Source organism: Acinetobacter sp. 1424608 (assembly GCF_000588255.1).
GTDB classification, from domain to species: domain Bacteria; phylum Pseudomonadota; class Gammaproteobacteria; order Pseudomonadales; family Moraxellaceae; genus Acinetobacter; species Acinetobacter nosocomialis.
In genome coordinates, this window is the sequence record NZ_JFXL01000006.1 from 1 (window position 1) to 57,671 (window position 57,671).

The 57,671-nt window shown below is 39.5% G+C and carries 52 protein-coding genes, 4 tRNA genes and 2 pseudogenes (1 of these 58 running past the window's edge); 30 read left to right on the forward strand and 28 right to left on the reverse strand.

What is annotated here, in order from left to right:
• Positions 1-264, forward strand: a 264-nt coding sequence (locus J678_RS11915) for an IS256 family transposase (protein WP_017482080.1), incomplete at its 5' end; no start/stop codon positions are given.
• Between the two features lie 34 nt (positions 265-298).
• On the opposite strand, the pseudogene J678_RS0104170 reads toward J678_RS11915, so the two are convergent.
• Positions 299-664, reverse strand: a pseudogene (locus J678_RS0104170) (SDR family NAD(P)-dependent oxidoreductase); the annotation flags it as partial.
• A 112-nt stretch (positions 665-776) separates the two neighbouring features.
• Here J678_RS0104170 and J678_RS11920 point away from each other — a divergent pair.
• Positions 777-1,673, forward strand: a complete 897-nt coding sequence (locus J678_RS11920; protein WP_002053490.1) for a LysR family transcriptional regulator — start codon at positions 777-779, stop codon at positions 1,671-1,673.
• A gap of 65 nt (positions 1,674-1,738) precedes the next feature.
• Here J678_RS11920 and J678_RS11925 read toward each other — a convergent pair.
• The 6 genes from J678_RS11925 to J678_RS11950 form a co-directional block, all read right to left on the reverse strand.
• Positions 1,739-1,814, reverse strand: a tRNA-Lys gene (locus tag J678_RS11925).
• A 22-nt stretch (positions 1,815-1,836) separates the two neighbouring features.
• A tRNA-Lys gene (locus J678_RS11930) sits at positions 1,837-1,912 on the reverse strand.
• Between the two features lie 22 nt (positions 1,913-1,934).
• A tRNA-Lys gene (locus J678_RS11935) sits at positions 1,935-2,010 on the reverse strand.
• A 22-nt stretch (positions 2,011-2,032) separates the two neighbouring features.
• A tRNA-Lys gene (locus tag J678_RS11940) sits at positions 2,033-2,108 on the reverse strand.
• A 120-nt stretch (positions 2,109-2,228) separates the two neighbouring features.
• Complete coding sequence (locus J678_RS11945; RefSeq protein ID WP_017393970.1) at positions 2,229-4,070, reverse strand: long-chain-acyl-CoA synthetase; 1,842 nt, start codon at positions 4,068-4,070, stop codon at positions 2,229-2,231.
• A 191-nt stretch (positions 4,071-4,261) separates the two neighbouring features.
• The gene (locus tag J678_RS11950) at positions 4,262-7,591 is read right to left on the reverse strand and encodes an Rne/Rng family ribonuclease (protein ID WP_017393969.1); all 3,330 of its coding nucleotides are present in this window, start codon (positions 7,589-7,591) and stop codon (positions 4,262-4,264) included.
• A gap of 722 nt (positions 7,592-8,313) precedes the next feature.
• On the opposite strand from J678_RS11950, the gene J678_RS11955 reads away from it, so the two are divergent.
• The 4 genes from J678_RS11955 to J678_RS11970 all read left to right on the forward strand — a co-directional run bounded on the left by J678_RS11955 (position 8,314) and on the right by J678_RS11970 (position 11,336).
• Entirely contained in the window at positions 8,314-9,246 is a 933-nt protein-coding gene (locus J678_RS11955) for an RluA family pseudouridine synthase (RefSeq protein ID WP_001089411.1), read from the forward strand.
• Positions 9,243-9,917 (forward strand): HAD-IA family hydrolase, encoded by a 675-nt coding sequence (locus tag J678_RS11960; RefSeq protein ID WP_017393968.1) that lies wholly within the window; start codon positions 9,243-9,245, stop codon positions 9,915-9,917. Before J678_RS11955 ends, J678_RS11960 begins: the two co-directional genes overlap by 4 nt.
• A gap of 70 nt (positions 9,918-9,987) precedes the next feature.
• Positions 9,988-10,680: a helix-turn-helix transcriptional regulator gene (locus J678_RS11965; RefSeq protein ID WP_006582245.1), complete on the forward strand. Its 693-nt coding sequence runs from the start codon at positions 9,988-9,990 to the stop codon at positions 10,678-10,680.
• Positions 10,681-10,730: 50 nt separating this feature from the next.
• The gene (locus tag J678_RS11970; protein ID WP_006582244.1) at positions 10,731-11,336 is read left to right on the forward strand and encodes a glutathione S-transferase family protein; all 606 of its coding nucleotides are present in this window, start codon (positions 10,731-10,733) and stop codon (positions 11,334-11,336) included.
• A gap of 57 nt (positions 11,337-11,393) precedes the next feature.
• Here the strand turns inward: J678_RS11970 and J678_RS11975 are convergent, their stop codons facing one another.
• A complete protein-coding gene (locus J678_RS11975) occupies positions 11,394-12,071 on the reverse strand; it encodes a DUF1345 domain-containing protein (protein ID WP_004710735.1) in 678 nt (225 codons plus the stop codon).
• 258 nt (positions 12,072-12,329) lie between these two features.
• Complete coding sequence (gene hcaR, locus J678_RS11980) at positions 12,330-13,229, reverse strand: DNA-binding transcriptional regulator HcaR (RefSeq protein ID WP_017393967.1); 900 nt, start codon at positions 13,227-13,229, stop codon at positions 12,330-12,332.
• Positions 13,230-13,933: 704 nt separating this feature from the next.
• Here hcaR and J678_RS11985 point away from each other — a divergent pair.
• Positions 13,934-14,986: an MBL fold metallo-hydrolase gene (locus tag J678_RS11985; RefSeq protein ID WP_017393966.1), complete on the forward strand. Its 1,053-nt coding sequence runs from the start codon at positions 13,934-13,936 to the stop codon at positions 14,984-14,986.
• Between the two features lie 68 nt (positions 14,987-15,054).
• Here the strand turns inward: J678_RS11985 and katG are convergent, their stop codons facing one another.
• The 3 genes from katG to J678_RS12000 form a co-directional block, all read right to left on the reverse strand.
• Complete coding sequence (gene katG / locus J678_RS11990) at positions 15,055-17,211, reverse strand: catalase/peroxidase HPI (RefSeq protein WP_017393965.1); 2,157 nt, start codon at positions 17,209-17,211, stop codon at positions 15,055-15,057.
• 512 nt (positions 17,212-17,723) lie between these two features.
• A complete protein-coding gene (ptsP, locus tag J678_RS11995; protein WP_004710729.1) occupies positions 17,724-20,018 on the reverse strand; it encodes a phosphoenolpyruvate--protein phosphotransferase in 2,295 nt (764 codons plus the stop codon).
• Positions 20,019-20,102: 84 nt separating this feature from the next.
• Positions 20,103-20,588, reverse strand: a complete 486-nt coding sequence (locus J678_RS12000; RefSeq protein WP_000567255.1) for an RNA pyrophosphohydrolase — start codon at positions 20,586-20,588, stop codon at positions 20,103-20,105.
• A gap of 183 nt (positions 20,589-20,771) precedes the next feature.
• Between J678_RS12000 and J678_RS12005 the strand changes: the two genes are divergently transcribed.
• Together J678_RS12005 and J678_RS12010 are read left to right on the forward strand one after the other, a co-directional pair.
• The gene (locus J678_RS12005) at positions 20,772-21,422 is read left to right on the forward strand and encodes an HAD family hydrolase (RefSeq protein WP_002053378.1); all 651 of its coding nucleotides are present in this window, start codon (positions 20,772-20,774) and stop codon (positions 21,420-21,422) included.
• A gap of 153 nt (positions 21,423-21,575) precedes the next feature.
• The gene (locus J678_RS12010; RefSeq protein WP_017393964.1) at positions 21,576-23,015 is read left to right on the forward strand and encodes a DUF2252 domain-containing protein; all 1,440 of its coding nucleotides are present in this window, start codon (positions 21,576-21,578) and stop codon (positions 23,013-23,015) included.
• A 4-nt stretch (positions 23,016-23,019) separates the two neighbouring features.
• Here the strand turns inward: J678_RS12010 and J678_RS0104175 are convergent, their stop codons facing one another.
• Entirely contained in the window at positions 23,020-23,616 is a 597-nt protein-coding gene (locus J678_RS0104175; RefSeq protein ID WP_017393963.1) for a hypothetical protein, read from the reverse strand.
• A gap of 95 nt (positions 23,617-23,711) precedes the next feature.
• On the opposite strand from J678_RS0104175, the gene J678_RS12015 reads away from it, so the two are divergent.
• Entirely contained in the window at positions 23,712-23,948 is a 237-nt protein-coding gene (locus J678_RS12015; RefSeq protein ID WP_006580478.1) for a hypothetical protein, read from the forward strand.
• Between the two features lie 5 nt (positions 23,949-23,953).
• Here J678_RS12015 and J678_RS12020 read toward each other — a convergent pair whose 3' ends face one another.
• Together J678_RS12020 and J678_RS12025 are read right to left on the reverse strand one after the other, a co-directional pair.
• On the reverse strand, positions 23,954-24,814 hold the full coding sequence (locus J678_RS12020) for a LysR family transcriptional regulator (RefSeq protein WP_004710713.1): 861 nt from the start codon (positions 24,812-24,814) through the stop codon (positions 23,954-23,956).
• A gap of 117 nt (positions 24,815-24,931) precedes the next feature.
• Complete coding sequence (locus J678_RS12025; RefSeq protein ID WP_031944679.1) at positions 24,932-25,180, reverse strand: DUF2061 domain-containing protein; 249 nt, start codon at positions 25,178-25,180, stop codon at positions 24,932-24,934.
• Positions 25,181-25,424: 244 nt separating this feature from the next.
• Between J678_RS12025 and leuC the strand changes: the two genes are divergently transcribed.
• The 4 genes from leuC (at position 25,425) to leuB (ending at position 29,323) form a co-directional block, all read left to right on the forward strand.
• Positions 25,425-26,843, forward strand: a complete 1,419-nt coding sequence (leuC, locus tag J678_RS12030) for a 3-isopropylmalate dehydratase large subunit (RefSeq protein WP_025466172.1) — start codon at positions 25,425-25,427, stop codon at positions 26,841-26,843.
• Between the two features lie 18 nt (positions 26,844-26,861).
• On the forward strand, positions 26,862-27,509 hold the full coding sequence (gene leuD / locus J678_RS12035) for a 3-isopropylmalate dehydratase small subunit (protein ID WP_004710710.1): 648 nt from the start codon (positions 26,862-26,864) through the stop codon (positions 27,507-27,509).
• A gap of 112 nt (positions 27,510-27,621) precedes the next feature.
• On the forward strand, positions 27,622-28,212 hold the full coding sequence (locus J678_RS12040) for a hypothetical protein (RefSeq protein ID WP_004710709.1): 591 nt from the start codon (positions 27,622-27,624) through the stop codon (positions 28,210-28,212).
• Between the two features lie 31 nt (positions 28,213-28,243).
• Positions 28,244-29,323 (forward strand): 3-isopropylmalate dehydrogenase, encoded by a 1,080-nt coding sequence (gene leuB, locus J678_RS12045; RefSeq protein WP_000043184.1) that lies wholly within the window; start codon positions 28,244-28,246, stop codon positions 29,321-29,323.
• 53 nt (positions 29,324-29,376) lie between these two features.
• Here leuB and J678_RS12050 read toward each other — a convergent pair whose 3' ends face one another.
• Positions 29,377-29,784 carry a hypothetical protein gene (locus J678_RS12050; protein WP_004710708.1) on the reverse strand — a complete coding sequence of 136 codons (408 nt, stop codon included), beginning with the start codon at positions 29,782-29,784 and terminating at the stop codon, positions 29,377-29,379.
• Positions 29,785-29,951: 167 nt separating this feature from the next.
• On the opposite strand from J678_RS12050, the gene J678_RS12055 reads away from it, so the two are divergent.
• On the forward strand, positions 29,952-30,326 hold the full coding sequence (locus tag J678_RS12055) for a lysozyme inhibitor LprI family protein (RefSeq protein WP_002053311.1): 375 nt from the start codon (positions 29,952-29,954) through the stop codon (positions 30,324-30,326).
• Between the two features lie 51 nt (positions 30,327-30,377).
• Here the strand turns inward: J678_RS12055 and infA are convergent, their stop codons facing one another.
• Positions 30,378-30,599, reverse strand: coding sequence for a translation initiation factor IF-1 (infA, locus tag J678_RS12060; RefSeq protein ID WP_001284370.1), 222 nt, complete (start codon positions 30,597-30,599; stop codon positions 30,378-30,380).
• A 264-nt stretch (positions 30,600-30,863) separates the two neighbouring features.
• Here infA and J678_RS12065 point away from each other — a divergent pair, with 264 nt between their 5' ends.
• On the forward strand, positions 30,864-31,874 hold the full coding sequence (locus J678_RS12065) for an AraC family transcriptional regulator (protein ID WP_004710706.1): 1,011 nt from the start codon (positions 30,864-30,866) through the stop codon (positions 31,872-31,874).
• Positions 31,875-31,890: 16 nt separating this feature from the next.
• Here the strand turns inward: J678_RS12065 and truA are convergent, their stop codons facing one another.
• The 5 genes from truA to asd form a co-directional block, all read right to left on the reverse strand.
• The gene (truA, locus tag J678_RS12070) at positions 31,891-32,688 is read right to left on the reverse strand and encodes a tRNA pseudouridine(38-40) synthase TruA (protein ID WP_017393960.1); all 798 of its coding nucleotides are present in this window, start codon (positions 32,686-32,688) and stop codon (positions 31,891-31,893) included.
• 14 nt (positions 32,689-32,702) lie between these two features.
• Positions 32,703-33,674: an asparaginase gene (locus tag J678_RS12075; RefSeq protein ID WP_017393959.1), complete on the reverse strand. Its 972-nt coding sequence runs from the start codon at positions 33,672-33,674 to the stop codon at positions 32,703-32,705.
• 58 nt (positions 33,675-33,732) lie between these two features.
• Positions 33,733-35,025 (reverse strand): hypothetical protein, encoded by a 1,293-nt coding sequence (locus J678_RS12080; protein WP_017393958.1) that lies wholly within the window; start codon positions 35,023-35,025, stop codon positions 33,733-33,735.
• A 59-nt stretch (positions 35,026-35,084) separates the two neighbouring features.
• Entirely contained in the window at positions 35,085-36,446 is a 1,362-nt protein-coding gene (locus tag J678_RS12085) for a FimV family protein (RefSeq protein ID WP_017393957.1), read from the reverse strand.
• A gap of 148 nt (positions 36,447-36,594) precedes the next feature.
• Complete coding sequence (gene asd, locus J678_RS12090) at positions 36,595-37,713, reverse strand: aspartate-semialdehyde dehydrogenase (RefSeq protein WP_002053322.1); 1,119 nt, start codon at positions 37,711-37,713, stop codon at positions 36,595-36,597.
• Between the two features lie 187 nt (positions 37,714-37,900).
• Between asd and J678_RS12095 the strand changes: the two genes are divergently transcribed.
• Positions 37,901-39,022: an endonuclease/exonuclease/phosphatase family protein gene (locus J678_RS12095; RefSeq protein WP_017393956.1), complete on the forward strand. Its 1,122-nt coding sequence runs from the start codon at positions 37,901-37,903 to the stop codon at positions 39,020-39,022.
• 690 nt (positions 39,023-39,712) lie between these two features.
• Complete coding sequence (gene gltP / locus J678_RS12100; RefSeq protein WP_002053256.1) at positions 39,713-40,999, forward strand: glutamate/aspartate:proton symporter GltP; 1,287 nt, start codon at positions 39,713-39,715, stop codon at positions 40,997-40,999.
• A 56-nt stretch (positions 41,000-41,055) separates the two neighbouring features.
• Here the strand turns inward: gltP and J678_RS12105 are convergent, their stop codons facing one another.
• The 3 genes from J678_RS12105 to J678_RS12115 all read right to left on the reverse strand — a co-directional run bounded on the left by J678_RS12105 (position 41,056) and on the right by J678_RS12115 (position 44,076).
• Positions 41,056-42,156: a glycosyltransferase family 4 protein gene (locus J678_RS12105; protein WP_017393955.1), complete on the reverse strand. Its 1,101-nt coding sequence runs from the start codon at positions 42,154-42,156 to the stop codon at positions 41,056-41,058.
• Between the two features lie 233 nt (positions 42,157-42,389).
• Positions 42,390-43,325: a lauroyl acyltransferase gene (locus J678_RS12110; protein ID WP_017393954.1), complete on the reverse strand. Its 936-nt coding sequence runs from the start codon at positions 43,323-43,325 to the stop codon at positions 42,390-42,392.
• A 118-nt stretch (positions 43,326-43,443) separates the two neighbouring features.
• A complete protein-coding gene (locus J678_RS12115) occupies positions 43,444-44,076 on the reverse strand; it encodes a LysE family translocator (protein WP_004883388.1) in 633 nt (210 codons plus the stop codon).
• Between the two features lie 140 nt (positions 44,077-44,216).
• Here J678_RS12115 and J678_RS12120 point away from each other — a divergent pair, with 140 nt between their 5' ends.
• On the forward strand, positions 44,217-45,224 hold the full coding sequence (locus J678_RS12120) for an acyltransferase family protein (RefSeq protein WP_017393953.1): 1,008 nt from the start codon (positions 44,217-44,219) through the stop codon (positions 45,222-45,224).
• 19 nt (positions 45,225-45,243) lie between these two features.
• On the opposite strand, the gene J678_RS12125 is transcribed toward J678_RS12120, so the two are convergent.
• Positions 45,244-47,154, reverse strand: coding sequence for an ATP-binding cassette domain-containing protein (locus J678_RS12125; protein WP_004710693.1), 1,911 nt, complete (start codon positions 47,152-47,154; stop codon positions 45,244-45,246).
• Positions 47,155-47,186: 32 nt separating this feature from the next.
• Here J678_RS12125 and J678_RS12130 point away from each other — a divergent pair, with 32 nt between their 5' ends.
• Positions 47,187-47,432: a SlyX family protein gene (locus J678_RS12130; RefSeq protein ID WP_002053395.1), complete on the forward strand. Its 246-nt coding sequence runs from the start codon at positions 47,187-47,189 to the stop codon at positions 47,430-47,432.
• Positions 47,433-47,487: 55 nt separating this feature from the next.
• On the opposite strand, the gene J678_RS12135 is transcribed toward J678_RS12130, so the two are convergent.
• The gene (locus J678_RS12135; protein ID WP_017393952.1) at positions 47,488-48,495 is read right to left on the reverse strand and encodes a zinc-binding alcohol dehydrogenase family protein; all 1,008 of its coding nucleotides are present in this window, start codon (positions 48,493-48,495) and stop codon (positions 47,488-47,490) included.
• Between the two features lie 99 nt (positions 48,496-48,594).
• Between J678_RS12135 and J678_RS12140 the strand changes: the two genes are divergently transcribed.
• The 10 genes and pseudogenes from J678_RS12140 to J678_RS12185 all read left to right on the forward strand — a co-directional run bounded on the left by J678_RS12140 (position 48,595) and on the right by J678_RS12185 (position 57,391).
• Positions 48,595-48,972 carry a winged helix-turn-helix transcriptional regulator gene (locus J678_RS12140; RefSeq protein ID WP_017393951.1) on the forward strand — a complete coding sequence of 126 codons (378 nt, stop codon included), beginning with the start codon at positions 48,595-48,597 and terminating at the stop codon, positions 48,970-48,972.
• Positions 48,973-49,119: 147 nt separating this feature from the next.
• Complete coding sequence (locus J678_RS12145; RefSeq protein WP_017393950.1) at positions 49,120-49,569, forward strand: hypothetical protein; 450 nt, start codon at positions 49,120-49,122, stop codon at positions 49,567-49,569.
• A 35-nt stretch (positions 49,570-49,604) separates the two neighbouring features.
• Complete coding sequence (gene topA / locus J678_RS12150; RefSeq protein WP_032027328.1) at positions 49,605-52,241, forward strand: type I DNA topoisomerase; 2,637 nt, start codon at positions 49,605-49,607, stop codon at positions 52,239-52,241.
• A gap of 84 nt (positions 52,242-52,325) precedes the next feature.
• The gene (locus J678_RS12155) at positions 52,326-53,084 is read left to right on the forward strand and encodes a hypothetical protein (RefSeq protein WP_017393948.1); all 759 of its coding nucleotides are present in this window, start codon (positions 52,326-52,328) and stop codon (positions 53,082-53,084) included.
• Between the two features lie 137 nt (positions 53,085-53,221).
• Positions 53,222-53,794 carry an HdeD family acid-resistance protein gene (locus J678_RS12160; RefSeq protein ID WP_006580460.1) on the forward strand — a complete coding sequence of 191 codons (573 nt, stop codon included), beginning with the start codon at positions 53,222-53,224 and terminating at the stop codon, positions 53,792-53,794.
• 117 nt (positions 53,795-53,911) lie between these two features.
• Positions 53,912-55,891: an ATP-dependent helicase gene (locus J678_RS12165; protein WP_017393947.1), complete on the forward strand. Its 1,980-nt coding sequence runs from the start codon at positions 53,912-53,914 to the stop codon at positions 55,889-55,891.
• A gap of 74 nt (positions 55,892-55,965) precedes the next feature.
• A complete protein-coding gene (locus J678_RS12170) occupies positions 55,966-56,205 on the forward strand; it encodes an RNA recognition motif domain-containing protein (RefSeq protein WP_000699342.1) in 240 nt (79 codons plus the stop codon).
• 7 nt (positions 56,206-56,212) lie between these two features.
• A pseudogene (locus J678_RS12175) lies at positions 56,213-56,374 on the forward strand (ASCH domain-containing protein); the annotation flags it as partial.
• 122 nt (positions 56,375-56,496) lie between these two features.
• Positions 56,497-57,000 carry a DUF6586 family protein gene (locus tag J678_RS12180; RefSeq protein WP_004710685.1) on the forward strand — a complete coding sequence of 168 codons (504 nt, stop codon included), beginning with the start codon at positions 56,497-56,499 and terminating at the stop codon, positions 56,998-57,000.
• 112 nt (positions 57,001-57,112) lie between these two features.
• On the forward strand, positions 57,113-57,391 hold the full coding sequence (locus tag J678_RS12185) for a hypothetical protein (protein WP_002053465.1): 279 nt from the start codon (positions 57,113-57,115) through the stop codon (positions 57,389-57,391).
• 36 nt (positions 57,392-57,427) lie between these two features.
• Here the strand turns inward: J678_RS12185 and J678_RS12190 are convergent, their stop codons facing one another.
• On the reverse strand, positions 57,428-57,671 hold the end of the coding sequence (locus tag J678_RS12190) for a cation:proton antiporter (protein ID WP_017393944.1). It continues 1,466 nt past the right edge of the window; only the last 244 of its 1,710 coding nucleotides appear in the window; its start codon lies off the right edge, out of view; the stop codon is at positions 57,428-57,430.

A 57,671-nucleotide genomic window follows, 5' to 3' on the forward strand; every position in this document is an offset into this window, starting at 1 on the left:
GAAAATATCCGAACGATCTTTAGCTATCCAGCCGAAATACGTCATGCAATTTATACAACAAATGCGATTGAGTCGTTGAATAGCGTAATACGCCATTCAACGAAGAAAAGGAAAATCTTTTCATCTGATGACTCAGTAAAGAAGGTCATTTACTTAGCAACATCAAATGCTGCGAAGAAATGGACGATGCCAATTCAAAATTGGCGTTTAGCAATGAATTGGTTTACGATTCAGTTCGATGATCGATTAAAAGATCATTTATAAAAAATGGAACTTACACAAAATAATTTACAGGCTCAATTTTTGAGTTGATATCGCTCATGCTATCAAACTCTTGTTCTGTCGTTTCTAAAAATGACTTCTTTAAGACCTTTCCAACTGTATTAATCGCAATATCTATTCCACCAAAATGCTGCTTAGTGTCTAAGAATAGCTTCTCGATGTTATCGATATCTGTTAGATCTGCCTGAATTAGAATTGCATCTGCACCCAAGGCTTTTACGTCTGCGAGTGTTTGCTCGGCATCTGCTTAAGTTTCTGAACTGTTATAGTGAATTGCGAGTTTTGCTCCTTGTTCTGCAAATTTTCGGCTAATGAGTCCGCCGAGGTTTTTAGCACCGCCAGTAATCAATACAACTTTATCTTTGAGGCTATGAGTTGTCATGATGATTGTTCCTATGATGACTTGTTTTAATGTATTTTTAGTCTAGATTGGCGGTAATTTTTGATCAATTGTGCTATTTTGGTTTAACTATTCAGAAAATACGAACAATTAAATGGATCGTTTGCAGCAATTTTTTATTTTTACAGAAGTCGCTAAACGACAAAGCTTTAGTGAGGTTGCACATCGACTCGATTTACCGCGCTCAACAGTAACGAGTGCTATTCAACAGCTTGAGACTCACTATGGCGTACGCTTATTTCATCGAACTACACGTAAAGTCAGTCTTACGCAAGATGGACAGCGAATATTGCCAGAATGCCAAAATCTTTTATTGGACTATGAACAATTAGAACAACTCATTCAGACCCAAAAACAGCATTACCGAGGCACATTAAAAATTTCGATGCCCAGTCGGATTGTGCATCAAGTAATTATTCCTGAACTGTCAGATTTTTATCATCGCTATCCAGATATACATTTGCAGCTTAATAGTTCTGATGACATGACTGACTTAATTGAAAAAGGAATTGACTGTGTTGTTCGGGTAGGTGAGCTAGATAGCAGTAGTTTAATTGCAAGATTTATTGGCCATTTGGTCATGGTGAATTGTGCAAGTAGAGGCTATTTAGAACAGTACGGTATGCCTGAACAATTAGAAGATCTATCTCAGCACAAACTCATTAACTATGCAGGAGCCGTAGGTGAAAAGCAGGGTGAGTTTGTATATCAAGGAGGAAGCGTGATGATGGATAGTGCTTTAAGTGTAAATAATACCGAAGCTTATAGTGCTGCGGCCTGTGCAGGTTTAGGGATTATTCAAGTTCCTTACTATGATGTTCAAGATAAAATTGAGCAGGGAATCTTGGTTGAGGTCCTGAGTGCTTATAGTGCACCGTCACTTCCACTTAATATTTTGTATCCCAACAGGACTTATATTCCGAAACGATTAGAAGTTTTTATGAATTGGGTGGGAGAGGTTTTAAATCGAAAATGTATCGTCATCTTTTAGTCATAAAAAGAAAATAAGATAACAATAAAAAAAGCCTCTCAAATTGTGAGAGGCTTTTTAGAATTTGGTGGGTCGTCCGCGACTCGAACGCGGGACCAACGGATTAAAAGTCCGCTGCTCTACCAACTGAGCTAACGACCCAAATAGATTCAAAACAGATAAGTGGTGGGTCGTCCGCGACTCGAACGCGGGACCAACGGATTAAAAGTCCGCTGCTCTACCAACTGAGCTAACGACCCAAATAGATTCAAAACAGATAAGTGGTGGGTCGTCCGCGACTCGAACGCGGGACCAACGGATTAAAAGTCCGCTGCTCTACCAACTGAGCTAACGACCCAAATAGATTCAAAACAGATAAGTGGTGGGTCGTCCGCGACTCGAACGCGGGACCAACGGATTAAAAGTCCGCTGCTCTACCAACTGAGCTAACGACCCGTATCGTTTTGATGTCGCGTATTTTAGCAAGTTATTCAACTAACACAAGAGGAAATTTAAAAACATTTGCATGATTGCCTATAAAAAGCACGATTTCGTCTTGTTTAGCTAAAAAATGAACTAAAAACGGTATTTATATGCCTGAATGTTGTCAAAAATTTCAGTTGTGATGTCACAGTAACTGCTTGCACCAGGCAATAAAGCGAGTAAACGTTCAGAAGTTTTGCTCGGATTAAACGCATCTTCTTTCAATTTATTCTTCTGATATTTAAATGTGCCTGTTGTTTCGACCTTTTTTTGTACACGTAAAAATACCGGTACAGCATAAGCAGGCAAACACTTCTTAAACACAGTGACCATTTCGGTTAAATCTGCATCATTTAACTCTTCACCATCTGCCAGCGTAATTGCTGCCATACCAGCACGGCCGTTGGTATTTGGAATTTCTACACCATACACAACAGCTTCAGCAATTTTTTCGTATTCACACACCATGTTTTCCACTTCAGTGGTCGATACGTTTTCACCTTTCCAGCGGAAAGTGTCGCCTAGACGGTCCACAAACTGAGCATGACGGAAACCGATATCTCGAACTAAATCACCAGTGTTGAAATAAGAGTCGCCTTTTTTGAACACATCTTTCCAGATCACAGACTTGTTCTTTTCAGGGTCGGTGTAGCCATCAAATGGAGAGCGGCTAGTAATTTTGCCAATTAAAAGGCCCACTTCACCTGCTTTAACTTTTTGACACCAGCCGTTTTTATCGCGGATTGGTTCATTTTTTTCTTTATCGAACTGAACAATGGCATATGGTGTAGGAGAGAAGCCAACTGTGTTGTCAAAGTTGAAAATGTTGCTAAATCCAACGTTACCTTCGCTCGATGCATAAAGCTCAAGCACTTCTTTAACACCGAAACGTTGTTTGAACTTGTCCCAGATATTTGGGCGCATGCCGTTACCGATCATTTTTGTGACACGATGGTTACGGTCAAGTTCCGTAACAGGAGCATCCATTAAGTAGCGACAAAGTTCACCGACATAACCAATAGCAGATGCATTAAATTTTTGAACGTCTTTCCAGAAAGCGCTAGTCGAATATTTACGACGAATTGCAAGGGTTGCACTTCCAGCAATTACACCACACCAGCAAACCACCACACCTGTTGCATGGTAAAGTGGTAAGGTCACATACATGACGTCATCTGGTCCTAAGTTTAAGATATGGCCATAAGTACCATACGCTAATGTCCAGCGACTGTGTTTGAAAATAACTGCCTTTGGTAAACCTGTTGTACCAGAGGTGTAAATATAAAACAGGCCATCATTACCAGTCACAGAATGGGTAGTGGATGGGTTAAATTTTGGAAATTGATCAATTTGGTCAGCTAGATTGATATAACCTTGAGGTGCTGTACCCGAATTTTGACGGGTTGCCTGATCTGCGAACCAGTGGAAACGATCTTTAGGAACATTTAAATCCTGACGAATTTCGTCAATAGCAGCACGAACTTCTTCACCCGCAATAACAGCAATTGGCTTTACCAGATTGATGCTATGAGCAAGAACCTTACCGACTTGTGATGTATTCACAAGCGCAATCGTGACTCCAATCTTGGCTAAACCAATAATTGTTGCGATTAGCTCAGAGCGGTTTTCAATCATTACAGCAATGACGTCACCCTTATGCGCTCCCAGCGAAAGGTAGTAATGGGAAATCTGGTTTGCCCATTCATTTAAAGCTTCATAAGAATAACTTTGATCTTCAAATAATAATGCCGTGCCTTTAGGATTTCGCTTAACAGCTTTTTCAAAAGCAATACCCAAACCTGTTGGAGTATGTGATGTTCTTAAATAAGCCTGTCTAAGACCATTTAGGATATGGGGTACTTTGGGAATGAAGCTAGGAAGTCTTGTGGCAACATCACCAAGCGTAATGATATCGGTCTGTGTTGTCTGGCTCATATCAATCCTATTTATTTTTCGATCAATCCAAAAAAGGTTGTGGGGCAAAAAGTCCAATAGTTTTCATGGTTCACCATGCTTTTAAAACTTTTCTTCTAGTGCAATCAACCTAATTGGTTAAAAATAACAAAAAAAACCTAGTCATCGAAATGACTAGGTTTGTTTAAATTAGCTGCAATTGAGCAAATGGCTTACTCAGCTACAGGATTAGCTTTTTTTGGCGGACGGCCACGAGGACGGCGAGGACGACTTGGTTTATCCTTGTCGGCTTTAGCGTCTTCTGTTTCAGCATCAGCTGCCGCTTCAGTCGGAGCCGCTGTTTCTTCAGGAGCTGCTTTCGCTTTGCTTGCTGCTTTTGATGGCGCAGGTTCTTTTGCTACAGGAGCTTCAGCTACTTTTTCTGTAGTTTTTTCTTCTACAGGGACAGCTTCAGGCTGTGCAACTTCAGTTGACTGATTAAGTTCAAGCGGTTGCTGTTCTGGTTCAGCAGTAGCTTGTGTTTCAGCTGGTGCAGTAGCAACAGTTTCTTCTGCTACAGGAGTAGGAGTTACAACTTCTTCTTGAGCAGAATGTTGTTGTTTCACTTGCTCAAATGCTTGCTCCGCAGCTAATTTTGCTAAACGGCGACGTTCACGCGGGTCATTTGCAACACGTGGAGTCGGTGCTTGCGATGGAGTAAGTGGAAGTACTGGTGCTGGTTCTGCTTCTTCAGCCGGTTTATGGCTTGGAAGTTCTGCATCACGAGTTACAGGCTTTTTCTCTTCTGTTTCAGAAGTTACTTCAACCACTAAAGTGCTTGCATACTGTTCTGCAAACTTTTGCAATGCACGATTAAACGTTGGTACTAAACCAAATTGTTCAATCAATACGGTACAGTCTTCGCCATATACATGACGAATTAAGCTACCGATCGTGTGTTGTGCCAAAGTTGGAATTTGCGATGGCGCAATAGATGGCACAGCAGCTTTGGCTTGTTTAGCCTCACGTTGCTGACGACGACGCATACGTGGGTCATTGCTAGCACGTTGGATTTGTGGCTGAGCAGCTTGTTCAGTTGGCTGAGCTTCATTTTTTGCTTCAGCAACAACTGCTTTCTCTTCTGCAACAGGAGCTGGTGTTGACTCTGGAGCAACTTCAGCAGGAGTAGGCTCAACACGCTCAACTTGGCGTTCAGGTGTAAGCGCCACAATCTCGCTTTGACCTTGATCAACATTAATAATTAAAGCAGTGTTCATGACATCATGCTTAGGTGCATCAATCACATCAACTTTAACTTGTTTTTCATCAACAACAACTGGTGCCGGCGTATTTTGATTTTCATTTAATACGCTTGGATCGCGGTGGCGATTTGGACGGTTCGGACGCTGTTGATTATTGCGATCACGACGTGGAACAACAATTTCAGTTTGTTGTACATCATTATTTTGATGTTGCTGATCTTGCTGTTGTTGACGTTTTTGCTGACGTTTTAACTCACGTTGCTCTTGGCGTGACAACTGAACCACTTCTTCATGCACTTGATGTTGCTGTTCATGAGATTGGTGATGCTGCTCACGTTGCTCTTTATGTTTACGCTTTTTGTTGTTCTGACGTTGTTGCTGAGATTTATCATCTTTTTCAACATGTTCACGAACTTCTTGTTTCACAGGTGACTGTGAAATATAAGCGTTATTTGTTTGAACTGGCGCAACTTCTGCAACAGCCGGTACGGCTACTTGACCGAACTGACCACGGCTAACAGCACCCGTATTTACCATTTGCTCAATCGCAGCAGCAGCGTTTTGTGCTGAACGAGATTGATCAACAGTTTGCGCTTGTTTTTGAACAAATAAGTTTTCTAACCATGCACAAGGACTTGCTGCTTTTTGAGCTGCAGGCTGTTGTGCTACAGGTTGAGTTGCATGGCTTGTCTTTTTCTGAGCAGAACCATTTTTTGAAGCAGGAGCTGTTACATGAGCATGATCTGCTTCTTCTAAATGCCATTCAGAAGACTCATAACCTAACTCTTTCTCACTAGAGCGAGTTGCTTCAGTACGTTCATAGCTAGATGGAGCAAAACCATCTGGGTTATAAGCAATTTCGTAATGTGGAGTTTCTAAGTGCGGGTGAGGTAATACTGTTACACGTACACCAGAAGTTTGCTCTAAATACACCAAACTATGGCGTTTTTCATTAAGCAAGAAGGCTGCAATTTCAACTGGAACTTCAACCTGAACTTCACCATGACGTTCACGAAGAGCAATCTCTTCAACTTTACGCATGATTGAAAGAGAAAGTGAACGTAAGTCACGAACCATGCCTGTACCATGACAGCGAGGGCATACATAACCTGTTGCTTCTTCAAGCGATGGACGTAAGCGTTGACGGCTCATTTCCATTAAGCCAAAACGAGACAACTGACCGAACTGAATACGGGCACGATCGCTTTGGGTTGCTTCACGAAGTTTTGCTTCAACCATACGTTGATTGCGTTCTTTAGTCATATCGATGAAGTCGATGACAACTAAACCGCCAATGTCACGAAGACGAAGTTGACGAGCAATTTCTTCTGCTGCTTCAAGGTTTGTATTCAGTGCAGTTTCTTCAACATCATGTCCGCGAGTTGATTTCGCAGAGTTAATGTCGATTGAAACTAAAGCTTCAGTCTGGTCAATTACGATTGAACCGCCAGAAGGAAGTTTTACTTCACGTTCGTAAGCAGTTTGAATTTGGCTTTCAATACCAAAATGAGCGAACAATGGCTCGTTTAAAGTATAAGTTTTTAATTTGTCTAATTGACGTGGCATAACTGCTTTAACAAAGTTATATGCTTCGTTATAAGCCTGTTCACTATCAATTAAGATTTCAGCAACGTCATCACGTAAGTAATCACGAATCGCACGTGTTACAACGCCAGCTTCCTGATGAACAAGCATCGGAGAAGGGCCTGAGCTTGCTGTACTTTGAATTTGTGCCCAAAGGTCAAGCAAGTGTTGTAAGTCGAGTTGTAATTCTTCTTGAGTACGGCCTATACCAGCGGTACGTACAATAACGCTCATACCACGAGGTACATTTAAAGACGCTAAAATTTCTTTTAACTCTTCACGCACTGAACCTGAAATTTGACGGCTAATACCACCACCTTTCGGGTTGTTTGGCATAAGAACCAAATAACGGCCTGCAAGAGAAATAAAAGTAGAAAGGGCTGCACCTTTATTACCACGTTCTTCTTTTTCAACCTGAACTAAAAGCTCTGTGCCTTCAGTAATAAGTTCACGAATGTTTGAAGTTTGACGTGGGTCTGCCTGAAAATAGCTGTTCGCAATTTCACGCATAGATAAGAAGCCTTGACGACCTGCGCCGTATTCAACAAAAACAGCTTCTAATGAAGGTTCTACGCGGGTGACATGGCCTTTATAGATATTGGATTTTTTCTGTTCTCGGGTACGATTCTCTAAATCAAAATCGTAAAGACGATTACCAGTGATAAGTGCAACGCGAACTTCTTCGGCATGAGTTGCATTAATCAACATACGTTTCATGGGTGTGACACCTAATAGTGACTCACACAAACAAACCTAACAAACTTAAAGGTTCTGAACGAACATCGAACATGACGGATCATTTCCCAGATCTCAAAATACTTGTGGTCTGAGTCATCTGTTACCGGCTACATTTAGCCTTAGCTTCGATTCTCGTCTGTGATGTAGGCAATACTGCTTCAACCTTTAAATCGGAATTCCCTTTTGCTTCACTGGCGGGGGAGCGGGGCATTGGTTAATGACTTTCACTGTCATTGGGCGCGAAGTGACTTCTTTATTGGAAGTTTGATACGGAATGCTCATCGTATCGGTGCTTTCGGCAGTTCCAATGCATCAACGCTTTAGCCTGAAGGCAACATTAAGGATCGATTTGTCTGATGTGTATCAGTTTACGTTCCATAACCAACTAGAGTTGGTAACATATTTTTTTGAACAAACTGAATTAAACGCAACAGTTTGTCATTTTGCCGATATAATAAGCCTTCGGCGTCGGCATAATTCTTTAGGACCTGTCCGAGCTGGTGATGAAAGCATCATTTTGATTGAGGTTTCAATCAGGGAAATTTCCCTTTAGATGTTCACTTACGGTGGTATCCGTGCGCTGACTATATCAAACCTTGCAGCATCTGCCTATGGGCTAAGCTTAGATTTCTTGTGAAAAAACTAAGCTAATCGGTCATTTATTAATCAAATTTCGTAAAATTTCAGGTTTAAATATTAGTATGAATTCTACACAGCAATGGCAAAGTGTCACTTGGTTTGAGGTGGATGAGCATCAAGCAGGACAACGAATCGATAATTTCCTGTTTTCACGTTTGAAGGGTGTACCAAAGAGTCGAATTTATCGTTTGATTCGTGAAGGTCAGGTTCGCGTGAATAAAAAACGTATTAAAGCCGAGACCAAACTTGCAATTGGGGACCAGATTCGCGTTGCGCCTATTCGTTATGAACAAAAAGATGAAACTGCTGTTCCTGTAAGCGACAGTGTAGCTCAAGGTTTATTAAGCCGTGTGGTTTACGAAGATGAAGGCCTATTAGTTGTAAATAAACCTTCAGGTATTGCCGTACATGGCGGTAGTGGCGTGGCGTATGGTTTGATTGAGGCACTACGCGCGGCAACAGGTAAAAAATATTTAGAACTGATTCATCGTATTGACCGTGACACTTCTGGTCTGGTCATGATTAGTAAAAAGCGTAGCACTTTAAAGTTGCTACAAGATATGTTGCGTGAACACAAAATTCGTAAGACCTATGCCGCTATTGTAAAAGGTCAGGTAAGTCTTGATAAACAACTCATTGATGCTCCTCTATTTCGCTATGAGTTAGCAAATGGCGAGCGTCGCGTACGTGTATCTAAAGAAGGTAAGCCAAGTAAAACCGAATGGGTGGTTGCAGAGCGCTTTAAAAATGCCACACTGGTTCATGCTTCGCCTTTATCGGGTCGTACCCATCAAATTCGTGTACATGGTTTAAGTATTGGACATCCTTTGCTGGGTGACGATAAATATGGTCACAACACTGCTTATGCGGGGCCTGAAGCACGCCGTTTGTGTTTGCATGCCATGCGTTTAGATATTCCGGGTTATCCAACGATTGAAGCACCGTTACCAGAAGACATGACCCAGTTATTAGAGGCTTTGAGAGTAGCAAAATGAGTCTGAAAACCGAATTAGTGATTTTTGACTGGGATGGTACTTTATATAATTCTGTCGGTCAGATTGTTGCAAGTTTACAGCATGCGGCCGAGCAGCATGAGTTAACGCTAACGGATGAAGCCGCAAAAAGTATTATTGGTTTAGGTTTACCGGAAGTGATGCAAACTTTATTTCCAGAAAAACCAGAGCTACATGAATTGATTTTAAAAGCATATGGCGATCACTATATTGCCAACTCGACAAATGATGCATGGTTCGAAGGTATTTCTGAGTTACTTCATGACTTAAAAGCTCAAGGTTTAAAACTTGCGGTAGCAACAGGTAAAAACCGCCGTGGATTAGACCGTGTGATTGCAAAAACACAAAGTACTCATCTGTTTGATGTTACTCGAGCAGCCAATGAAACCCGTTCAAAACCAGACCCGCTTATGTTACAAGAAATCTTGAATGTAACAGGGGTAAGCGTCGAGCGCGCCATAATGATTGGTGATAGTAGCTATGATCTTGAGATGGCACAGCGTTTAGGTATGCCACGTATTGGTGTTGGCTATGGTGTGCATTCGATCGAAGTTCTACAACAGTTCCAGCCTTTAACGATTGCTAAAGATGTACCTGAACTGCACAACTTTTTAAGAGAGTATGCAAAGCTCTCTAATGCAGATGTAGCGTAATTTAGAATGATATAAGAAGGGGGAATTTATTCCCTCTTATTGTATGTCCAATAACAATAAGACGAGAAAAATGAGCCGTTCTATTCGTTTATTAAATCTTTTACAGCAACTTCGTGAATCCCGTTATCCAGTGACTGCACACGTCTTGGCTGAGCGTATGGGAATTAGTGTTCGTAGTATTTACCGCGATATTGATAGTCTACGAGCCCAAGGTGTGAGAATCGATGCATCAGCGGGTTTAGGATTTCAGCTTAAAGAAGACATAGTATTGCCACCAATGACGCTCAATGAAAATGAAGTTGAAGCTATTTTTCTGGCGTTGTATTGGTTGAAGAGTGTACCCGATCAATCTTTACAATCGGCTTCTACATCAATCTTAGCTAAATTAAATTCTGTTCTGCCTGAACATCGCCAATATTTATTACAGCAAACAACCTTAAGAGCGTTTAACACATGGCTGCCTGTAGATAAAAATCAGGTTGAACAAGTACGTTTAGCCATTCGGCAGCAAGTCAAAATTACAATGCATTATCATGATGAACAACAACGAAGTAGTGTTCGAACCTTGTGGCCTTTTGCCTTGGGATACTTTAATGACAAAATTGTGTTGGCCGCATGGTGTGAATTAAGACAGGACTTTCGACATTTTAGAATGGATCGTATTCAACACTTAAGTTTAACCCAAGAAGTATATCCATCATTTAAGCAGCAACTCTTCCAGCAGTGGTGGGCACAAGAATCGCAGACTACTGACAAAAACTGACAAAAGATATTTGTAGACTAGAACCACGATAAACAAGGAGCCATAAAAAAATGAGCCTTAAACTTTATACTAACAAAGAATCGCGTGGTGTAGTGATCGACTGGCTTTTAGTCGAGCTTGGTGTTGAATGTGAACGTATTGAAGTTGCATACCGAACCGAGATGAAGTCGCCAGAATATTTAAAAATTAATCCTTTTGGAAAAGTACCTGTATTGGTAGATGGCGATGTTGTTATTTATGAGTTAGGGGCAATTTGCGCATATCTTACGGACAAGTTTAGTGACAAAGGCTTGGCACCAGCCTTGAATGATCCAAAGCGTGGTTTGTACTATCGTTGGTTATTTATGATGGCAGGTCCTTGGGAAGCTGCTGGCGTTGATAAAGCTCTAGGAATAAAAGTATCTCCTGAGCAAAAAATGTTTGTGAGTTATGGTGATTACAACGATGCTTACCAAGCTTTGATTCAAGGGCTGAGTGAGGCTAATCCATACTTATGTGGTGAACAGTTTACGGCAGCAGATGTCAGCGTGGGCGCGATGTTGTTATGGCAGTTGAAAATGAACACGATTGAATCACACCCTACCATTACACGTTATGTTGAAACGATCAAACAACGTGAAGGGTTAAAACAAAGCAGTATGGGCGGATTATTGTAAACCTATGCTGCTTCGAGCCACCTTTTAAGGTGGCTTTTTGTTTTTTAATCAAAAGCTTTAATTGCTAATAAAACCCGCAGCGACGTTAATACAAATTGCTAAAATAGTCGTGTTAAAGCCAAATGCCAAAACGAAATGAAATAAGTTTAGCAAACGCATATGCCTAGTGGTAACCGATACATCTGCTGTTTGTGCTGAAGTACCAATAATATAACTAAAATATAAGAAATCAGGATATGTTGGATTTTTGGTCCCTGGAAAATCTAATCCACCACTTTCTTCATTTCTGGATAAAGCCATGTAAAAGTCATGTGCATAGTGCAAGGCGAAAACGGTGTGCATAAAAAGCCATGCTGAAACAATGGTAAGTAAAGCTAAAGCAACATGTCCTAATTTTGCATAATGGTCAGAAGGAAGCTGAGACAGCTGTACTAATATAGCAACTAGACACATAGAAATTGCAAGTAAAACAATCAGCATGATGACCCATTTGCTTTCATCTTGTTTTTTAGCTTGCTGCTGCATTTGAGAGTGATCAGCATTTTTCATAAGTTTGAAAACATTCAATAAATATAAGCCAATCGAACCGTTCCAGCTTACTAATAAAATAGTAGACCATTTCCATGAAGTGAACCAAGTCAATAGAATTCCGGCAATAACGCCAACGAATAAAGCAATAAAGAAGTGAGGTCGGTTTTTTACGCTACGCCCCAAATGCTTTAATAGTCCCAACATTTACTCGACTCTCCTTATGCCGTAAAAACTATTTTTTTACTATTTGGTTAATTTAACATTAAGTTTTATATATTGTTTATACTTTTGATTGTCTTTTTAAATAATATTTTTGATAAGCTAAAATATAAAAAATTATCGCAATTTAAATAATGGATCAAAAGTATAAAATAAATCTTAAGCTCATTTATTTTATACTTTAATTCAGATTTTCTAACTAATTTATTATTGCCAAATAAAGTTAACTTTAATTTGTCGTATTTAATCGATATTCTTATCAAGATGAAACACTTTATTGAGCTGGTCAATAAATCTTTTAACACCTACAGATTCTGTATTTTTACGATAACTGACAAATAAATCTAAAGAAGGTAAATCCACATCTAAAGGGCGAACTACTGTATTTGATACACCTAGAGGTGCAACATAGGCTGGTAAAATCGTACAACCTAGACCTGACCCAATCGAATTAATATTGAGTAAAATACTATCGGCCTTTTGTACGATATTCAGATCAATACCATGAGTTTTAGTAAATTCTAAAATAGTATTGTGCAGCGTATTCGATTGTTCGGCGGCAGGAATAATAAAATCTATACCGTGTAAAGCTTTTACAGGAATGCGTTCATATTTAGCCAAAGGATGGTTTCTAGGTAATAAAAAAATTAATGGTTCTGTTAAAACAAATTGGCTTTGGATTTCATCGGTTTCGGTATTATCACGAGTGAAGGTGATGTCGAGTTCACCTCTTTTTAATGCTTTGAGTTGTTCTGTATTATTTAAGCTTGATAGTTCAATGGTCAGGTCAGGATGTTGTAATCGTAGATTTGGAAGTACGTACGGGAAAATTTTCATTTCTGCAATGGGGACAAAACCAATACGTAATAATTGTTGTTTGGCCTTTGAGACTTGACGTGCCATCGCTACAGCTTTATCTGCTTGAGCAAGTGTTAAACGGGCATGTTCTAAAAATACTTCACCTTCTTCAGTTAACTCGACTTTACGTTTTGTACGGTTTAAAAGTCGTACACCGACATCTTCTTCTAAATCTTTAATTTGTTGGCTAAGGGAGGGTTGAGCAGTATAGAGTTTTAGAGCGGCCTTACTAAAATTTAATTCTTCAGCAACAGTGATGAAATATCGAAGATGGCGTAATTCCATAAGACTAATCCAAAAAATGTCTTACTATGATTTAAGTAAAGTATAAAGCATAAAACTATATAGCGTGAAGATGCTTTAGATATTTATAAAATAAATGAAAATTTATAAATCATTATTAAATTAATATGAAATTTTTCTTAATTATTAATTTATAAAATATATTAATTGCCGATTATTAACTGTTTTTTTTAAATTTTCATAGGAAATTTTAATTTCTTTTTTAAAAATCACTTAAAGTTTTCTCATATTATGAAAAAATCTATTATTAATGCAGAGATTTAGGTGTTGATTTTTTTAGCGAAAAATTTTGGAAAGTATTTTTATAGTAAATGTATCACACTTATATTGCTCTATTTTTTTAGTTTATCAATCATCGATAAAAGTTGATAAAATTAAGCAATTTAAAAGATTTATTGAATAACTAAGATAAAAGTAGTTCATCCTTTAGCTATAGATTACTTATTATATACTATTGTTATGTTATACAGTAGCTTTTAATAAGAACTGTAAGTAACGAATCACAAACTCAACACATCTAAACATTTTTTTGTGGCACTTTAGATTGGTGTATGTCGGCGGCGACAAAAATAAAGGGATATTTATATGATAAATAAGTGTAAGTGTCATAGCTTAATTTATTTAAATCGCTAAGATAGAAAATTGAATGAATCATCCTCCTGATGCTACAACCATAGAATAAGCCCATGAAAGACAAGCCGACATTAACTTATCAATTGCCGACTCAGTCCTGTTGGACGCATACATGGATAAAACCGCCTTTTTGTCATCCTGAATTGGGCCATGAAAACGACACCCGTTTTTATAATCAGCAGCCTAGATCGCCTGCACGAGGATCGAAAGAATTATTGCGTTGGTTAGTCACTCGTGAATCTTATACATGGAATGTTGATATTCAAGGTGAATACGAAACTCGTGTGAATACACCAATTGCCTTACCACAGAACCGTCCTCATGCGGATTTAGATGATTGGCAAGTATGGTTTGTAGGTCACGCTACTGTACTCATTCAAATTGGACCATATAACTTTATTACCGACCCGGTTTGGTGTGATTATGCGAGTCCGTTGCATGGGCGTGGACCACGCCGTGTATGCCCGGCCGGTTTTGCTTTGGAACAGTTGCCCACTATTCATGGAGTCTTACTGAGCCATAATCATTATGATCATATGGATTTGGCAACGCTTGAATGGTTGCACAAGAAATTTGCGATGCCGATTTATACAGGGCTTGGCAACGGGTTTTACTTGCCTAAAGATTTCCATGTCATTGAAATGGATTGGTGGCAAGAAATTCCTTATCATGAGTTAAGAATTGTCTATACACCTGCTCAGCACGGTTCGGGGCGGGGCTTACATGATCAAAATAAAGCACTTTGGGGTGGTTTTTCGGTTTTAGCAAAAACAGGTCATTGTTTTTTCGCTGGTGACACTGGCTATGCAGCACACTTCAAACAGATACATGCACGTTATGGCGCACCACGTGTTGCTTTACTTCCAATTGGAGCTTATGAACCTCGTAAACTAATGAGCTACGTTCACATGAACCCTCAAGATGCAGTTCATGCACATTTGGATTTACAAGCGCATCGTTCTGTTGCGATTCACTATCGAACTTTCCAGTTAACAGATGAAGATCGGGAAGACCCTGAACATGCTTTAGCTCAAGCTATTAAAGCTTCATCAAAACTTGCTAATCCCTTTTATTGTATTCGAGAAGGGCATAAATTGACTGTCTAAAAGCCTATGGTTTTTATATTAAAAAAGCCAGTTCAAATTGAACTGGCTTTTTATTATTTCGACTTAAATTAAGCTAAGTCAAAACGGTCAAGATTCATGACTTTTGTCCATGCTGCAACAAAGTCTTTAACAAATTTTTCTTTACCGTCGGCTTGAGCATAAACCTCTGCCAATGCACGTAAGATTGAATTAGAACCAAAGACTAAATCATTGCGTGTTGCAGTAAATTTAACTGCACCTGTTTTACGATCTTTGCCTTCAAATACTTCACTTGTTGAATCAACAGGTGCCCATACATTCGACATGTCGAGTAAGTTTGTAAAGAAATCTGTGCTAAGTACACCGACTTGCTGAGTGAATACACCATGCTGTGAACCATCCCAATTGGTGCCCAGTACACGTAAACCACCAATTAATGCAGTTAACTCTGGTGCAGTCAAAGTCAGTCGCTGAGCTTTATCAATCAATAAGATTTCAGCTGGTGTGTTGACTCCCTGTTTTTTCCAGTTTCTAAAGCCATCAGCAGCGCCGAGTAGTAATTGGAAAGTTTCAATATCAGTTTGACTTTGTAATGCATCTACACGACCAGGAGCGAATGGTACGCTAACGTTGAAACCTGCCGCCTGAGCAGCTTGTTCTACACCGATGTTCCCTGCAAGCACAATTAAGTCAGCCAATGATAATTGAGTTGATGCTTTGAGTTCTTCAATTTTAGTTAAAGTCTCAACAGCTTTTTTATTGACTTCCCAACCACGTTGAGGAGCTAAAGCAATGCGTGCACCGTTTGCTCCACCGCGTTTGTCTCCACCACGGAATGTTGATGCTGATGCCCAACCAAGAGAAACCAACTCACCGGCAGATAATCCTAATGCAACAATTTTTGCTTTTGCATCAGCAATACTTGCAGCAGATGGAATAGCGTTAGCGGCCGGTAATGGGTCTTGCCAAATTAAATCTTCAGCAGGGACTTCAGGACCTAAATAACGTGCTTTTGGACCCATATCACGGTGAGTTAATTTGAACCAGGCACGAGCAAAAGCATTTGCGAAAGCTTGAGGGTCGTTATGGAAGCGACGAGAGATCTTTTCAAATTCAGGATCAAAACGTAAAGTCAAATCTGTAGTCAACATTGTTGGCTTACGTTTAATTGACGGGTCGAAAGGATCAGGAATAATTGCCTCAGCATCTGCTGCTACCCATTGGATTGCACCAGCAGGTGAACGTTCTTGTACCCACTCGTATTTGAATAGGTTTTCAAAGAAGTAATTGCTCCATTGTGTTGGTGTCTGTGACCAAATCACTTCTAAACCTGACGTGATCGCATCTTTACCCACACCTGTGCCATAGCTATTTGCCCAGCCAAAGCCCATTTGCTCAATTGGAGCGCCTTCTGGATCGGCATGAACATGGTCAGCAGAGGCTGCACCGTGAGTTTTACCTAAAGTATGACCGCCTGCAATCAAAGCAACAATTTCCTCATCGTCCATTGCCATGTTGCCGAAAGTCGCGCGAATAAACGGCGCAGCTGATCTTGGGTCACCGCTAGCTTCTGGGCCTTCAGGGTTTACATAAATTAGTCCCATCTCGGTTGCCGCAAGATTACTGCCAGCTAAAGCTTCAGAGTTACGGTGAGCTAACCATTCTTTTTCATCGCCCCAGTTTACATCGTTGTCTGGTTCCCAAACATCTTCACGGCCTGCACCAAAACCAAAGGTACGGAAGCCAGAAGACTCAAGTGCAATGTTCCCGGCAAGAATAAATAAGTCAGCCCACGATATTTTTTGACCGTATTTTTGTTTAACAGGCCATAGTAAACGGCGTGCTTTATCTAAACTTGCGTTGTCAGGCCAGCTATTTAAAGGCGCAAAACGTTGTTGACCACGACCCGCACCACCACGGCCATCACCCATACGGTAGGTGCCGGCAGCATGCCATGCTAAACGAATAAATAAGCCTGTGTAATTTCCCCAATCGGCTGGCCACCAATCTTGGGAATCGGTTAAGACATTTTTGATATCCGCTTTAAGTGCGTAGTAGTCAATTTTTTTAAATTCTTCACGGTAATTAAAATCTTTACCAAGTGGATTAGAGCGTTCTGAATGTTGATTGAGTAAGTCGACGCGTAATTGATTTGGCCACCAGTGCAAATTAGTCGTGCCACCACCGACTGTTACTTGCGGTTTTGAGTTATGACCTGAAAAAGGACATTTTGATTCGTTTGACATGATTATATTCTCTCTGGGTAATATTTATTTGAGCTCTTAATGGAACCGAAAGCTCATTTTCCTGGACTTCTGGGTTAAAAAAATGATGCTTATCGAATAAAGAAATGAGGAAACAAGTGGTGAGATAAACCGTTTTAAAAATTTTTCACTGTTATGTCAGCTCATCATTTTTATTCAACAATACATGAGTTTCCTTTGTTTATTATTCCTTCAATTTACTGCATGAAGGCTAAAAAACAAGAGGGAAAATGGTTCGACTTTTGCAAATAATGATGCATGGCATGAGCTCCTTAATCATTGAAACATCGCAATATCTTTCAATTTCGTTCTTTAAATATACTAAAATTTGATTATTTATTTTTCAAATGGATTAAATTGTCTATATTAATAGGTAAAATCGATTTTAAGGGTTAAGCAAAATTGTTGAGTACGGTAAATGAGGATTTGAAAAAAGAAAAAACTAAAACTAGTTCAATTAAAAAGGAGAGTTAAAACTCTCCTTTTTTAAGTATTTATACGGTGACAAGGCGGTTAGATTTAACCATATCCGCCAAACCATGCGTTTTAAAGTAATACTCAAGCCAGCTTTTTACAATAAGCGGGTTATTCATTTTCATGACATCATCAAGTAACTTTTGCGCATCTGTCATTGGTACATGGCAAATTGCTTTACGCACACGCAAGATATTGCTTGAACTCATAGAAAGAGTATTAAAGCCCATTGCCATTAGTAAGATTGCTGATAATGGGTCACCCGCCATCTCACCACAAATACTTACCGGTTTTTGGTATTTGTGACATTCCTTCACCAGTCGAGTCAACGCACGCAAAATAGATGGATGGAAGTGTGAATATACGCTAGCCACATGCGGATTATTACGGTCTACCGCAAGTAAGTATTGAGTTAAGTCATTTGAACCAACCGAGAAGAAATCGACAAGTTCAGCAAACTCATCAATTTGAAGCAGTACACTTGGTACCTCTACCATAATCCCGATTTTTGGTTTAGTAATTTTAACTTGCTCTTCTTCTTGCACGGCTATCCAGTCTCGCTCAAGTAAATAAAGTACTTCTTCGACTTCACTTACTGTTGTCACCATTGGCAATAGAATATGCAAGTTATTTAAACCAATACTGGCTTTGAGCATTGCTCGGATTTGTGCTGAGAAAATCTCTGGATGATCGAGTGTAAAACGAATACCGCGCCATCCTAATGCTGAGTTTTCTTCTTCGATACTAAAGTACGGTAAATCTTTATCGGCACCAATATCGAGGGTTCGCATTACCACTGGTTTATTGGCAAAGTGACTCAACTGTTGGCGGTAGATTGCACGTTGTTCTTCTTCACCCGGGAAACGTTCCCGTAACATGAATGGAATTTCACTTCGGTATAGACCTACACCTTGCGCGCCACGTTGTACGCCGCGAACAACATCAATCATGAGACCTGTGTTTACAAATAGTTGAACAGAAACCCCATCAGGAGTAATCGCTTCTTTGGTCTCGTATTGTTTGAGATCTTTTGCGATTTGCTCGTCTTCTTTTTGAATTTCTTTATAGCGTTGGCGTAAACGACGTGGAGGGTTCACAAAAACGCGTCCCTGATAGGCATCCACAATCATTTCCGCGTCATCAAGCGTATTTACAGGCAGTTCAGTAACACCAACTACAGTTGGAATACCTAATGCGCGTGCCACAATCACCATATGTGAATTAGCTGCACCTTCTGAGGTTACAATAGCAGCGATATTATCGACCGGTAACTCGACGAGCGCAGCAGTACTAATTTCTTCACCAATTAAAATACTATCTGGACTGAGTTCACGGTGGCTAGAATCTTCTTCTTGTAAACACGCTAAAATACGTCGGCCTAAATCTTTAAGATCGGAAACGCGTTCGCGAAGATAGTCATCTTCCATTTGCGCAAATAGGGCAGTGTGCTTTTCAATTACACGACGTACAGCACCTTGTGCCCAATGACCATCACGAATCAGATCTTTAATTTCTGCAGGTAATGCATTTTCATCTAGCATTCTTAAGAAAACACTAAATAAAGCGCGTTCTTCTGCCATGAGTGAATCATGCATTTTTTCGTCTAAAGAACGAATCTCTGAACGAACTGATGAGATTGCTTGATCTAAAAGGCGAAGTTCATGGCTAATATCTTCTGCTTCACGGTCAGGTACAGCACCCAGATCGGCAGGGGGATATAAAATAATAGCGCGGCCTAAAGCAACACCGCCTGCACCTGAAGCACCTTGGAAGGTTTTATAGGCAGGTCCATTGCTTGGTTTACGAAATACATCGATGTTACCAACCGCATGAGCATGTGCAATTACCCCGGAAAGCTGTGCACATAGCGTAACTAAAAAGGACTCGGCTGCTTCGCTAAAATCTTGAGGAAGTCTATTTTGGACGACTAAAACACCCATAACCTTGCGACGGTACATGACAGGTACGCCGAGGAATGAGTTATAAATTTCTTCGCCCGTTTCGGGTAAGTACAAGAAGCGCTCATGCTTTGGGGCATTATCAAGGTTAACGATTTCCTCTCGTTGCCCAACCAGACCGACCAAGCCTTCACCTAACTGCAATGAGACATGTCCAACAGATTCTGGATTTAAGCCTTTTGAGGCCATCAAGACATAACGCTGATTGCGTTCATCGAGTAAATAAATAGAGCAAACATCCACTTTCATGGCCTCAGCAACCTGATTGACCATAATGTCTAACGATTCATGCAAACTCACGGACGCATTAATCTCTTGGACAATGCGTCTTAGAGTGTCGAGTTGCATGTTTGACATGGATGTATACTCCAGTATTTTTTAGACTATGAATGTATTTATAACAGCACTTTTAATAAAAATCATTTGCTAGATAAATGATTTTTAGGGTAATTGTTGCATAGGCAACTGTGTACACAACTCCACCATGGCTTTGCGGTAAACATCACGCTTAAAGTTCACCACTTGACCAAGAGGATACCAATAGCTAACCCACTGCCATTCATCGAATTCGGGCGGGTCAGAGAGGTTCAACTGAATATTTTTTGCAGGCGCAGTTAACTTCAGTAAAAACCATTTTTGTTTCTGTCCGATACATACGGGGTCAGAGTCTGACCGAATGTACCGATGTGGCAAACGATAACGCAGCCATCCCTTGGTTTGCGCAATAATCTGGACATGTTCGGGCAATAAGCCGATTTCTTCTCTCAGTTCTCGAAAAAGTGCCTGTTCAGGGGTTTCTCCAAACTGGATGCCTCCTTGTGGAAATTGCCAAGCATTGTGACCAATGCGCTTTGCCCATAAAACCTGTCCATCATCGTTTGCCAAAATGATCCCGACATTCGGTCGGAAACCTTCTGAGTCGATCATTTGGCTACCTAAATATTTGTCTATATCGTTGACTTTGACCACGGGGACCAACAACTTTTTATGTCCAGCTCGAAAAGATCAAAGTAAAATGTTTAAATTGTTACGATCTTAACGAATTTCTATCGACTAGCGGAGATAGATTTACATTTTTTTTCTTAAATTTCAGTTTAAACGAGAATTTTCATGAAACTGGCGTTGTTTGATTTAGACCATACCTTGTTAAATACCGATTCAGACCATTCTTGGGGTGAATTTTTAGTCAATGAAGGTTTGGTTGATCCGGTTCATCATCGTCAGATGAATGATAAATTTTATGAAGATTACAAAGCAGGGCAACTTGACCCCTATGCTTATAATGAATTTGTTTTTGGCTTTTTAACTAAGCATGACAATAACTATTTAACTGAGCTTCATCAGTTGTTTATGGAAAAAGTAATTCGCCCTCAAATGCGTCCTAAAGGTTTTGAGGCGATTAAGAAACATCAAGATTTAGGCCATACCATTGTGGGTATTACGGCAACGAGTGATTTTATTACGGCGCCGATTTTCCGTGAATTTGGCATTACTGAAATTTTAGCAACCAATGCCGAAGTTGTTGATGGCAAATATACAGGTAAAGTTGCAGGCTTAGCATGTTATCAAAAAGGTAAGCTTGCGCGTCTTGACGATTGGTTGGCTGGACGCAGTGTGTCTGAGTCTTGGGCTTATTCAGATTCAATCAATGACCGTTTTTTACTTGAATATGCAACACATGCAATTGCTGTAAATCCTGATGATCGCCTAGAAAAGTTAGCTCAAGAGCATAACTGGGAAATTCAGGACTGGTCGATTTAAGATTGTAGATTTGGAAGACCCATACGGTATTTAAGGTTTTCCAACTCTTAATTCATTAGGTTTAAATCGTTCTTTTTATATCCTATGAAAATCCTAATCCAAAAATAAATATTGATAAGTTCAATAAAAATAAATTTAAAAAAAGAGGTAATAATGTCAAAAACACCACAGATTAAATTACCAGAACAACTTTGGAATAATCAAAGCATTGATTTAACACGTCATAGCTATCAAGGAAAATTACTGAGTAAAAGTGAGGGTTTTAAATTAGGTAAGACTCAACGGAAAAAAGTACCGCTTGAACAACTTTCAAAACTTTCTGAACGACCAGAAGGAACAACTGCTTTAACGATCTATGATTGGAGTAACCAAGGACGTTTAGAAAAACTCAAACCGATTCGTGCAAAACGGATGAGCGTTTCACCATTTACATTTTATCGTGGCATGCCTTCTTTGATGCTATTTGACCAAGTGTGGGAGCCACTAAATTCAGGTTTATTTCAACAGATTTGTGGTGATTGTCATTTAAGTAACTTTGGTGGTTTTGCAAGTCCAGAACGCAACCTATTATTTGGAATTAATGATTTTGATGAAACTTTAGTTGCCCCGTTTGAATGGGATGTAAAGCGTTTAGCAACCAGTTTTGTGATTGCAGCACGCGATATTAATCTTGCAGATAAAGTGGGTTTAAAAGCAGTTAAAATAATGCTGAATAGTTATCGTCAGCACTTATTGGAAAATGCGAAACTTTCGCCCCTACAAGTTTGGTATGAAAAAATTGATGCTGTTACCTTATTAGAAAATACTGAATGCCGAAAACTAAGAAAGAAAAGCGAAAAGGATCTTGATTCTGCACAGAAAAAAACGGTGTACTCTGTATTGCCGAAGCTTACACAGCAAGACCAAGATACTGGCTTACGTCATTTTGTAGATGATGCGCCGTTATTATGGCACCCAAATGCAGATGAACCATTTAGTAAAGATGTTGACGTATTCTTTAAACAATACCGTGACTCTTTGAAATATGATCGCCAAGTCCTTTTTGATCGTTATCAATGTACAGATGTGGCTTTTAAAGTGGTTGGTATTGGAAGTGTTGGTACACGATCAGCCATAGCATTATTTCAGGATGCAGATCGGGAACCATTAATTTTACAAATGAAAGAAGCGAATCCATCAATTCTTAGTCCGTTATTTGTAGAACAAGTAAATCACGAAGGTGAACGTGTAATACATGGCCAGCAACTGATGCAGGCCGCAAGTGATATATTTCTTGGATTTTCCTCAATATCAACTCAACATTTTCATGTACGTCAGTTACGTGATATGAAAATCTCTTTTAATCTTAAGGATATGGATGAAGAGTATTTCTATAAGTATGCTGAAGATTGTGGCTTGGCTTTAGCGCATGCCCATGCAAAATCGGGAAATGCAGATGTACTTATAGGATATCTTGGAGAGGGCGATACGATTGTAGACGTATTACAAACCTATGCAGAAGAATATGCAGAGCGTAATCTAAACGACTATCAGCAATTTATGAATGAAATTGTTGATAGTAAGATTCAGCTCGCCGGAGATGACGCGCTTTAATAAATTATTTAACTTTCTCTGTGGCATGCCAAATATTTGGGTCAGGGTTCTGTTGATGCCAAAGCTTGAATTGCGCCCGCCATTGCTGAAAGGGCTCCGATAACGTAGGGCGTGGATCATCACTTAAGCTATAAGCCATGCCTTCCACCAGCCATTTAGGTTTAGTCAGCATTGCTATATTTCCCCATTCTTCGGCTTGTCGATGATGAATAAGCTCATGAGTGATATAGAAATCTTTCCAGCCTCGCGGTGCAACCAATAACCCCAAATTACCAACCGCTTTAGCGGCTGCTTTTTCCATACCAAAGGTATTGGCACATTGTGGAGTGGAGCAAAAAACCATAGTGGGCTGTTGATGAAAAGCACCTAATTTATCTTGGGTTTCTTGTAATGCCTGATTATAAAGTGTGTTCGCAAGAGGTTGTGTCTTTGGATCATCTACACAGACTTGACCATCACAATGTAACAATGAAAGGTGATGGGCGAAAATAACACGTATCGGTTTAAACCAAATAAATGTAACTAGAACTAAGATAGCTAAAGTTATAAATATATATAAACCGACTTTAATTATATTTGAATATGGATTCTTCACGATCATGAATCTTAAGCGAAAAGTATAAGGATAGTAGAGTAAAGGGTATATATTTACAGTATTATTTCTAATCAATATATAACTTTATTAATTAAAATAGCATGACTAAAAATAAGCGCACTAAAAGTAAAGGTAGCAATGGTTTCTTTCAAGAATTTATAGATCAGCTCATTACCGCTATTTTTGGTGAGTTACTTATTTATATCATTGCTTTACTGTTTATGAGTGCACTTGGCGGAATTATTTTCGCTGCCATATGTTTCAGTTGGGGCGTTCTATTTTTACTACTACCTTTCGCAGTTTTGATTTATATCCTTGTTAAAAAATATAGCCATTAATACCGTTATTCTTGCATCATTTTAATCAACTCTTGCATGGCTCTAGATTGCGTACGTGCAGGGTGCCATACCATACCTAGCTGACGGTTCATCTCGACATTTAAATCGAGCTGCTGCATATCTTGATTCAATAAAGTTTTTGGTAAAACTGACCAACCTAAACCAATAGAGACCAACATACGAATTGACTCTAGAGGGTTATTACTCATAGTAATTTTCGGTTTAAGCCCCTGTTTTTCAAACTCGGCCAAGGTGATTTGGGCTGTATAAGTCTGTGCGGCAGGCAGCAAACTTGGATATTCAATTAAATCTTGTAAGGTTAAATTCTTTTTTTGAGCCAATGGGTGAAATGGAGCAGCTACAAAAACTAAAGGATCATTCCAGATGGTAATGTAGTTAAGACGTTCATCACCTGAAGGAGGAAGCGTTAAAAATGCCAGCTCTAAATCACCAGCAAGCACCTGTTCGTGGGCTTGTTCTGAGTCAACAAAATGTACGTCTAAAGTGACTTGTGGAAACTGCTGAACAAAGTGTTTAAGTGGAGCAGGTAAGTGGTGCAAACCGATGTGATGACTCGTGCCAATTTTTAAACGGCCTTGTATTTGTGTTTGTTCATGACTTAGCGTGTGGTGAATATCTTTAAGTTCATTTAACCAGCTTTTGACTTTTGGTAATAATGAATGCGCAGCATGAGTGGCTTGAACCCCACGTCCTGCCGACTCAAATAGCTTTACGCCGAAATATTCTTCGAGACTATGAATACGTTTGGTAACAGCAGGTTGGGTAATAAAGAGTTGATCTGCAGCCACAGAGATAGACCCTGTTTCCATAACTTTTACAAAAGCTTCAAAGGCTGCAAGATTCATAATACAACTCTACTTGGGATAGAAAAATCGAGAGAGGCTAAAGTCGCCAAGCCAAAATCGTATCATGCTTGCAGCTAAACGTTCTATAAACTTGTGATTTGGCGTATTAATCTTAACCTAAGCAATTGTCTCTTTTTCGTTTAAAGCTGAAATACGACGGTCTTTTGCTGCCCATACTTTTTCATGAAAGAAAAATGCAAATGCTTGTACGGTTGGTTCTAACATACTTAAGGTTAAAGCCATCCAAATGTTACCTGTTACAAAGTACGCGACTAGCATTGCTACCGTAATATGCATAATGTAGTAACTTAAGGTTTTCTTTAATGTACGTTGGTTATTTACAACGAATTTTTGAATATTAGCCATCATCGTTCTCTCTACCTATATTTGATATTTTTAGTATAGAGATGAGAGTATAAGATTAAAAATGGATTATGCAAATGATAATCATTAACAAAACCGATTTAAATATTTTTGAGCAATATTAAGATATGCAGGAATGATTCCTAAAAGTTTTCTAATTTATAAAAATGATAAATTAGATTTATGTGAAACTCTGGCTATAATCGAAGAAAGATTAGAATTACCCAGTCCAATGGAGCAAGACGACATGGCAGGCAAAACTTTATATGACAAATTGTGGGATGACCACGTAGTTACAGAGCGTGATGATGGTTCGTGCTTACTTTATATCGACCGTCATTTATTGCATGAAGTAACAAGTCCACAAGCATTTGAAGGTTTGCAACTTGCGGGTCGTCAACCGTGGCGTTTAAGCGCAAACGTAGCTACACCAGACCACAACGTTCCAACGTCTAAAAAAGAGCGTGATCAGGGCATTGCAGGTATTGAAGATGATACGTCTCGTATTCAGGTTCAAACCTTAGATGATAACTGTAAGGCATTTAATATCGTTGAATTTGGTATTAATGATATTCGCCAAGGTATTGTGCATGTTGTTGGTCCTGAGCAAGGCTTAACTTTACCGGGTATGACGGTAGTATGCGGTGACTCGCATACAGCAACTCACGGTGCCTTTGGGTGTTTGGCACATGGTATCGGGACATCTGAAGTTGAACACGTTTTAGCGACACAATGTTTGATTCAGAAAAAATCAAAAAATATGTTGGTTCGTGTTGATGGCGTTTTAGGTAAGGGCGTAACACCAAAAGATGTGGTGTTGGCGATTATCGGTAAAATTGGTACTGCGGGTGGTACAGGCTACGCAATCGAGTTTGGTGGTCAAGTTTTCCGTGATATGTCGATTGAAGGGCGTATGACGGTATGTAACATGGCGATTGAAGCGGGTGCTCGTGTGGGTATGGTCGCAGTTGATGATAAGACTATCGAATACGTAAAAGGCCGTAGCTACGCACCAAAAGGTGAGCAGTGGGAACAAGCGGTTGCTTATTGGAATACTTTACATTCAGACGATGATGCTGTTTTTGATGCAGTTGTTGAATTAAATGGTGCAGAGATTGAACCACAAGTATCTTGGGGTACTTCACCTGAGATGGTGATTCCGGTGTCGAAAGCTGTACCAACTTTAGAACAAGCGAAAGATGACGTACAACGTAGTGACTGGACACGTGCGTATCAATATATGGGGTTAAACGCAGGTCAGACATTGGCTGAAATTCAACTTGACCGTGTATTTATTGGTTCTTGCACTAACTCACGTATTGAAGATATCCGTGCTGCTGCTGAGGTGGTTAAAGGCCGTAAAGTGGCTTCTAGCATTAAGCAAGCGATGATTGTTCCGGGTTCTGGTTTAGTGAAACAGCAGGCAGAAAAAGAAGGTTTGGATAAAATTTTCTTGGAAGCTGGTTTCGAGTGGCGTGAACCGGGTTGTTCAATGTGTTTAGCCATGAATGCAGACAAGTTACAACCGGGCGAACACTGTGCATCGACATCAAACCGTAACTTTGAAGGTCGTCAGGGTAATGGTGGTCGTACTCACTTGGTAAGTCCGGCAATGGCAGCAGCGGCTGCAATCGCAGGGCATTTTGTTGACGTTCGTTCATTTTAATTCGGTCTGGAGCAAACCATGAAAGCTTATACAGTTGAACAAGGTATCGTTGCACCATTAGATCGTGCCAATGTCGATACAGATTTAATTATTCCAAAACAGTTCTTAAAATCGATTAAACGCACTGGGTTTGGCGACAACTTATTTGATGAGCTTCGTTATTTAGATGAAGGTTACCCAGGTCAAGATAACTCGGTACGTCCAAAAAATCCGGACTTTGTTTTGAATCAACCACGTTATCAGGGAGCAACAGTTTTAATTGCTCGTACGAACTTTGGTTGTGGTTCAAGTCGTGAGCATGCACCTTGGGCATTAAACGAATATGGTTTTCGTACCGTTATTGCGCCAAGCTTTGCTGATATTTTCTTTAATAACTGTTTTAAAAACGGCATGTTACCAGTTATTTTATCTGAGAATATTGTTGATCAATTATTCAAAGAATGTGCTGCGAATGAAGGATATCAATTAACAATTGATTTGGCTGCGCAAGAAGTTCGTACACCAGCAGGTGAAGCATTTAAATTCGAAGTGGATCCATTTCGTAAGCATTGCTTGTTAAATGGCTTGGATGATATTGGCTTAACTCTCCAAAATGCGGACGCAATTCGCGCTTATGAAGAAAAAACCAAACAGGTTCGTCCTTGGGTATTCCAAGAGATAAATTAACCTTTTGGTACATTTTAAACATAGTCATGGCGTCGTGTTCAAACTCTTGCTAACATGCTAAAGCATAACAACAGCTTAAAATTATGCACTAGATGAGGATTGGGCTTGAACAATGAAGAGGAACGTTACTCATAGCTTTTTGTTGGGCCTGTGCGCAATAACACTAAGTGCTTGTCAGAGCACTTACAATGTAGTGGATACTGTTCGTATTAAGCAGGCTGAACAAGAAAATTTGGGGCAGAATGCAGCAATATATTGTTCGGGCGCAAAAAGTTGCGAATTTGAACGGCTAAATGATATTACTGTTGTTGATGCACAGACACGTCGTATTAGTAATCAGGCAATTCATCAAGGAATTGTGAGATTAAATGGTTCGGTGTTAAGTCAAAGCAATAGTTTGTATTTATCTGTGCCTGCCAAACAATATGAAGTGGTGATTCGTTACTATCCGATTTCTCCAGATCGGGCAGAAACCATCCATGTTATTCACCAATTCAAAGCCAACCATCGCTATATGTTTAAAATGTACCGAGACAAATCTAATCGTTCGGGTAGTTTGCTGAATGTTTCTGTACCAGATCCATTATGTGTTGACTTAGAGCAGGATGGGCGTGTAATTCGCCGTTTTTGTCGACCATTTGATGTAACCACAGGACTCGGTGAATTTCTCGAACAGAAAAAACTAACACCACGACAGTCATAACACTGTCTTGTCTTTGAAAATGGAAAACTTCATGTCTAAACAGATTTTAATTTTGGCTGGCGATGGGATTGGTCCTGAAATTGTTGGGGCAGCAGAAAAAGTATTAAATAAAGTAAATGAAAAATTTAATTTGTCTTTGACTTGGGAACATGGCTTGTTAGGTGGAGCTGCGATTGATGCTCATGGAGAACCATATCCAGCTGTAACAAGTGAGCAAGCCAAAAAAGCTGATGCCATTTTATTAGGCGCCGTTGGTGGACCAAAATGGGACACTATTGAACGTTCTATTCGCCCTGAACGCGGTCTTTTAAAAATTCGTAGTGAACTTAACTTATTTGCTAACTTGCGCCCAGCGATCTTATATCCACAATTGGCTGATGCTTCTAGCTTAAAACCTGAAATTGTTGCAGGTTTAGATATTTTGATCGTTCGTGAATTGACTGGTGGTATCTACTTTGGTCAACCACGTGGTATTCGTGAACTCGAAAATGGTGAAAAACAGGGCTATAACACTGACGTTTATTCTGAGAGCGAAATTAAGCGTATTGCAAAAGTTGCTTTTGAACTTGCAGGATTACGTGGCGGTAAAGTGTGTTCTGTAGATAAAGCAAACGTTTTAGAAGTGACAGAGCTTTGGAAGCAAACGGTTACTGACTTACAGCAAGCGAACTATCCAAATATTCAGCTTTCACATATGTATGTGGATAATGCTGCTATGCAACTTGTACGTGCACCTAAACAGTTTGACGTAATCGTTACAGGTAACTTATTTGGCGATATCTTGTCTGACGAAGCAGCAATGCTTACAGGCTCAATTGGTATGTTGCCGTCAGCTTCTTTAGATGAAAATGGCAAAGGCATGTATGAACCTTGTCATGGTTCGGCGCCTGATATTGCGGGTCAAAATGTGGCAAACCCATTAGCAACCATTCTTTCTGTCGCAATGATGCTTCGTTATACCTTCCGTGAAGAAGCTGCTGCTAAAGCAATTGAAGATGCAGTAGGGCAAGTACTTGATCAAGGTTTCCGTACAGCCGATATTATGTCTGAAGGCATGACTAAAGTAGGTACAGCCGAGATGGGTGAAGCAGTCGTTGCTGCTCTTGCTTAATCGCTACTTTGCTAAAAAACGCAGCTTCAAGCTGCGTTTTTTTATGGTTGTGTTTAGCAAGCTTTACCTTCGTATTGAATAGACTCGGCAATGTCATTTTTAAGCTGAAAAATAACTTTGCAATTAAAATTAACATCGTAAGAGTTGCTCCCTAATGTCCCGGATTGGATAGGAACTGGATTACCACCCATCTCTACATTACTCACCATAGGAATGGGAATACTTAATGGCCGTAAAATCGTGTAGATGAGTTGATTTGATGTTTTTTGTGGAACATGCGCAATTTGAAAGCCAAGACCGCGTAAGTTTAGTTCTTGTTGAATGGTGGTCGATGATTTGCCCAGAAAGCCTTTTAAATATTCTTGTAAGTCGACAGATTGGCGTGGTTGAGTTGCGCAACCGTTCAAATAAATAGACATCACTGAGAGCAAGGTTATTCGGCATAGGTTCGATATATTCATTTTTCTCTCTATCAAATTATATTTATTGTTAGATAACGGTAGGTTGGATTGCCTAGCTTGTAAAGAAAAAAAGGAAGTTTATGATAAATGGAGGATGAGTTTATCTAGCAATTCATACTCATATCTGAAAGGCTTTATAATTATTTTGCAAAAAACTTAAGGAAAACATGATGAAAAAAATACTTTTAGCACTTTTATGCAGCTTTGGAGTAACAGCGGTATATGCCGATAATTGCGACACTACTCGTAATACCTATGATGATATTTACTGTACAAATAAAATCTATGCGAGTGCTGATGCAGATCTAAATAAAAATTATCAGGCATTAAGAGCAAAATTGAATGCGGCGCAAAGGAATACGCTTAAGAAGTCTCAGCTTGCGTGGATACGTCAACGTGATGCTGAATGTACAGATTCAAATAGAAATAGTGTAGACGTGCAGTGTCGTTTACAGACAACGCAGGAAAGAAACCATTGGCTACAAGAAAGATTGCGTGAATGCCAAACAGTTGGGTGTAAGTCCAGTCGATTAAGTGAATAAATAAAGCAATAAAAAAGCCACATCATGAAGTGGCTTTTTTGCATTCACTAATTAGCGAGCACGGTACGTAATACGACCTTTAGTTAAGTCATATGGAGTCATTTCGACTTTTACACTGTCGCCAGTAAGAATACGGATATAGTGTTTACGCATTTTACCAGAAATGTGTGCAATAACTTCGTGACCGTTTTCAAGACGTACACGGAACATCGTATTAGGAAGCGTTTCGGTGACAACGCCTTCGAACTCAATGAGTTCCTCTTTATTGGCCATAGCCTACCTGATGATCAAATTGGAAAGGCGCAAATTATAGTCAATTTATTTAAAAAAAACAAGATAGACATCTTCTTGTTAAAGCATCTGGTTAAACTATGACTAGTAAAAAAAGATGTAATTTTTTTCACAAAACAACTCTAATTCTGTTGTCAGTTTGGTCAATCAACGCTAATCTAAAATCATAGTTATTAGGGACTGTTCATGCATAAAGAGTCAACAGCTCCTAAGTATCAATGAAGTATCTACATGGAAGGGCACTGCGTGGGTCAGCTAACAGATGCATCAGTTGTATTACGTTTTGGCTATCAAGCAATTCGTCGTGCAGGATTGCCAACAGAAGAAATATTAACTAAAGCGGGAGTCGCTTTAAATCAGGTCGATACAAATGCACGTACTCCGTTAAGTGCACAGTATGCCTTTTGGACTGCAGCTCAGGAAGTCAGTAAAGATCCAGACATCGGTTTGCATTTAGGTGAGCATTTGCCTTTGTACCGTGGTCAGGTGATTGAACATTTATTTATTAGTAGTGAAACCTTTGGTGAAGGCCTTAAAAGAGCTTTAGCGTATCAACGTCTAATTAGTGATGCATTTGATGCAAAGCTGGTTGTCGAAGATGGACGTTGCTATTTAACCAATGGTGAGCAAGTGGGGGCTGATAACCTTGTGAATCGTCATTTTTCAGAATGTGCGATTTCTGGTGTGCTTCGATTCTTCAAATTTATTACCGAAGGTCAGTTTCATCCTATCTTCATCGATTTTAACTTTAGTGAAGGTGCTTCGGAAGATGAATATTTCCGAGTTTATGGCTGCCCAGTAAGTTTAGGGCAAAAAGAAACAAGGCTATATTTTGACCCTGCTATTTTAGACTTCCAGCTTTGGCAGGCGGAACCTGAACTATTGCAACTGCATGAACAGCTCGCAATTGAAAAGCTACAAGAATTGGCACGTTATGATTTGGTCGGTGAGGTTCGTCGAGCGATTGGTTCAACACTAGAAAGTGGAGAAACCACGCTAGAAACTGTAGCAGCACAATTAAATATTACGCCACGTCGTTTACGCACTCAGTTGAGTGAAGCGAATACTAGTTTCCAACAAATACTTTCTGACTACCGTTGTCGTTTAGCTAAAAAACTTTTGGCAAATACCAGTGAGAGTGTGGAGCGTATTGTGTATTTAACGGGTTTCTCTGAACCAAGTACGTTCTATCGTGCGTTTAAACGTTGGACTAATGAAACACCAGTTGAGTACCGTAAGCGTAAACAGCATCGCTAATAAAAATGGGTTAAGCCTACTCAGGTAGGTTTAACCAGTGTGGCCCAAGTGGTGGCTGTGGTAAGACAAACTGCTCGGGATAATAACATTGAATAAAGTAGAGACCGTCAGGTGGAGCAGTGACTCCTGCCGCTTTACGATCTTGTGCTGCAAACATCGTATCAATATGGTCTATTTCATACATACCTTGACCAATTTCGAGTAAGCATCCAACAATATTACGCACCATATGGTGTAAAAAACCATCTGCTTGAATATCTAACACTAAATAGCGGCCATGTTCAAATAGACGACAATGCGTTACATGTCGAACAGGTTTATTGGACTGGCATGCTGCTGCGCGAAAGGTTTCAAAGTTATGTGTACCTTCAAATTTACTAGCAGCTTTAATCATCTTTTGCACATCTAGCTTTTGGTAAATGTGCGTGACCTGTTTATGTAAGAGGGCTGGTCGGCAAGGAGCGTTATAAATAACATAGCGGTAACGTCGAGCCGTTGCTTTAAAGCGTGCATGAAAATTTTCATCCATCAGTTTAATCCACTGAATGGAAATATCTTTAGGTAACTGGCTATTTGCTCCTCTCAACCATCCCATTTCTGGACGAATGGCGTTCGTATCGAAGTGTGCCACCATATTCGTTGCATGTACTCCCGCATCTGTTCGGCCCGCACCGTGAAGTGCAATAGGTTCATCTGCGATTTTGCTGAGTACACGCTCGATAGTTTCCTGAACGCTGGCAACGCCTGGCTGTTGTGTTTGCCATCCTCGATATTGAACTCCGCTAAACTCAATACCGACCGCATAACGTTGCATAGCTTTACCTCTATTTAATGCAAATTTTCATTCCAATGGCTGAGCCATTGTTCTGGGGTTGGGTATTTTAAATAGATTTGAAGTGCTTTTGTATAAAGATCTGCATGACTATGTGCATCATTAATGACAATTTTTGCAGTTTTGGCCCATGCACTAATTGCATAACGTTGGTCAATGCCGCCAAATGTCACTTGTGTTGCCAAGATTGGAACACATCCATGAGCATAGAGTTCATCTAAGGTTGCCAATAGTTCAGGGTTAACTGCGATATTGCCTGTACCAAAGCCTTGTAACACTAAAAAGTGCGGTGGAGCAGGAAGTAAGTGACGTAACTGTTGTACCAAGTGCTGTGTTGAAATCGGTTGCATCATCCAGTTTAAAATCTGAAATGAAGCAGCTCGTTCAATTTGAGCATCTTGTACGATCAATTCATTTTGTTGAGGCGTAAATTCAACTTCACTACTTAAACCTGAAAATGCATCGAGTTCAGTTGTATGAGTTTTTAATGCAGTTTGTGCATGGAATATTTGATGATGGAATGCAAGATAAGCACCTACAGGTAAGCTAATCACTTGTTCTAATGCAAGATATAAGTTCTCAATTGCATCAGTGAATTCACGAGTATTATCACCTTGAACATTGAGTAACGGGTATTGGCTACCAGTAATCACAATATGACAGCTTTGGCCTAAAAAGCGAGCTAGGGTCGCAGCCGCATAACTGAGCGTGTCTGTACCGTGAATAACAACGAAATGCTGATAGCCTTTAAGTTGTAGTTGTTGTATGCGTTGAATTAGGCGTAACCAATCAGGAGCTGTACATGCACTACTATCGACAATATTGGGTGCCGCAAAGCAGTCAACTGTTAAGTGTGGAGGTATCACTTTCTCAAGTTGAGGTAAGAATTGGTCATAAGGCATAGGTGCTAACGGCTCACCGACGCAACCAAAAGTACCACCCATGTAAAATAAGGCTATTTTTTTCATATTTTTGCAGGCATAAAAAAGCAGTCATCTCTGACTGCTTATGGTAAATCGAACAGTTCTAAGAAGCTATGCGATTAAGTAGGTTTTTCGCATGTTGTTGTTGTTCTGTGTTGAATTTTTGCTCATTAGCCTGTAGTAAATTGCGCGCTGCTTGGTTCTCACCAAACTTGATATATTGCTCAGCCAGTTTTAAGTCGAGCTCACTTTCATTTACTTGTTTTAATTCTGGAAATGCCTCTAGAAGTGGATCCTCTATTTGAGTTTGAGTAGCCTCTTTAGTTACTACATCTAGATGGTTTTGAGTTTCAATTTCTGGTGCTGTAACTAGTGCAGGTTCATCTAGCGAAAACTCAAGAGGTGCGATAGAAGTCGCTTCTAATGATGCTTGTTCTACGAGTGTAAGTTCATCTAATGATGAAACTTGTTCATCAGATTTCTTTTCTGAAATTGAAGGATTTAAGTCAAGGTTAAAATCTAATGCATTAAGGCTATTTTCTTGATTTGCTTTTACTTCTACTGCTTGAGTTTTTTCTTCATTTTCATGCAGAGGTGCCAAGTCAAAAGAAAACTCTAAATCAGCTAGTTCATTTATTTCTTGAGATGACGAAACTTCTGGTATTTGCTGAGATGTTGATTGTTCTGGTTCCTGTATGGGTTGACTGATATTTTCGGTAGCTGCAGTTTTTTCAAATGAAAAGTTAAATTCTAACGGTTCAACTTCAACTGCTGGTTCTTGTTTTACAGGTGTATAGTCTTTCTGCAAGTCATCAAAAGAAGTTTCAGAAGAACTTGTTGTTAACTGGTCAAACTGAGCAGTTGTGTCAGGTGTGTTTTTCGGTTCTTCATACGATTGAGATTGAGGAAAATCAATAGCATCGGGTTGTCTTGCAGACTCATATTCTTTTTGTCTTGCTTCTGCTTTAATCGCGATTTCATTTAATGCCAAACTGCGAATGTGGCTAATTAGTTGTTGAATCGCGAATTCATCTTTTTGAGCAATATGAACTTCAAGAAGTAATAAATACAATTCATGCTGGGTATTGTCTTTTTTTAGTGCCTGATTGACTTGAGCTTCAGCCGCTGAAAACTGTTTTTCTTGAATGAGCTGTTGAATATTTTGACGAACAGCCTCAGGAACAGGACTACTTTGTGGAAGAGCAGGAGTGACTTCTTCAACTACATTGGTTTTACTTTTTTCACGCGAGCTTTTACTCGATTTGGCACCTGCTTTTTTGCCCGATTTTTTACTTATACTTTTTGGGGAGGTGGTCTCTTGTTTTTGGCCATTCTCGCGCTTTTTTAAAACAACAGCAACCACGAGTAATATGATAAACGGAATCACATATAACATTACTTTCCCCTTAAAAAATAAAATATTGCAATATAAAGCGAGCTAACTCTGGTTTTAACTTAGTGTTTTTGCTTGTGAGTTTGTTGCTGTGCTTTTAATTGCTGCTGTAACTCTGCCAAACGCGCATTCAGAAGTTGAATACGTTGGTCTTTTAAACTTAAAGTTTGATTTAGTTTGGTTACATTCCTTTGTAATGTAACGGTTTTTTCTCGAGTTGTCATAACTTTTACTGCTAACTCAGTATTGTTTTGACCTTGTTGTGTGCTCTTTTTTGCACTTCCATGATTAGAATTTGGGCTGTTCTCTGCCACAATGCTCATTTCAGCTTGTTGCAAACGATATTTAGCTCGGCCAGAAGTAGGTTTTGCTAAGTTAGCTTCAGTCGATTTAGGTTTTGTATGAGGCGCTTTAGCTGTATTTGCGGCTGTTAAATTTAGTGAAATTCCCTGACGTAAACGGTTTACATCGCCTTGGATAAAAGCATGTCGATTTTGAGCTTGGATATCTCGCATGACTTTAGCTACAGGTTGTTTAGTTTGTGCTGCGATGCGATTAGCAATAGACCATAAAGACTCATTCCGTTGTACAACATACTTACCTGTAGGTGCTGGACCTTTATAGGTGCTTATTTTTTGTTTTTTTTGTGTGTTTTTACTTAATAGATTTTTTTGTTGAGCAGGCTTAGGTTGGGCTGCTTTTTTGACTGTAGTGGCTTGATTGCCATTGTTCGTTTTGAGAGGAGCAACTGGTTGCTTGTCTACAGCAGATGGTTCTGTACTCATTGTTGCTATTGTTTGCTGTGGTGCTTGAGCTGAAGATTGGTCTGTAACAGAAGCCATAGGAGCAGAGCTATTTAAAGTTGGAGCAGTTCCAGTGCTAATGTTTAGATTGCGCTCATTAGCTGTAGTTTCGGCTACAGGTGTTGCTGTCTCAGCAGGTGTATACCGAGTACTTTCAGGTAGGTTTAACGCGATGTCTTTTTCATTTACGATAAATTGTGGTGAAAGTGGAGTTTCATTCGCAGCAACCTTTTTAATAGGCGATGGCTTTAAAACAGTTTTAATATGTTGAAGGCGAGTTGCATTACCCTCACTGACTTTTACGACAATATTCAGTTCAGGATCAATAATAGGACGAGATGAGGTAATCACAATAACGCCAGTACCTTGGCCATTTTGTCGTGTATAAAAGTTCAGATTACCAGGAGGTTGGTGAGTGACTCCCAAACTATTAAGATCTTCTTGAGTGGCTAAACTGACTTGTAATGGGGTATTGGGATCTGCTTGCTGAAAATTCATTTCTGCATAAAGTAATTCCCCAGGTGCAGATTGAATTTGAATAGGATCTAATGTAATCGCATAAACACAAGGCGAAGACATAATGGTGAAAATGGCAATTTTTAATTTGTTATATGCAGTCATCTCAATCCATGACCTGATCAGTCGTAAAGTCGTTCAAAATTATACAATAATGAAATGTAAATAAATTGTTAATTTTTCACAAACCAGTTACGAAAAAGCCGATCAAATGTGATCGGCTTTTTATTTTGACTGAATAATTCAGGTCAAATTATGAGCTTTTGTATTCTACTAAAATACGTAACATACGACGTAAAGGTTCAGCAGCACCCCAAAGTAGCTGATCGCCTACTGTGAATGCACCGAGATACTCTTTACCCATATTGAGTTTGCGTAAACGGCCTACAGGTACAGTTAAGGTACCAGTCACAGCTACAGGTGTAAGATCAGTCATCGATGCTTCACGTGTATTTGGTACAACTTTAGCCCACTGGTTTGAGTTACGAATCATATCTTCGATCTCATCAAGCGGAACATCTTTTTTCAGTTTGATGGTTAATGCTTGAGAGTGGCAACGCATTGCACCGATACGCACACAGTGACCATCAATAGGAACAATTTGAGAGTTACCTAAAATCTTGTTGGTTTCAACTTGACCTTTCCACTCTTCTTTAGATTGACCGCTTTCAAGCTGTTTATCAATGTAAGGAATCAATGAACCAGCAAGTGGCACACCAAAGTTAGCAGAAGGGAAGCCTTCACCACGTTGTAACTCAGCAACTTGACGATCAATATCAAGAATTGCAGATTTAGGATCATCTAACAAAGTCTTGGTATTGTTGTACAAATAACCCATACCTGTTAACAACTCACGCATGTTTTGTGCGCCAGCACCTGATGCTGCTTGATAAGTCATAGCAGTCATCCACTCAACCAAATTATTTTGGAAAAGTGCGCCTACGCCCATCAACATAAGTGATACTGTACAGTTACCACCAACGAAAGTTTTAGTACCTTTCGCTAAACCGTCTTTAATTACGTTAAGGTTAACTGGATCAAGAACGATAATTGCATCATCAGACATACGTAAAGTAGATGCAGCATCAATCCAGTAGCCATCCCAACCAGTTGCTTTTAACTGTGGGAAAACTTCAGACGTGTAGTCACCACCTTGGCAGGTAATAATGACATCCATTTGCTTCAGACTGGTAATGTCTGTAGCTTCCATAAGTGCTGGGGCAGTCTTACCACCAAATGAAGGAGCTTCACCACCTGCATTACTGGTAGAGAAGTAGAATGGCTCAATATGAGCAAAATCATTCTCTTCAACCATACGTTGCATAAGGACGGAACCGACCATCCCGCGCCAACCGACCAGACCTACTTTCATGTCATTTTGCCTCGGTGCGTTAAAATTGTTAGGGGGAGTTGAGTGTATCAAAAGTGCTCACAACTGCAAGCGTTACAGAATCAAAACAGCAATTTTATTGAGTAGAATATCTTGTTTATGTTACATACAAAATTGATAAAGATGACAAAAACATTAAAAAACAAATCATCTTAAAAGAGTAATTTCAATGATTTATATCGAAGTTGTGTCTGTGGTGGTGATTTGGTTGACTTTCTGGTCACTTATCCCTCGTGATGAGTGGTGGTTTAGAGGGGCTGATTTTCCACGTTTACAAATTCTGTTTGTAGGCTTTATTGCTTTAATTGGCATGTTGTTTTGGCCGTCTGAATGGAACATATGGCGTGAGCTTTTGCTTGCAGTACTCATTGCAGCAATTGCTTATCAACTTAATATGGTTTTGCCTTATACCTTGTTTTGGAAAAAACAGGTTAAAAAGGTAAAGCAACATCAAGTAGATCCTAAAAAACAGATTTCATTAATTGTTTCTAATGTGCTTACACCCAATGATAAATATCATTTATTACTTGAGCATGTACGGACATTAAAACCTGATTTATTGTTGACGTTAGAAAGTGACAAGACATGGGAAAATGCTCTAAAAGAAATTGAAGAGGAGTACCCTTACCGTGTGCCTGTACCATTAGATAATTTATATGGCATGCATTTATATAGCCGGTTACCGCTTAGAAATACTGAGGTCAAGTTCATTTTAAGTAATGAAATTCCTTCTATTCATACCACTGTAATCTTACGTTCTGGGATGCCTGTTCAGCTCTACTGTTTACATCCTAAACCGCCTAGTCCAACTGAAGCAAAAGATTCAACACTACGAGATGCAGAGCTTTTAATTGTTGGAGATCAAATTAAAGATCTGGATGAGAGTTGTATCGTGATGGGAGATCTAAATGATGTCGCATGGTCACGCACAACACGTTTATTTCAACGTATTAGTGGATTACTCGATCCGCGAGTTGGCCGACACTTTATTAATACTTTTCATGCAGATTACTCTTTATTGCGTTGGTCACTTGATCATATCTTTCATAGTACAGACTTTGGTTTAGTAAAAATGCAGCGTTTATCTCATATTGGCTCAGATCATTTTCCTGTCTACGTTGTTTTACAAACAGGTCGAATATTTGAAGAGATTCAAGAAGAAGTTGAAGAAACTCAAGATGATGAAGAAGAAGCTCAAGCTGCAATACAAGAAGGTATTGCTAAAGCGGAAAAAGAAGAAAAAATAGTGACTGATGAAATTGCAGAGCCTTATAAAGAGAAAAGTATATAAAAGCAGGTTGTAAGCAATATCGTACAAAGATTTGAGTCTAGGTCCAATAGGCAGGGGGAACTAAAACCCGTATTCTACATTCATCGGCACACGGAAGCGGGAATGGATAATCCCAAGTAAGGATGCACTAAGCTGATATGGAACGACATCACGGATAAGATGTTAGAACGGAAGCAATAAAAAGAATTATATACCCTGAAAGCACAACCTCATTTACCCGAGTTTTGCAGGACGCAGAACTCGGGTTGATATTTTATATAAATACCATTTAATTATTTGTAAATTAAAGAAATATTTTTAAGATTATCTTAATTTTAAAATCTATTTAATTATAGGTAGTTGTCCATAAGTTTTTTTATATATCCGAGCCTTTTTCGATGAAAATAGATACAAAAATTTTTTTTGATAAGTTTTTGTTTTTATAGATTATTGAAGAATAAATATAGGCTTTGGTCTATTTAGACATAAATTGGACTTGTTTAATTGGCAAATCTCAATAGAATGTGCCGATCGTTGACATGTTGGATCGTCAACAGGCATTGTTGTTTACTTCGCCGGATCGGCGGGTTGTGATTTGCTTGTGCATTTAAATTTCTGTTTGGAAATTAGTGTACATATTGAGGTTTCACTCTAAGATAGTGGTCTTCTCCCTCTCATATTTGATACTTTGCGGTGCATAAGGATTGTCTTATGAAGAATTTTAAATTTAGCCTTGCGTGGCAAATTTTAATTGCTTTAATCCTAGGGATAGTTGTCGGGGCTGTTTTACATAATCAGCCTGAAATCAAAGATAGTATTGTAAATAACGTTCTTACGCCGTTAGGTAAGATCTTTATTAGCCTGATTAAAATGATTGTTATTCCAATCGTTTTCTCTACATTGATTTTAGGTATTGCGGGTGTTGGCAGTACAAAAAGTCTTGGGCGTCTTGGTTTTAAAACCATTCTCTATTTCGAAATTATTACTACTATTGCTATTTTGGTCGGCTTGGTTGCAGCAAATATCTTCCATCCAGGTTCAGGCATTGATATGTCTCAACTGGTTCAAACTGATATTTCTCAATATAAGCATACAACTGAAGAAGTACAGTCACAGTCTCATGGTATTATCCAGACGATATTATCGCTTATCCCAACGAACATTATTAGTTCAATGGCACATGGCGAAATGTTACCAGTGATTTTCTTTGCTGTGCTTTTTGGTATTGGCTTATCTTCATTGCCAGCTACAACAAAAGACCCATTATTAAATGTATTTCATGCTGTATCGGAAACAATGTTCCGTGTGACACACATCATCATGAAATATGCGCCAGTGGGTGTATTTGGTTTAATCGCTGTAACTGTTGCAAACTTTGGTTTTGCTTCACTTATTCCATTAGGTAAATTGGTTGTATTGGTTTACGGTGCAATCTTGTTCTTTGCTTTAGTGGTACTTGGTTTAACTGCAAAAATGTTCAGCATCAACATCTTTACTTTGTTTAAGATTTTGAAAGATGAATTAATCTTGGCATATTCAACTGCGAGTTCTGAAACAGTTTTACCGCGTATTATGCAAAAAATGGAAGCTTATGGTGCGCCAAAAGCGATTTCTAGTTTTGTAATCCCAACTGGTTATTCTTTTAACCTTGACGGTTCTACGCTTTATCAAAGTATCGCAGCAATCTTTATTGCACAGCTTTACGGTATTGAAATGTCGATCAGCCAACAAGTTATTTTGGTTGTAACATTAATGATTACTTCGAAAGGTATTGCAGGTGTTCCTGGCGTATCGTTTGTTGTGTTATTAGCGACATTAGGTAGTGTTGGTATTCCTGTGGAAGGCTTAGCGTTTATTGCTGGTGTTGACCGTATCATGGATATGGCACGTACTGCGTTGAACGTTGTTGGTAACGCACTTGCTGTACTTGTTATCAGTAAGTGGGAAAAACAATATGACTATGAAAAAGCTGCTGCTTATGAAGCAACATTTAAATAAGACTGCTTTCTTTTAGTTAATAAAAAACCCGCGATGATCGCGGGTTTTTTATTACGTTATTTCAATACACTTTGATATAGCTCAAGCGTCTGGTCGCACATATCTTTTAAACTGAACATTGTCACAGGTGCGACTGTTTGCGGTTGTTCAATATGATGCTTTACTGTTTCTACTAAAGCTTTTTCATTTTCAGCTTCAACAAGACCTTGTGGATATACATGAGATAAAATCTCTGCAACACCTCCACGATTCCAGCCAATCACTGGCGTACCGACTGACAGTGCTTCTAATGCTGTTCTACCGAATGTTTCTGCCTGATTGGATAGAGAGAGCACAATATCGCTAAAAGCGAGCCATTCACGTATATCTGAGCGATGTCCTACAAAGGTGATCTTATCTGCAAGTCCTTTGTTTTGAATGGTGCTTTGCAACTCACTTAAATAGGCCTGTTTTTTAGCATCGGCACCACCCACAACCACAGCATGTAATTGAGGATATTGCGACTGAAGTTGTTGCATTAACTCAATTAAGCTTTCATGTCCCTTTAAGCGGGTAATACGACCAGGCAAGCATAGTAAAAATTTATTTTCGAGTTCAGGAAAGTCATTAAAAACCTGATTAAACCATTGTGCTGAAGGTTGATAGTTATACGGGAAAGCAGCAGGATCAATTCCTCGATAAATCCGGACAATATCTTGTGGTGGACAGTTTTTATAATGGTCAGTGATATATTTAACTACGCTGTCAGAAACGGCAATTACTTTTTCAGCTTGAGTCATAATCGCACTATAACGATTGACCGAATAGAAACCATGTACTGTGCTAATGAGGTGAGGGCGCTTATGTGCTGGTATTCCCTTTAAGGCAAAATGGGTAAGCCAAGCTGGCACACGTGAGCGTACATGGACAATATCGGGCTGATGCTCTTCAATAAGTCGACGTAAAGGGCGGATTTGCCATAAGCTCGATAAAGATTTTTTATGAATCGGTAGTGTTAAGTGTTTAGAGCCCTCGGCTTCAAGTTGAGACACTAATCGTCCGCCATTTGATACAACCAAAGATTGGTGGCCTTGTGCAACCAGTGCACGTGCAATTTCCAGTGTGCCGCGTTCTACGCCACCGCTATTGAGTTCTGGGAGAAGTTGCATCACTTTCATTGATTTTGCCTTTAGGTTGTAGCAAAGCGGTGTTTTACCGGTTATTCATTTAATAGGTGGAGTTTACTCCTTACTTTTGTTTTGGCAAAAGTAACAAAACCATTTGTTGGACTAACGACACATCCATAATGTCGTAGTCCAACGGGCGACGTCCTTGTCGCCTTCGCACGATAGTACATGCTGGTGTTTATTTAGATGTTTATTACTACAGTGCGGCCGTTACTGAAGATTATTTAATAGATCTCTTCATATCCCTCAGGACGTGTCTTAAAACGACGGTGAAACCACATATATTGAGTTGGTGCGATACGAAGCTGGTTCTCAATAATCTTATTTACGCGGGTTGCATCATCGACTTCATCTTCGCTTGGCATATTGTCGACTGCAGGTTCAATTAGGATATGATATTTAGGGTCCTGTACATCGCCATGACGATAAAAATATAAAGGAACAGCAACCGCTTTGGAAATTTTTAATAAACGACGGTGAGCCGTTACTGTCGCAGCTGGCACTCCAAAAAATGGTGCCATAACGCCTTGTTTAAGCCCGAAGTCTTGATCGGGACTATACCAAATGGCATCACCATCTTTAAGGTGACGAATTAAGCCGCGCATATCATCATGATCAATTTGTGCTTTGTAGATTGTGCTGCGGCAGCGATAAATCAGCATATCGAGTAGTGGATTATTTTGAGGACGATAAACAACATCAGGTTCAAAATATTGAGCGCATACATAACCACCGGCATCAAGCAAAGTACTATGAGTTCCCAGTAATAAAACACCTTTGCCCTGAGCTTGAGCATCAGTAATGTGTTCTAAACCTTCAATTGTGACGCGGTTTTTAAACCAGTAAGGCTTATACCATGCGTTTAAGGTCTCAAAAATACCAAGCATCATATCTACAAAAACTTGTTTTGCTTGTTGCTGTACTTTTTCAGATGACCACTCGGGAAAGCAAACTTCTAAATTGCGAATAGTGGTTTTGCGGCGAGATTTTAAATATTTCCAAGCGATATTTGCTAACCCGTGAGCTAAACGCCATTGGATCGCCCATGGAAAAATAGCCAAAAGCATGAGGAAAGTAATCGCAATCCATACACCCCAATATTTAGGTAATAAAAAGGACCATTGAAACTCACCGGGCGTATAAGGCTGCTTTTGGCTCATAACGATATAAAGAATTTAAAAAGTTAAAACTGGCAAAAGTGTATCATGAACTGAATTTATCGTCGTAATACACAGGAGTAAATTGAAGTTTTAGAGCAGGGGGAAGAAAACAAAGTGGTTATCGGCGGTGTTCTAAAAGAATACGAACAGCGAGTCCGGCTAATACGGTCCCCATAATCCAGCGTTGAATGCTTGCCCAAAGCGGTTTTTGCTGTAGAAAGAGCGCAATACTACCTGCAGAAAATACAATCAGTGCATTGACTGAAACACTTACAAAAATTTGTATGGTTCCGAGTTGAATGGACTGCGCTAAAATACTGCCTTGTTGTGGATGTATAAACTGTGGCAATAAAGACAAATACATAATCGCAATTTTAGGATTAAGTAAATTTGTCAAAAAGCCCATTAAAAATAATTTTAATGGTGAGTCGATAGATAAGTCTTTTACACTGAAAATAGGCGCTGCATTTGGACGTAATGCTTTCCATGCAAGCCAGAGTAAATATATGGCACCGACAATACGAATCGTGTCATAAGCATATGGAACTGCCACAACAAGCGCTGTGATCCCGAAAGAAGCGCAGAGCATATAAAATACAAAACCAACAGCAACCCCACCGAGGGAAATAAAACCTGCTATTTTGCCTTGACTAATGGAGCGAGAGATAAGATAAATCATGTTCGGACCCGGGGTGAGTACCATCGCCAAGCAAATGAGTCCGAATGCCAAAATTTGAGAGAGATCTAGCACGGAATTATCCTTAAATATTATTATACTGATAGGTATATCATAATTATTTTATATACAGCGAAACTTTATTCATTGTCTTTTTAAATTAAAAAATAAGAATAATTCAGTATGATATGAATATCCTGATTTCATAGAAATTTATGAGAAATCTCCATATCGATGCCACAAAAGGCATCTTAATTTTTCTGGTTGTATTAGGTCATTACCTTGAAAGGTTAATTGGCTGGAACGAGTCTCTAAATCAAGCGATTTTAGGGAGTATTTACTTTGTTCATATGCCAGCTTTTATTTTTATATCGGGCATGTTTTTTAAAGAAGAGAAAATACTAGAAAAATTAATTTACTTTCTATCTTTATATTTGCCATTTCAAATTTTATTTCAATTGCTTGATGCCTTTTATAATGGAAGTCTTTGGACTGGTACATTTCATTTGGTATGGTTTGCTAAACCTTATTGGGTGTTATGGTATTTATTTGGCATGGGGGCTTGGACGGTTCTCGCTTTTTTCCTAAAAAAGATGGCATATCCACTTCTGTTTTCAATAGTTTTAGCTTTACTGATTGGATGCTCACCCATTAATAATTACAGCTATTCGATGGGTCGAATTTTCGTATTTCTACCTTTTTTTATGGCTGGGGCGATTTATGGTAAAACCATTTTTCAGTATATATCGCAGTTGCCTTATGCAAAGTTATTTGCTGTTATCACATTATTAATCATTACTGCTGTAGCGGCTATAAGTCATTATAGTTATTACTGGTTATTTGGCAGTTTATCTTATCTACAGTTACATGTGGATGTTTGGCAAGGAATGCTGATTCGCAGTGTAATTATGTTGCTATCGACTATGGGTGTTTTGAGTTTATTTGTACTCACTCAAAATTTTAAACAACCTTGGATTGATTTAGGCCAAAAAACGCTACCAGTTTATATATTGCATGGTTTTGTAATTATTGTTTTGACTCATCAACTAAGTTTTAAATATTCGGTCGAGATCAATATTTTCATTAGTCTTGTTTTGGCTATCCTCACTTGTATGATTTTGCAGTTACAGATATTTGAACGTTTAATTCGCTTCATCTCTTTATTTGTTTATAAACCTTTTATGGCATTACTAGAAATTCTAAAACCAAAAAAAGGGCTTTAATTAAAGCCCTTTTTATTGATTAACTGCCTTTACTCATTTGCTCAAGTTCATCCCAACGCTCTAATTTTTCAAGCAATAATTCTTCAATTTCTGCTAGGCGTTGACTTGCTTGAGTCGCAGCATCTGCATCAGACACAAACCACGAACCATCTGCAAGCTTGTCAGAAAGCTCGGCTTGTTCAACTTCCAGCTTTTCAATTTCAGCAGGAAGTTGCTCAAGTTCACGTTGGTCTTTATAGCTCAATTTCACCTTTTTTACGGTACTTTGAGCAGCAGCTTTTTCAGCTTCAGCTTTTGCCTGAGCTTTCTTAACGTCAGACTTCTGGTCTACCACTTTTTCATCTGGTCGCTGTAGTAAGTAATCTTGGTAACCACCAATGTACTCTGCAATACCACCTTTACCATCAAAGACCCAAGTAGAAGTGACCACGTTGTCCATAAATGCACGGTCATGCGAAATAAGTAATAGCGTGCCTTTATATTCAGAAAGCATCTCTTCAAGTAGCTCAAGAGTTACCATATCCAAGTCATTGGTTGGTTCGTCCATCACAATTAGGTTCGATGGTTTAAGCAATAATTTAGCAAGCAAAATACGGTTACGCTCACCACCAGAAAGGGCTTTTACTGGTGTACGTGCACGTTCAGGTGAGAACAAGAAATCTTGTAAATAACTGTAGATATGACGACGGTTGCCATTTACATCAACAAAGTCAGAGCCTTCTGAAACGTTTGCCATGACTGTTTTTTCAAGATCTAAGGCATTACGTAATTGATCAAAATAAGCAATCTCTAATTGAGTACCTGTTTTAACAGAGCCACCGTGTTCGATTTCACCTAAAATAGCTTTAATTAAAGTCGTTTTACCGACACCGTTATCACCGACTAAGCCAATACGGTCACCACGCATGACAAGCGTAGAGAAGTCTTTGATGAGTGGTTTACCATCATAAGATACGCTCAAGTGCTCAATATCAAATACTAATTTACCAGAGCGATTTGCTTCTTGAGTCGCCATGCTCACTTTGCCTTGTTGTGAACGGCGTGCTTTCGATTCTTCGCGTAAAGCTTTTAATGCACGAACACGGCCTTCGTTACGTGTACGACGTGCTTTAATCCCTTGACGAATCCAAGCCTCTTCTTCAGCTAATTTTTTATCAAATAAAGCATTTTGTTTCTCTTCGGCTTCCATTTGCTGAGCTTTAAGCTCCAAATAGCGTGAATAGTTACCTTCGTAGCCACGTAAGATGCCGCGGTCAAGTTCAACAATTCGAGTCGCAATGCTATCTACAAAAGAGCGGTCATGCGAAATAAATAGAAGTGTTAAATTATTTTGATCGAGTAGGAATTTTTCTAGCCACTCAATACTTTCAACATCTAAATGGTTGGTTGGTTCGTCTAGAAGCAATACGTCTGGCTGCGTTAAAAGAGCACGAGCGAGTAAAACACGACGTTTACGTCCACCAGATAAGTCTGCCAAATCTGCATTTGGGTCGAGACCCATTTTACTTAATAGGGCATTCACCTTATTTTCAAGTGCCCAACCGTCTAGTTGGTCTAGCTTGTGCTGAAGGTTACCCATACGGTCGCAAGCTTCCATATCGCCAAGCATACAAGCATCGGTTGCTTGGTGATACGCTTTGAGTACTTCAGCCGCTTCTCCTGCGCCGTCTGCTACAATATCAGCAACCTTACCTGAATCCATTGGAACGTCTTGGGCTAACATGGAAACCGTTAAACCATTTTGGATAGAAACTTCACCAGAATCCGGTAATAAGCTTCCCTCGATGAGTTTAAGTAAAGTAGACTTACCTTCACCATTACGCCCAATTAAACAGACTCGTTCGCCACGTTCTAGATTAAAGTTCGCGCCATCGAGCAGGGCAGGTCCGCCAAAAGCAAGTTGGACATCCCTTAGGGTAATATAGGCCATAATGTTTTCCAGAATCTCAAATGAGGATTTAAATGACTAAACCACCATATCATGATGATCAAGCGTCATTTTCCGCACCCATTGAAGATTTGCAAGTGCGAATTACATTTTTGGATGATTTAGTTGAACAATTAAATCAACAACTCGCTATTCAAACTCAGGAAATAGCTGATTTGAAAAAACAAATGCAATTGCTTTATCAACGTGTGGAATCTTCGGATTTATCAGAAGGCATTGCACCTTTTGACCCTTTAACGAATAAACCCCCGCACTATTAATAAAAAGGCAAGTTCAATACTTGCCTTTTTATTGGGGGAATATTTTTAATTTTATTTAAAAACCTTGTAAAACAATCTTCCCTTTTGTTGTTCCACTTTCAATTTGCTGATGAACCCGTTTTAAGTTTTCAGCATTAATTGGACTTAAAACTTCAGTCACAGTTGTTTTAATTTTCCCTTCATCAACCAGCTTGCTGACTTCATTTAATAGATCACTTTGTTTTTGCATATCTTCAGTCTGAAACATTGAACGCGTAAACATAAATTCCCAATGTACGGATACAGACTTCGATTTAAACGGTTTAATATCTAACTGTTCAGGGTCATCAATTAAGCCAAAATGCCCTTGTGGTGCAATCAACTCTACAATATCTGATAAATGCTGATCTGTTTGAGTGGTCGAGAACACATATGAAGGTGCATTTAAGCCTAATTGCTTGATTTGTGGGGCTAAAGGCTCGCGATGATCTAATACATAGTTGGCACCTAGTTGTTCTACCCATTCTTTTGTTTCAGGGCGTGAAGCTGTAGCAATAATCGTGAGGTTAGTTAATTGCTTAAGAAGCTGAATGGTAATTGAACCTACACCGCCAGCTCCACCAATCACTAAAATAGTTGTATTAGCAGGTGCAGTCTTTGGAACTTGCAGACGATCAAATAGCATTTCCCAAGCTGTGATTGCAGTTAAAGGGAGAGCTGCTGCCTCTGTTGCTTCTAAAATTTTTGGTTTATGACCAACAATACGTTCATCAACCAATTGCAATTCACTATTACTGCCTTGGCGATTTAAAGCACCTGCATACCAAACAACATCGCCTACTTTGAATTGAGTGACTTTATCTCCAGTCGCTTCAACCACGCCTACAGCATCCCAGCCAAGCACTTTCCAGCCGGATTCCGCACTTATATTTTTACGTATTTTGGTATCGACTGGATTTACTGAAATAGCTTGCACGCGAACTAGTAAATCGTGCCCCTTCGCAACAGGTGTATCGAGTTCAATATCAACGAGTGATTCTGGCGATGTAATGGGACCTGCTTTTTGATATGCGACAGCTTTCATAATTGTGATTCCTCTTGTTGAGAGTTTGATCATAACGTAAGCTTAAAAATAGTGACTACAGACAAATAACGCTCATAGTGTCAAAAAGGATACTGTAAAATGGCAAAAGCTCGACATTCAAGTTTTGACTGCTCACCGGGTTGTTCAGTTGAAGCCGCGATCAGTTTGATTGATGGCAAATGGAAATGCGTCATTCTTTGGCATTTATTAAATGAAGGAACTTTACGATTTAATGAAATCCGTAAACGAGTTCCAAGCATTACGCAAAGAATGCTCACCAATCAGCTTCGTGAGTTAGAACAAGATGGCATTATTCATCGCGAGGTTTATCCTCAAGTTCCTCCTAAAGTGGAATATAGCCTGACTGATTTAGGACGTGGGCTTGAGCATATACTTCTTGCTCTAAAAACGTGGGGAGATGCGCATCTGGATCAGTTTGGTAAGTTAGCTACTCTTGAAACTGAAAAGAGCGCCTAAATATTGTGCCTAGATTGCTAAGAATATCTATGAGGAAATGTTGTAGTTTTTAACCTCGTCGGTTAATTGGACATTATTTTTATGATGTAACTTGCGTTTTCTGGTCAGCTTATGCAACTCTAATAAAAGAGATTAATAGGTTTTGCTATGAACAATATCGGAATTTGGGTTACCGTTATCATTGTTCTTTTTGTGCTGGGCTCCATTTTTGGTTTAAGAGTGAGTCCGCGTGAAAAGGCACTCGGTATTATGCGAGACAAAGCCCGTAAAATGGGACTACATCCACGTATAATTGCCGCACCTGAATGGACACATGTCCCGATGGCAACTGAAAAGCGTGCCAGCATGGTTGCTTATTATAGTGTATTGATCCCCGATGCTCGTTTAACGCTCATGCGTGCTCGTGTTATAGACGGAAAATTAAAAGTAGTGCAGGGTGATGAGAAATTTAATGATTCTCCCATTGCATTAAAAGGGATTTATGCTATTGATATGCAGGCAAACTGTGTAGGCCTTTATTGGGATGAGGAATCGGACCTAAAAGCCACGCAATTAGATGAGATGAAGGCTTATCTGTTGGCCTTGGCTGAAGCCTGATTTTTAAATTTATTGGTATAGGAATAACATTTTATATGGCGAATACCTCGCGCTCTGCATCTCAAAGCACAGCATCTTCTGCCTCTGCTGCACATAAACGTGCCTTAGTGATTGTGGAGTCGCCTGCCAAAGCGAAAACCATCAACAAATATTTAGGTTCGCAGTACATTGTTAAGTCTTCTGTAGGTCACGTACGTGACTTGCCAACAGGCGGCAGTAAAGCAACAGAGAAAAAGCCGGCTGCCCGGACCAAACTCACTGAGGCTGAAAAAGAACAAAAAGCGAATCAGGCTTTAATCAATCGTATGGGCGTCGATCCGGAACATGGATGGCAAGCGCATTACGAAGTTCTGCCTGGCAAAGAAAATGTTGTTGCTGAACTCAAGAAACTTGCCAAAGATGCAGATGCAATCTATCTCGCAACGGACTTGGATAGAGAAGGGGAAGCAATCGCTTGGCACTTACGCGAAGTGATTGGTGGTGACGATAGCCGTTATCATCGTGTGGTATTTAACGAAATTACTAAAAATGCCATTCAAGAAGCATTTAAACAGCCAACACGTCTCGACTTAAACCGTGTTAATGCACAACAAGCACGTCGTTTCTTGGACCGTGTAGTAGGCTTCATGGTTTCGCCATTACTGTGGGAAAAGATTGCCCGTGGTTTATCGGCAGGGCGTGTACAGTCTGTAGCGGGAAAGCTTGTTGTTGAACGTGAACGTGAAATTCGTGCTTTTATTCCAGAAGAATATTGGCAAGTCTTTGCAGACACTAAAGCTAAAAAAGATGACATTCGTCTTGAGGCTGTAAAACAGGCGGGTAAAACGCTTAAATTAAAAAATAAAGCTGAAACAGATGCCCTGTTGGATGTATTAAAGGGCGCTGAATATAAAGTTGCACAGCGTGAAGATAAGCCGACTAAGGTGAATCCGAGTGCACCATATATCACGTCGACTTTACAACAGGCGGCAAGTACACGCTTAGGTTTCTCTGTAAAGAAAACCATGATGTTGGCGCAACGTTTGTATGAAGCTGGTTTTATTACCTATATGCGTACGGACTCAACATTCTTGAGTGATGACGCTGTAAGTATGGTCCGTGCTCATATTGAAAGCCAGTTTGGTGAGAAATATTTACCAGCAAAGCCAAACCGCTATGGTAACAAAGCGGGTGCTCAAGAAGCCCATGAAGCAATTCGTCCGTCAAATGTTGCACTTACAGGTGATCAACTTGCAGGTGTAGAGCGTGATGCGCAGCGTTTATATGACTTAATTTGGCGTCAATTTGTTGCTTGTCAAATGACTCCGGCAGAATATTTATCTTCAACTTTAACCGTTGAAGCTGGCAATGTGGAGTTAAAGGCAAAAGGCCGTACGCTTGTATTTGATGGCTTCACTAAAGTTCGTGGTGCTAACAAATCTGATGACGATATCATTTTACCTGCAATCAAAGTGGGTGAAATTTTAAAATTAGAAAAGCTAGATCCAAGTCAGCACTTTACTAAACCACCAGCTCGTTTTACTGAAGCATCTTTAGTAAAAGAACTTGAAAAACGTGGTATTGGTCGTCCGTCAACTTATGCTGCCATTATTTCTACAATTCAAGAACGCGGTTACGTTAAGTTAGAAAATCGCCGTCTCTTTGCCGAGAAAATGGGCGAGATCGTAACAGATCGTCTTGATGAAAGTTTTAATAACCTGATGAATTATGCTTTTACCGCAGATTTAGAAGGTCAGCTGGACCGTGTGGCAACGGGTGAGCGTAATTGGAAAGAATTACTCGATACATTCTACGGTGATTTTAAAAAACGTCTGACCAATGCTCAAGGTGAGCAGGGAATGCGCCGTAATCAACCAGTTGAAGTGCCAGCAGTACATTGTCCTGAATGTTCACGACCAATGCAGATTCGTACTGGTACTACAGGCGTATTCTTAGGTTGTTCAGGTTATAACTTGCCACCTAAAGAACGCTGTAAAGGAACTTTGAACTTAACACCAGTTGAGTCATTAGCAGCGTTATCTGATGATGACAGTGCTGAAACCGCAGACTTGATGTCTAAACATCGTTGTCCGAAATGTGGTACAGCAATGGACAGTTATGTCATTGATGGTGGCCGTAAGTTACATGTTTGTGGTAACAACCCAGACTGTGATGGTTATGAGCTTGAAGAAGGTGAGTTCAAGATCAAAGGTTATGATGGCCCAACCATTCCATGTGATAAATGTGATGGTGAAATGCAGCTTAAAACTGGCCGTTTTGGTCCGTATTTCGCTTGTACAAGCTGTGATAATACCCGTAAAGTCTTGAAAAATGGACAACCTGCACCACCACGCGTAGAACCAATTAAGATGGAACATTTGCGCTCGACCAAACATGATGACTATTTTGTGTTACGTGATGGCGCGGCTGGTCTGTTCTTGGCTGCAAGTAAGTTCCCGAAAATTCGTGAAACACGTGCACCAAAAGTTGCTGAGCTTCGTAGTGTTGCTGACCAACTTGATCCAAAATACCAGTTTATTTTACAAGCTCCGGATGTAGACCCTGAAGGTAACCCAACGATTGTGAAGTTTAGTCGTAAGAACCAATCACAGTATGTGGGATCTGAAACACCAGAAGGTAAACAAACTAAATGGAGCCTGATTTACCAAGACGGTAAATGGATTGAAGGCTAAATAAGACAAATGAAAAATGCTAGCTCAGCTAGCATTTTATATATAGAACAAGAAAAGAAAATTTAATTTTTATGGGGAACAAGAATGTGGAAAAACATTCGGATTTTGTGTCTATTGATTGTTTTATTAATCGTTGCAGTTCAAGCGTGGCGTGACCAAAACCAAGACTGGAATCAGCCTATTGTTGTGGTATTGCACCCAATAAATGCGGATGGTTTACAAACCACGCAAGCTTATATTCATCAGCTACAAAACGCTGACTTCCAAACGCTTAAAAGCTATCTAAGTGAATGGTCACAGCATTATCGTGGACAATCAAGTAACTTTGAAATTCGTTTAGGGCAGCAACTCCAGCAGAGGCCGCCTGTAGTTCCTCAAAATGCCAATATCCTGAATGTCATTTGGTGGAGCTTAAAGTTTCGTTTTTATGCATGGCGACAACAACAGCCTGAAGATAGTGGTGCATCACTCAAACTTTATTTAAATTATTATGATCCAAGTTATCAAAAAGTTTTGGTGCATTCGACTGCTTTAGAAAAAGGCCGTATTGGTAGCGTTAATTTGTTTGCTATACCAGAGCAAGCCCCACAAAATCAGGTTGTTATCGTTCACGAGCTATTACACGGCTTTGGCGCAAAAGATAAATATGATTTAAAAACAGGTCAGCCGATTTATCCATTAGGCTACGCACAACCTGAAAAGGTCCCTCTTTATCCACAAATACGAGCAGAAATCATGGGTGGTCGAACACCATTATCTGAACAGACCAATAAAATGCCAAGTGATTTACAAGAAACTGTAATTGGTTTACCGACTGCTCAAGAAATTGGATGGTTGAAATAAAATTGTGGATAAATACTGTTTTATCCCTATCAATTGTTAATAAACGATGCAGATCTTATACAGACAATAAATGTGAAGTGCATCACTATAATGACATTATATAAACTTTCTAATACCTGATAATAAGAGTAGCCATGATGAAAACTGTAGGTAATGATTTAGTTCGTAATCAGCTACATGCTGATCGTAAATGGTATCTAATATTAGGCTTTGTGCTCATTATTTTCGGTTTGGTGTTATTTAGCTCACTGCCATTTGCAACATTTTCGGTTGTTTTCCTATTTGGTATTTTAATGATGATAGGTGGTGTGCTGCACTTGATTGCTGCCATAAGTGTATTTAAGGGCGGTAGCCGATGGCTGTGGGCACTTTTTGGTGTGCTGTATTTAATGGCGGGCTATTACGCATTTTCTACGCCTGTGACTACGGCTGTGGTTTTAACTAGCTTATTATCAATTGCCCTGATTATTGCCGGGGTAATTCGTACTATAAATGCATTTTTATTGAGACCAATCGCTGGGTGGGGCTGGACCTTATTTTCCGGGTTACTAACACTCGCTACCGGTATTTTAATTTTAGTTTCTAAAGATTCTCCGTTTTGGGTGTTGGGAATGTTTTTAGCAGTAGATATTTTATTTCAGGGAATCAACTTTTTAGGACTTGCTTCTGCAATTAAACATTTGCCTTCTAGTTCAAAAACGGTTTCTTAATATAAATAACGAACAAAAGGGCACCTAGAGTGTCCTTTTTTTGTTTTTAGTGAGTGAAGGTCCATCTCATAGTATGGGTCTGTTAAACTAAGCCTTGGTGTTTTAGCGATATGTGTTATGAGTCTTGCAAAGTTAATTAATGAATTAAATGCTCAGCAAAAAAAAGCAGCAACTACTACAGCACAAAACTGTTTGGTTTTGGCTGGAGCGGGCTGTGGCAAGACTAAAACCATTGTTGCTCGCGCAGCTTATTTAATTGATCAGGGTTTGTCAGCTAATCAAATTCAGATTTTAACGTTTACGCGCCGTGCTGCGAGTGAAATTGTTGCAAGGGTTGAACAGCATGTTGGAGCACAAGCCAAAGGCCTTCGCGCATCTACTTTTCATACCTTTTGCATGTATTTATTGCGTCGTAATCCGCAAGCGTTTGGTTTAACCCAATTTAGTATTATTGATCGTGATGATCAGTTACTCATGTTTCGCTTATTGAGAGGCAAAGACAAAGATAATGTTTTGCCTAAAGCGGCAGAGCTGTGTGATTTATATTCTTATGCCCGAAATACACAATCTAAGCTGTCTGAAGCGTTACTCAAGCAATTACCTGAAGCATATGAATATAAATCACAAATTGCTGAGTTAATGAAAACCTATGAACAGCGTAAAAGAGAGCGTAATTTTTTAGATTATGATGACATTTTGTCGATCGTCGCTGTTCATTTACAAAACTCGGAAGCACTGACGAACTGGGTTGCAGGCTTTTGCCAAGCTTTACTGGTTGATGAGATGCAAGATACCAATCCTTTACAGTGGGCTCTTTTGCAGCCACTGATTGGTAAGGTGAAATTATTTTGTGTGGGAGATGATGCCCAGTCAATTTACGGTTTCCGTGGTGCCGACTTTGAAAACATTCATTCGTTTAAAGAGCGGATTCCAGACGCAGTAATTCATACTTTAGATTTAAATTATCGCTCGACTCAAGAAATATTAGATTTATCAAATTGGTTACTTGCCCACAGTCCAATCGATTATCAAAAACAGTTACAGGCACATCGTGGCAAAGGACAAAAGCCACAACTCCATTTGTTTGGTAATGAATTTGAAGAAGCCAACTGGATTGCACAAGACTTAATAGAGCGGCATCAGCAGGGCGCAAATTGGTATGACCATATGGTATTAGTCCGCTCTGGCTACAGTGCTCGTTATTTGGAAGGGGCATTTATCGCTGCTGAAATTCCGTATCGTTTTATTGGGGGCATAAAGTTACTTGAATCAGCGCATGTAAAGGATGTGCTCAGTTTATTACGTATTGTGAGTAACCCGCAGGATGACTTGGCTTGGATGCGCTTTTTAACTTTATGGGATGGTATTGGTGACGTTGGGGCCAGCAAGTTAGCACAAGAGTTAATGAGCATTAGTGAGGTGGAAGAGCGTTGTCAGCGTTTGGAGCGTCATGGAAAAGTTCCTTTACAGGCTATTTTGATTTTGAAGCAGCTTGATGTGCTACAGCAGCATGTTGAGGCAAGTATTGGTCTAGCACTTGATGCATTAAGTGAACAGTTAGAGCAAAACTATAAAACTAAAGATTGGTCACGTCGCGCTAGAGATTTTGATTTAGTCAAACAACTTGCGCGTAAACATGCATCTCTTGGTGAGTTCCTTGAAGAATATGTACTTGAACCAATTTCAGTTTCTGAAATTGAAAAAGCGGGTGATGATGATTTAGTGACCTTAATTACAATTCATTCGGCTAAAGGTGCAGAACAGAAGGTGTGTTATGTGCCGCATGTCTCACCAAATCAATTTCCATATGCGCGTGCGCAGGGCGATTTTGATGAAGTCGAAGAAGAACGCCGTGTATTGTATGTTGCATTAACACGTGCGGAAAATGAATTGATTTTAACGAAGCAAAATCTCAATACATGGTCACAAGATACATATGACGAACAAGGCCGTAAAATCGAAAGTTATTTCCTAAATGATTTACCTGCTCATTTGGTGCAGGCAAAAATTCATCGTCAAGTTCCGCAGCCATTTGCCAAAAAACAATGGAACACTTCACGAACAGTAAACTTAGGTTTTGGTATCGATCTCGACTAAACTACTGTATAAGACACTGTGAATACTCAAATGTGTATTGGTCTTTATTATTTAAGGCTAATCAAGGTTGGAAAATGAAAATATTAGTTCGTAATTTAGATCGTTCAGTGACTGAAGCTGAAGTTTTAGAGCTGTTTAAGGCTTATGGTAAAGTTGAGTCTTGTGTGGTTGTTACCGATAAAGATACAGGTAAATCAAAAGGTTTTGGCTTTGTTGAAATGCCGAATCCGCGTGAAGCCATTAAAGCAATCAAAGGTCTAAATACACTTAAGGTAAAAGGTTACGGTATTCGCGTTAAGGCTGCTGAAGAGTAATACTTTTATGCAACAATTTTTAGCTCTTTCTGTGGTTGCTCCAAATGGAACCTATATAGCCCAAGGTGTAAAGACACTTGAAGTCCGTTCATGGGTGCCTACAGAGTTACCTCTTAAAGATCTATTCATTGTTGAGAACCAAAATTTTTTAATGAATGATGGTGATGAGGGATAACGTAAAATTTATCAAGTCTGTCTGGATTTACCATAAATAACGTTGATTTTATCAATGGAGTCGTTAAGCTAAGAATAGCCATATTGATGGCAATTTTACAACAGGAAAGTTTAGTTATGTCACGTGTTGCTCGTTATCATGCCGATCGTACCAATCAAAAACTCTATTTTGCGCGCCTAGCGTGTCAACAAGCAGAGCAAACTGATCATGTACAGCAGGTACAAGCGTATCGTGAAACAGCTGTCTTTCACTTGCATGGTGCAATGTTGGCATTCCTGCAAGAACTGGTACGTTATTACCGTTTAAATGACTCACAGCCGACATTAAAATCGATTGAAGAGCATATGGCGGCAAAAGGACAAGTTTCTCCTGAAGTTTCTGTTTTGCAGCAATTGGCAAAAGATGGTTTTGTTGCAGAGTTAAAGCGTGCTTACCGCATGTGCCAATATGCACCGGAACCTACTGAACCGACACCGGAAGAAGAAACTTCTTCTAATTTGATCATTAAAGTGACTCAGGGGCCACAATCATGGTTACCTGATGTGAAAATTTTGCGTGAATGGCATAGAGAGTTAAGTCATTTAATTGATGGTTTTCGTAACGAAATGGTCGAGTTCTAAAATTAAACTGTCTGAGCGCTTGAAATTTAATCCTAGTGCGCCTATATAAATAAGACGAGAGATGCAAAGTGCAAGGGTGCTTTGCCACCATGTTGAAACATGGAGGAAGTATATGTCTATACAGCAATTGAAAGAGTTATTTGGAAATCAAGAAGCAGTGTTGGAGTTAGTCCAACTCGAAGGTGGTGAGCTCGCCTTGCGTAATGCTGGTTCTGAAAAAGAGCCTTTGGTTAAAATTCAATTTAGTGATGAACTAAAAGAGATATTAGGCGAGCAAACGCCTATCGTTGCCCAGCATATGATTCAAGCTGCTTTATTTGGACTGCTAGAGAAGCAGGTTAATGAATGGCAGGCTGAAGTTGTAGATGAGCAGCCTAAATTCCTAAGTTAAAAAAAGCGTACTCTTGAGTACGCTTTTTTGTATGCGTTAATGATGTGTTGACTGATGCGCAAGCTCGATTTGATTTAAAATATGATGGCTCATATTCTTCGCCATTTCTTCTTTCGCATAGAATACTTCACCAATGTGTTCGTCTCTAATCACGGCGGCTTCTTCTTTACTTTCTGCACAAATTAAAACCTGAATTTGAGGGTTTAATTGTTTGGCAATATCCACAATTCGGTGAATATCTAAAATATCCATAGGGGAAATCACCAATAGTCGTGCATGC

What these genes read in the sequence shown, in the direction of transcription:
- hcaR (WP_017393967.1), bottom strand. Translation starts at nt 13,229, where the DNA reads ATGGAATTACGCCATCTTCGATATTTCATCACTGTTGCTGAAGAATTA.
- J678_RS11950 (WP_017393969.1), bottom strand. Translation starts at nt 7,591, where the DNA reads ATGAAACGTATGTTGATTAATGCAACTCATGCCGAAGAAGTTCGCGTT.
- ptsP (WP_004710729.1), bottom strand. Translation starts at nt 20,018, where the DNA reads ATGTCAAACATGCAACTCGACACTCTAAGACGCATTGTCCAAGAGATT.
- J678_RS11960 (WP_017393968.1), top strand. Translation starts at nt 9,243, where the DNA reads ATGAGTCTGAAAACCGAATTAGTGATTTTTGACTGGGATGGTACTTTA.
- J678_RS12145 (WP_017393950.1), top strand. Translation starts at nt 49,120, where the DNA reads ATGAACAATATCGGAATTTGGGTTACCGTTATCATTGTTCTTTTTGTG.
- J678_RS12010 (WP_017393964.1), top strand. Translation starts at nt 21,576, where the DNA reads ATGTCAAAAACACCACAGATTAAATTACCAGAACAACTTTGGAATAAT.
- J678_RS11965 (WP_006582245.1), top strand. Translation starts at nt 9,988, where the DNA reads ATGAGCCGTTCTATTCGTTTATTAAATCTTTTACAGCAACTTCGTGAA.
- J678_RS12075 (WP_017393959.1), bottom strand. Translation starts at nt 33,674, where the DNA reads ATGAAAAAAATAGCCTTATTTTACATGGGTGGTACTTTTGGTTGCGTC.
- leuC (WP_025466172.1), top strand. Translation starts at nt 25,425, where the DNA reads ATGGCAGGCAAAACTTTATATGACAAATTGTGGGATGACCACGTAGTT.
- J678_RS12055 (WP_002053311.1), top strand. Translation starts at nt 29,952, where the DNA reads ATGATGAAAAAAATACTTTTAGCACTTTTATGCAGCTTTGGAGTAACA.
- J678_RS12085 (WP_017393957.1), bottom strand. Translation starts at nt 36,446, where the DNA reads ATGACTGCATATAACAAATTAAAAATTGCCATTTTCACCATTATGTCT.
- J678_RS12025 (WP_031944679.1), bottom strand. Translation starts at nt 25,180, where the DNA reads ATGGCTAATATTCAAAAATTCGTTGTAAATAACCAACGTACATTAAAG.
- J678_RS12000 (WP_000567255.1), bottom strand. Translation starts at nt 20,588, where the DNA reads ATGATCGACTCAGAAGGTTTCCGACCGAATGTCGGGATCATTTTGGCA.
- leuB (WP_000043184.1), top strand. Translation starts at nt 28,244, where the DNA reads ATGTCTAAACAGATTTTAATTTTGGCTGGCGATGGGATTGGTCCTGAA.
- J678_RS12135 (WP_017393952.1), bottom strand. Translation starts at nt 48,495, where the DNA reads ATGAAAGCTGTCGCATATCAAAAAGCAGGTCCCATTACATCGCCAGAA.
- J678_RS12130 (WP_002053395.1), top strand. Translation starts at nt 47,187, where the DNA reads ATGACTAAACCACCATATCATGATGATCAAGCGTCATTTTCCGCACCC.
- J678_RS0104175 (WP_017393963.1), bottom strand. Translation starts at nt 23,616, where the DNA reads ATGATCGTGAAGAATCCATATTCAAATATAATTAAAGTCGGTTTATAT.
- J678_RS12005 (WP_002053378.1), top strand. Translation starts at nt 20,772, where the DNA reads ATGAAACTGGCGTTGTTTGATTTAGACCATACCTTGTTAAATACCGAT.
- J678_RS12050 (WP_004710708.1), bottom strand. Translation starts at nt 29,784, where the DNA reads ATGAATATATCGAACCTATGCCGAATAACCTTGCTCTCAGTGATGTCT.
- truA (WP_017393960.1), bottom strand. Translation starts at nt 32,688, where the DNA reads ATGCAACGTTATGCGGTCGGTATTGAGTTTAGCGGAGTTCAATATCGA.
- J678_RS11985 (WP_017393966.1), top strand. Translation starts at nt 13,934, where the DNA reads ATGAAAGACAAGCCGACATTAACTTATCAATTGCCGACTCAGTCCTGT.
- J678_RS12160 (WP_006580460.1), top strand. Translation starts at nt 53,222, where the DNA reads ATGAAAACTGTAGGTAATGATTTAGTTCGTAATCAGCTACATGCTGAT.
- J678_RS12105 (WP_017393955.1), bottom strand. Translation starts at nt 42,156, where the DNA reads ATGAAAGTGATGCAACTTCTCCCAGAACTCAATAGCGGTGGCGTAGAA.
- J678_RS12125 (WP_004710693.1), bottom strand. Translation starts at nt 47,154, where the DNA reads ATGGCCTATATTACCCTAAGGGATGTCCAACTTGCTTTTGGCGGACCT.
- J678_RS11970 (WP_006582244.1), top strand. Translation starts at nt 10,731, where the DNA reads ATGAGCCTTAAACTTTATACTAACAAAGAATCGCGTGGTGTAGTGATC.
- J678_RS12120 (WP_017393953.1), top strand. Translation starts at nt 44,217, where the DNA reads ATGAGAAATCTCCATATCGATGCCACAAAAGGCATCTTAATTTTTCTG.
- J678_RS12185 (WP_002053465.1), top strand. Translation starts at nt 57,113, where the DNA reads ATGTCTATACAGCAATTGAAAGAGTTATTTGGAAATCAAGAAGCAGTG.
- J678_RS12095 (WP_017393956.1), top strand. Translation starts at nt 37,901, where the DNA reads ATGATTTATATCGAAGTTGTGTCTGTGGTGGTGATTTGGTTGACTTTC.
- katG (WP_017393965.1), bottom strand. Translation starts at nt 17,211, where the DNA reads ATGTCAAACGAATCAAAATGTCCTTTTTCAGGTCATAACTCAAAACCG.
- J678_RS12180 (WP_004710685.1), top strand. Translation starts at nt 56,497, where the DNA reads ATGTCACGTGTTGCTCGTTATCATGCCGATCGTACCAATCAAAAACTC.
- J678_RS11955 (WP_001089411.1), top strand. Translation starts at nt 8,314, where the DNA reads ATGAATTCTACACAGCAATGGCAAAGTGTCACTTGGTTTGAGGTGGAT.
- asd (WP_002053322.1), bottom strand. Translation starts at nt 37,713, where the DNA reads ATGAAAGTAGGTCTGGTCGGTTGGCGCGGGATGGTCGGTTCCGTCCTT.
- J678_RS11920 (WP_002053490.1), top strand. Translation starts at nt 777, where the DNA reads ATGGATCGTTTGCAGCAATTTTTTATTTTTACAGAAGTCGCTAAACGA.
- J678_RS12020 (WP_004710713.1), bottom strand. Translation starts at nt 24,814, where the DNA reads ATGAATCTTGCAGCCTTTGAAGCTTTTGTAAAAGTTATGGAAACAGGG.
- infA (WP_001284370.1), bottom strand. Translation starts at nt 30,599, where the DNA reads ATGGCCAATAAAGAGGAACTCATTGAGTTCGAAGGCGTTGTCACCGAA.
- topA (WP_032027328.1), top strand. Translation starts at nt 49,605, where the DNA reads ATGGCGAATACCTCGCGCTCTGCATCTCAAAGCACAGCATCTTCTGCC.
- J678_RS12080 (WP_017393958.1), bottom strand. Translation starts at nt 35,025, where the DNA reads ATGTTATATGTGATTCCGTTTATCATATTACTCGTGGTTGCTGTTGTT.
- J678_RS11945 (WP_017393970.1), bottom strand. Translation starts at nt 4,070, where the DNA reads ATGAGCCAGACAACACAGACCGATATCATTACGCTTGGTGATGTTGCC.
- J678_RS12140 (WP_017393951.1), top strand. Translation starts at nt 48,595, where the DNA reads ATGGCAAAAGCTCGACATTCAAGTTTTGACTGCTCACCGGGTTGTTCA.
- J678_RS11975 (WP_004710735.1), bottom strand. Translation starts at nt 12,071, where the DNA reads ATGTTGGGACTATTAAAGCATTTGGGGCGTAGCGTAAAAAACCGACCT.
- J678_RS12110 (WP_017393954.1), bottom strand. Translation starts at nt 43,325, where the DNA reads ATGAGCCAAAAGCAGCCTTATACGCCCGGTGAGTTTCAATGGTCCTTT.
- J678_RS12165 (WP_017393947.1), top strand. Translation starts at nt 53,912, where the DNA reads ATGAGTCTTGCAAAGTTAATTAATGAATTAAATGCTCAGCAAAAAAAA.
- leuD (WP_004710710.1), top strand. Translation starts at nt 26,862, where the DNA reads ATGAAAGCTTATACAGTTGAACAAGGTATCGTTGCACCATTAGATCGT.
- J678_RS12015 (WP_006580478.1), top strand. Translation starts at nt 23,712, where the DNA reads ATGACTAAAAATAAGCGCACTAAAAGTAAAGGTAGCAATGGTTTCTTT.
- gltP (WP_002053256.1), top strand. Translation starts at nt 39,713, where the DNA reads ATGAAGAATTTTAAATTTAGCCTTGCGTGGCAAATTTTAATTGCTTTA.
- J678_RS12040 (WP_004710709.1), top strand. Translation starts at nt 27,622, where the DNA reads ATGAAGAGGAACGTTACTCATAGCTTTTTGTTGGGCCTGTGCGCAATA.
- J678_RS12155 (WP_017393948.1), top strand. Translation starts at nt 52,326, where the DNA reads ATGTGGAAAAACATTCGGATTTTGTGTCTATTGATTGTTTTATTAATC.
- J678_RS12170 (WP_000699342.1), top strand. Translation starts at nt 55,966, where the DNA reads ATGAAAATATTAGTTCGTAATTTAGATCGTTCAGTGACTGAAGCTGAA.